The sequence below is a fragment of the Lysobacter niastensis genome, from assembly GCF_015453285.1.
In the GTDB taxonomy this organism is placed as follows: domain Bacteria; phylum Pseudomonadota; class Gammaproteobacteria; order Xanthomonadales; family Xanthomonadaceae; genus Lysobacter_J; species Lysobacter_J niastensis.
Window position 1 is genome coordinate 1 of record NZ_JADLZT010000011.1, and the last position, 54,928, is coordinate 54,928.

Here is a 54,928-nt window from a genome sequence, read left to right on the forward strand (position 1 = left end):
TCATGGGGGTGCGGCGCTCCCCATCCGCCCCCGGGCGACCCATTCGGCGGCCCAGTGCGCCCTGCCGGGTCGGGTCGCTCTGGTGCTTTTGCTCCCCCCCCCCCCCCCCGGGGCGCTCGTCGGTAACGAAGCGTTGCGCTACGCCGGCCTGCCCGGAGGAACGTTCCGATCCGCGCTGCAGTACGAGGACTCCAAGGACGGCGTGCATGTCGCGCCGTTCGCGCTGATGCGCACGCCAGTGACCAACGCGCAGTTCCTCGCCTTCGTGCAGGCCAACCCGCAATGGCGGCGCGACCGCGTCGCCGGCGTGTTCGCCGAACCGCGCTATCTCTCGCACTGGAGTTCGGCGACGCAGCTCGGCCCGAACGCGTTGCCGCAGCAGCCGGTGGTCTGGGTGAGCTGGTTCGCGGCCAATGCGTATTGCGAGTCGATCGGCGCGCGCCTGCCGACGTGGACGGAATGGGAATACGCCGCCGCGGCCGACGAAACGCGTCGCGACGCACGCAAGGACCCGGCATGGCGCGAACGCATCCTCGCCTGGTACTCGCGGCCGTCCAACGCCGCACTGCCGCGTGCCGGCCTGCAGGCACCGAACGCCTACGGCGTGCAGGACCTGCACGGGCTGGTGTGGGAATGGACCGACGACTACTCCGCCCTCCTCGTCGATGCCGACAACCGCAACCAGGGCGATGCCGACAAGACGCGGTTCTGCGGCGCGGGCGCGCTGTCGATGGACGACCGCGAGAACTATGCCGTGCTGATGCGCGTGGCGATGCTGTCCTCGCTCGAGGGCGCCAACGCGACCGCCAACCTCGGTTTCCGCTGTGCCCGGAGTGCCAAATGAAGCCATCCCGACTTGTACTTGCCGCGGTTCTTGCCGCCACCGTGCCGGGCCTCGGCGCCCTGCCCGTTGCGGTCGCCGCCGCGCCACCGGCAACGAAGACAGCCGCGCTGCCAAGCGACTCGGTCTACCAGCTGACGCTGCCTTTGACCGACCAGCATGGACGCACGGCGGATTGGCGCCGCCATCGCGGCCAACCGCAGCTGGTGTCGATGTTCTACACCTCGTGCCAGTACATCTGCCCGTTGATCGTCGACTCGGGGAAGGCGATCGAGCACGAGCTCACGCCGGCCCAGCAACAACGCCTCGGCATCCTGCTGATCTCGATGGACCCTGCGCGCGATGATCCGGCCGCACTCAACTCGGTGGCCGTCAAGCGCAAGCTCGATCCGAAACGCTGGTCGCTGGCCTCGCCGCCACCCGGCGACGTCCGTACCGTCGCCGGCGTGCTTGGCGTCCGTTACCGCCAGCTCGCCGACGGCGAGTTCAACCACACCAGCGCGCTGGTCCTGCTCGATGCCGAGGGCCGCGTGCTGGCCCGCACCGAACAGATGGGCAGCCGCCCCGATCCGGAGTTCGTCGCCGCGGTTCGCCGCGCGACGTCTCCGTGAATCCATTTCCTTTCGTCCACACCACGGAGTACCTGATGCAACGTTTCAAGCTGCTTGCCGGACTGGCGCTGTTGTCCGTCGCGACCTTCGCCCAGGCCGCACCCAACTGCACGATCAGGCTCAAGGGCAACGACCAGATGCAGTTCGACCTCAAGACGGTGACTGTCTCGGCCTCCTGCCCGGCAATCAACATCGAGCTCACCCACGCCGGCAAGCTGCCGGCCAACGCGATGGGCCACAACGTGGTGGTCTCGCGCACCGCGGACGTCAACGCCATCGCGGCCGCCGGCATCCAGGCAGGTCTCGCCGCCAACTACGTGCCCAAGGGCGATGCCCGCGTGTTGGGCTCAACGCCGGTCGTCGGCGGTGGCGCGAGCACCAAGGGCAAGCTCACCGGCAAGCTCGCGGCCGGTGGCGACTACACGTATTTCTGCTCGTTCCCCGGGCACTCGGGGATCATGAAGGGCAAGCTGGTCGTCACGCCGTAACCGTCATGGACAGGCGGGAATGCGTTCCCGCCTGTCCGTGCAACCTCAGTGCTTCGCCGGCACGCCCAGTTCCTTCAGCAACTGCGGCGCCGGATAGACTTCCTGCATGATCCAGCGCATGTAGCGCTGGTCGACGGCGATCATGCGCGTCATCGCAGGATCGAACACCCAGTTGCTGCTCACCGACTCCCAGTTGCCGTCGAACGCCAGGCCGACCAGCTTGCCCTGCGCGTCGAGCACCGGCGAACCGGAGTTGCCGCCGGTGATGTCCAGGTCGGAGAGGAAGTTCACCGGCACCGTGCCGAGCTTCCTGTCGGCAAGACCGGCGTACTCCTTGGCGGCGATCGCATCCAGCAGCACCTTCGGCGCGTTGAACGGATCTTCGCCGGTGGCCTTGGTGGCGACTTCCTCGAGGCGCGTGAACGGCACCTGCTTGCTGCCGTCGGTCTTGGTGTAGCCCATCACGTTGCCGAAGGTGATGCGCAGCGACGAGTTGGCATCGGGATAGACGAACTGGCCCTTGCTCTTCCTGAAATCGGCCACCGCCTGCAGGTACACCGGACGCGCCATCAGCGCCTCGCCAGCGCGCGTCTTGCCCTCCTGCTCCATCTGCAGGACCGTCGGCATCAGCGCCACCGCGAACTGCATCGCCGGATCCTTGCTCTTCTCCAGCGCGGTGCGATCGGCCGTCATCAGCTTCATGCGCTCATCGGTGCTGCCAAGCTGCGTTTTTGACAGTTTGTCGAGCGCACGCTTGATCGCCTTCTCGTCCTGGCCGCCCAGCCACTTGTCGAGCGCGGCGATGTGCTGCGGTGCGGGCAGCTTGACGTACTGGCGCAGCCAGTAAGCCTGCAGTTCGCGGTCCATCGACGCCACGTAGCGGCGCTCCATCTGCCGCATGTTGCCCTCGAACGTCGGCAGGTCGCGTTCCTGGTAGCCCTGCTCGCGCTGCGGATCGGGCTTGGCGCGCTCGATCGAGAGACGGTACAGCTGCGTCGCGGCACCGAGCACGCCGGTGCTGCGCAGTTGCGCGAACACCAGGTCGCGGTCGCGGGTGACGCTGGCGGCCTCATTGATCGCGATCAGCTTCTCGTGCGCGGCCAACGCAGGCTCGCCCTTGGCACCCTGCTTGCGCAGCCACTCGAGCACGGCCGTTTCATCGGCCTGCTTCCGCTCGGCAGCGTCGATGCGCTTGAAGCCCTGCAGCTGGCCGTCGTAGTTCTTCAACGTGTTCTGCCAGCCGCGAACGGTGCTGGCGTACTTCACCGCGATGTCGGGGTTCTTTTTGCCCGCCGCCTGGACCAGCGCGACCAGGTCCTGGTAATGACCGCCGATGACCGGATACGTCCAACTTGCGGTCTCGTCGAATTCCTCCGCCAGCGCATAGCGCGCGGTGCGGCCCGGGTAGCCTGCCACCATGACGAAGTCGCCGGCATCCAGCGCCTTGTCGGCGATCTTCAACCAGTGCTTAGGCTGGTACGGCACGTTGTCGGGCGAGTACGCCGCCGGCTTGCCATCTTTGCCGACGTAGGCGCGGTAGAACGAGAAGTCGCCGGTGTGGCGCGGCCACATCCAGTTGTCGACCTCGCCGCCGTAGTTGCCGACGCTGCCGGGCGGCGCATAGGCCAGGCGCACGTCGCGGATCTCGAGGTTGCGGAACAGACGATAGTCATTGCCACCCGCAAAGCTGTACAGGCGGCAGCGGAATCCCGCCTCACGCTCGCAAGCGGACACCAACTGCTTCTCGATGTTCTCCAGCGCGACCGTGCGGGCCAGCGGATCCGGCGCCTGCGCGATTGCCTCGCGCACCTGCGCGGTCACGTCCTGGATGCTGTCCAGCGCGTAGATGCGCGCATTCGGACCCGCCGAGACTTCCTCACCTGGCGTCGCGGCATTGAAGCCGTCCTTCATCAGGTTCTTTTCGGGCGTGGAATTGAGCTGGATGGCGCCATAGGCGCAGTGGTGGTTGGTCACCACCAGGCCCTGCGGCGACACGAAACTCGCCGTACAACCGCCCAGCGAGACGACCGCGCCCATCGGGTCACCGGTCAGGTTGGCCAGTTGCTTGGGATTGAGCTTGAGGCCGGCCTTCTTCAGCGGGCCGGCGATCTCCGGCAACTGCTGCGGCACCCACATGCCCTCGCCCGCGAGGGCGCTCCCGAGACTGGCGACCGAGACCACACCCGCGATCGCCGCGGCCAATACCGAATGGCGCATCCTTCAACTCCTGGTACAAATCAGTAGGCGAGTCTAGCCCGCAGCGGGGAAACCTGACCCGTGACCGCCGTCGCATCCGGGCCGTTCAATCTTGCCGGATGTGGCGGTTACAGCCGGCGGTTATGCCGGCAATCATTCCGCCGGCAGGTTCATTTCCTTCAGCAGGTGCGGCGCCGGATAGACCTTGGCCATCAGCCAGCGCATGTAACGCATGTCGACGTGGATGGCGCGCTTGTAGCGCGGGTCGAACATCCAGCTCGCGCTGACGGCCTCCCAGTTGCTGTCGAAGTTCAGCGCGATCAGCTTGCCCTGCGCATCCAGCACCGGCGAGCCGGAGTTGCCTCCGGTGGTGTCGAGGTTGGTCAGGAAATCCACGGTCTGCGCGCCTCTCGACGAATTGCCGAGGCTCGGCTCAGCCGTGCTGCCGAAATCGCCCTTGGCGATCGCGTCGAGCAGCGGGCGCGGCGCGTTGAACGGCTCCTCGCCGGTGTGCTTCTCGACGATGCCCTGCACCGTCGTCAGCGGCTGGTAGTGCACGCCGTCGCGCGGGTCCATCGCACTGATGCGGCCGTAGCTCACGCGCAGCGTCGAGTTCGCATCCGGGTACACGGCGCGGCCCTGCGACTCGCGGAACGCGATCAGCGCCTTCATGTAGGCAGGACGCAGGCGCAGCAGTTCGCCTGCGCTGGCCTTCGATTCGTCCTCCATCCGCAGGATCGCCGGCAGCAGCGACGCCGCAGCCTGCAACAGCGCGTCGTTCGACGTCGCCAGCGTCGCGGCGTCGGCCTGCATCGCCGACAGGCGCAGCGCCTCGTCGCCGAGCTTCGTGCCGGCGTACATCGCATCGAGCTTCGCTTTCAGCTGCACGGGCGTGGTGCCGAACACGGTGTCGAACTCGGCCACGTGCTGCGCGGCCGGCAGTGCCTGGTACTGCGCGAGCAGATGGGCGAGCAGCGCCTTCTCGACGGCGGGCGCATAGCGTCGCTGCGCCTGCTTGAGCTGGCCGGTGATCAGGACTTCGTCGCGCTGCTGGTAACCGGCCTCGCGCTGCGCATCGGGCTTGCCGCGCTCGTGCGCCAGCCGCTGCACGGTGATCGCCGAACGCAGCAGCTGCGTCTGTGCGGTGATCGCGGCAATCAGCTGGTCGCGCTCGCGCGTCGCCATGCCCTGGTCCAGCACGGCCTGCGCGGAAGCGATGTCGGCCTTGATTGCCGCCGCATCGCGTTGCTGCTCCAGCCACGCCAGCATCGCCGCCTCGTCGTCGCGGCGCACGCGCACCGCATCGCTGCGGCGCAGCCCATCGAGCTCGCCCTGCGCGCGCTTGAGCGTGTTCTTGAAGCTGCGCACCTGCGCCGCGTAACTGACGCGCGCGGCTTCGTCCTTCGCGCCGGCCGATTCGATCGTGTCGATCATTCCCTGGTAGAGCGCGACGCGCGAGGGCAGCTGCCACTGGATCTGGTTGGCGAACTCCGAGGCCATGCGGTGGCGGAACGTCACGCCCGGATAGCCGGCCAGCATGGCGAAGTCGCCTTCCTTGACGTTGCGCGTCGACACCTGCAGGTGCGCGGGCGGCGTGTAGGGCACGTTGTCCGGCGAATAGTCGGCGGGCTTGCCGTCCTTGCCGACATAGGCGCGCAGCAGCGTGAAGTCGCCGGCATGGCGCGGCCACACGAAGTTGTCGACCTCGCCGCCGTAGTTGCCGATGTCGTTCGGCGGCGCGTAGACCAGGCGCACGTCGCGCAGCTCGAGCTGGCGGACCAGGTAGAAGTCCGTGCCGTAATACATGTTGGCGACGCTGCAGCGGTAGCCGGGCTCGCGTTCGCACTCGGCCACGGCGGCCTTGGTCGCGCTGTCGACGGCATCGTAGTAGCCGCGACCCTGCTTGCCCTTCGCGTCCGCGAGGATGCGGTCGGTGATGCGATCGAAGCCGGTCGTCACCAGTACGCGGTAGTCCGGATTGGCCGGGAGTTCGGCGCTGCGGTCGGCGGCGATGTAGCCGTCGCGGATCAGGTCGCGCTCAGGCTTCGAGTTGTACTGGATCACGCCGAAGGCGACGTGGTGGTTGGTGAGCACCAGGCCGTCGCCGGACACGAACGCGCCGCTGGCGCCGCCGACCTTGACCACCGCATTCATCGGCGGGCGCGCCAGTTCGGCCAGGTCGCGGGGGCGCCCCTTGAAGCCGGCCGCCTTGAGCTGCTTGGCGATGTCGGGCAGTTGCGAGGGCATCCACATGCCTTCATCGGCCTGGGCGGCCCCCAGCATCGACAGCGACAGGGACAGGGCTAACACACGGCGGCGCATGGTGGACATCGGGTCGTTCGGCACGAAAGGGAGCCGGGACGATAGGCGAAGCCGCCCGGGCCGGGCAACAAACCCGCACCCGGTCGCGACGGGCGCGCGGGCTATAATTCCGGTCTCTTTACCGCCGATCCGCGGACACCATCCCCATATGACGCAAATGATGAAGGCGCTGGTCAAGCGCGAAGCTGGCAAGGGCATCTGGATGGAAGAGGTGCCGATCCCCTCGCCCGGTCCGAACGAAGTGCTGGTCAAGCTGGAGAAGACCGCGATCTGCGGTACCGACCTGCACATCTACCTGTGGGACGAGTGGAGCCAGCGCACGATCAAGCCCGGCCTGGTGATCGGCCACGAATTCGTCGGCCGCGTGGTCGAACTCGGCGCTGGCGTGACCGGCTACAAGCTCGGCCAGCGCGTGTCGGCCGAAGGCCACATCGTCTGCGGCCACTGCCGCAACTGCCGCGCCGGTCGCCAGCACCTGTGCCCGAACACCGTCGGCATCGGCGTCAACCGCAACGGCGCCTTCGCTGAATACATCGTCATGCCGGCCAGCAACCTGTGGCCGATCCCGGACCAGATCCCGGGCGAGCTGGCCGCGTTCTTCGACCCGTACGGCAACGCCGCGCACTGCGCGCTGGAGTTCGACGTGGTCGGCGAAGACGTGCTGATCACCGGCGCCGGTCCGATCGGCATCATCGCCGCCGGTATCTGCAAGCACATCGGCGCGCGCAACGTGGTGGTCACCGACGTCAACGACTACCGCCTCAAGCTCGCAGCCGACATGGGCGCCACGCGCGTGGTGAACGTCGCCAACACCTCGCTGAAGGACGTGATGGCCGACCTGCACATGGAAGGCTTCGACGTCGGCCTGGAAATGAGCGGCAACCCGCGCGCGTTCAACGACATGCTCGACTGCATGTACCACGGCGGCAAGATCGCCATGCTCGGCATCATGCCCAAGGGCGCCGGTGCCGACTGGGACAAGATCATCTTCAAGGGCCTCACCATCCACGGCATCTACGGCCGCAAGATGTACGAGACCTGGTACAAGATGACGCAGCTGGTGTTGAGCGGCTTCCCGCTCGGCAAGGTGCTGACCCATCAGCTGCCGATCGATTCGTTCCAGGAAGGCTTCGAGCTGATGGAATCGGGCAAGGCCGGCAAGGTCGTGCTGAGCTGGAACTGAGTTCGCCGGATCGTCGTTCCCGCGAAGGCGGGAACCCGGCGACTTTCGCTCGAGACATCGCCCGATGCGCTGGATCCCCGCTTTCGCGGGGATGACGGCGCATCCATTAAGAGACGCATCCCATGTCCCTGACCCAACGCTACGCCGACGAACTCGACAACATCCGCGCCCAGGGGCTGTTCAAGTCCGAGCGCATCATCACCAGCCCGCAGTCGGCGGAGATAACGCTGGAAGACGGCCGGACCGTGCTGAACTTCTGCGCGAACAACTACCTCGGCCTGGCCGATCACCCCGACGTGATCGCCGCCGCCAAGGACGCGCTGGACACGCACGGCTTCGGCATGGCGTCGGTGCGCTTCATCTGCGGCACGCAGGACCTGCACAAGCAGCTGGAAAAGAGCATCGCGGATTTCTTCGGTACCGAGGACACGATCCTCTACGCCGCCTGCTTCGACGCCAACGGCGGCCTGTTCGAGCCGCTGCTGGGCGAGGACGACGCGATCATCTCCGACGCGCTCAACCACGCCTCCATCATCGACGGCGTGCGCCTGTGCAAGGCCAAGCGCTTCCGCTATGCCAACTGCGACATGGCCGACCTGGAGAAGCAGCTGCAGGCCGCCGATGCCGCCGGCTGCAAGACCAAGCTGATCACCAGCGACGGCGTGTTCTCGATGGACGGCTTCATCGCGCCGCTCGACGAGATCACCGCGCTGGCGAAGAAGTACAACGCGCTGGTCCACATCGACGAATGCCACGCCACCGGCTTCCTCGGCGCGACCGGCCGCGGCTCGGCCGAGGTCAAGGGCGTGATGGACAAGATCGACATCTTCACCGGCACGCTCGGCAAGGCCATGGGCGGCGCGCTGGGCGGCTTCACCACCGCCAAGAAGGAAGTGATCGAGATGCTGCGCCAGCGCTCGCGTCCCTACCTGTTCTCGAACTCACTGCCGCCGCACGTCGTCGCCGCAGGCATCAAGGCGTTCGAGATGCTGTCCAGCGCCGGCAACCTGCGCGAGCAGTTGGTGGAGAACACCGCCTACTTCCGCCAGCAGATGACCGCCGCCGGCTTCGACATCAAGCCCGGCGTGCATCCGATCAGTCCGGTGATGCTGTACGACGCGCCACTGGCGCAGAAGTTCGCGTCACGGTTGCTCGAGGAGGGCATCTACGCGATCGGCTTCTTCTATCCGGTGGTGCCGCAGGGTCAGGCGCGCATCCGCACGCAGATGTCGGCCGCACATACGCGCCAGCACCTGGATCGCGCGATCGCCGCGTTCATCAAGATCGGCCGCGAGCTGGGTGTGCTGAAGGGGTAATCGTCCGCGGGCACTGCATCAGCGGGCCCGCAGCAGGACTCCGGAAACGACAAACGGCCGGTCATCACGACCGGCCGTTTGCTTTTCAAGGCCACCGCACGAGGCGATGGTCCCGGTGCATTACTTGCCGCTGGCCTCGGCCTTCGCCGCGCCGCCTTCCGGCTTCGCCGGGGCGCCCTTGGCCACGCGGATGCCGCGAGCCTTCATCCAGGCATCGAACTCTTCGGCGCTCATCTTCTTGCCGTTCTGCTCCATGTTGAAGCGGTACGGCGTGTTGTCGTACTTGGTCTTCGGCTGGTAGCCGTTGGCACCCGCCGCCGGAGCCTCGGCCTTGGCCGGCTGCGCAGCCTGTTCCGGGGCCGGTGCGGCCTTCTTGTCGGCCGCCTGGGCGAAACCGCACAGCAGCACCATCGGCACCGCGACCATCCAAATCTTGCTCATGTGATCTCTCCCCTGACGTGGCGAGCAGTGTCGCCGCTTTTTTTGCTGAATTACGGTGCGCTTGCGCACAATCCTGACAAGTGGCGCCCCGATTTCCGTGCCCCAAGGCCAGTACGCCACTAACGCTGCAGCGCGGCCAGTTCCTCGACGCTGAGTTCGCGCCATTGCCCCTTGCCGAGCTCTCCCAGTTGAAGCGCTCCGATCGCCACGCGCACCAGCCGCAGGACATCGATTCCCATGGCACTGAACAGCCGCCGGATCTGACGATTGCGGCCCTCGTCGAGGATCACCTCGACCCAGGCATTCTTCTCGCCGGAACGCAGCAGCCGCGCCGAGCGCGCGCGGAGCGGTTCGCCGGCATCGACGACGCCGTCCAGCAACGCCGCCAGCGTCCGCTCGTCGGGGATGGTGTCGATCTGCACGTGGTAGGTCTTGTCCAGCCCCATTTCGGGATCGGTAATGCGGGCCGCCCATTGCGGGTCGTTACAGAACAGCAGCAGCCCTTCGCTGGCCTTGTCGAGCCGCCCCACCGGTGCAAGCCATGGCAGTCCGGCGCCGTCGAAGCAGCGATACACGGTGTCGCGGCCACGCTCGTCGCTGGCGGTCGTGACCAGCCCACGCGGCTTGTTGAGCATCACGTAGCGGCGCTGCTGGGCCTGGTCCAGCGGCTTGCCGTCGACCAGCACGCGCTGCCGGCCCTGCACGATCGCGAACTCGGGGTCGCGCACGACCCGGCCGTCCACCTCCACGCGTCCGTCGGCAATCCATTGCGCCGCCTGCGTGCGCGAGCACAGTCCGCACTTGGACAGCACGCGCGCCAGGCCGTGTCGGGGGGAAGTCTTCATCGTCGAAGGCCGCGTCGCGGCCAGGGTCCTTTGGGAGGGCAAGCGCCTACTTTTTCTTGTCGGCTTCGGGGGCCGCCGGGGCCGGCGCCGGGGGTGGCGCGGCCGCAGCACCTGGCTTGCCCTTGGCGACGCGCACGCCCTTGGCCTTCATCCAGGCGTCGAACTCCTCGGCCGTCATGCGCTTGCCGTTCTGATGCATGTCGAATCGCCACGGCGTGTTGTCGTACTGCGTCTTGGGCTTGTAGGCGGCCGGGTCGGAGGACGACGGCATCGCGGCTGCGGCAGGTGCTGCAGCCGGCTTGGCGCTGGCGACGTTGCTGCAATTGTCGATGCGCTGGCGCAGCAGCACTTGGTCCACCGAGAGGGATTCGTCAGAGGCCTGCGACAGCACGCCGGTCGGCGCACCGAGCTGATGACTCGGCAGGACCAGTTCGGAGGCGATCGGCGCCACCACGGTCGGACGCACCGGCATCGCCTTCGGCGCCGCGATCCCCGCGCAATTGTTGGCCTGAGCCTGCGCCATCCCGGCGGCGAGCATCAACGACAATCCGATTACCGCGCGCATGGCGAGCCTCCGAACCTCCTGATCGTGCTGTCCAGAATACCCCCCTGGCCAGTGCGCGCAGAGTGTAGGAGCGCGAATCGACGGTCACAACCGCCGCGATGCGAATCGCCAGCGCGCATCACAAACGACGAAGCCCGGCCAGATGGCCGGGCTTCGCAGTGTTGCAGTGGCGGATTCAGGAATCCGCCGGTGAGGCTCAGTTCTGCACGTTCAGCTCGGTGCGGCGGTTCTTCTCGCTCTTGCAGCCCGGCATCGTCTGGCCCAGGTCTTCCAGCGGACGGCTCTCGCCGTAGCCGTTCGGACCGGTCAGACGCGACGCGTCGATGCCGTTGCTGGTCAGGTGGTCATAGACCGCCTTGGCGCGACGCTCCGACAGCTTCTGGTTGTACGCGTCCTTGCCGCACTGGTCGGTGTGACCGGCCACTTCGGCACGCAGCTCCGGATAGCGCTTGAAGATCTCGATGGCCTCGTTGAGGATCGCCACCGCGTCAGGACGCAGATTCGCCTTGTCGAAGTCGAAGTTCACGCCCTTCAGGTCGATCGACACCGGCACCGGGCAACCGTCCGGACCGATCGTCTGGCCGGCCTGCGAACCCGGGCACTTGTCGTCGCAGTTGTTGACGCCGTCGCCGTCGTCGTCCAGGTCGGCGCAGCTCGGCGCAGGCGGAGCCGGCGGAGCCGGAACGACCGGCGGGCCCAGCGGGATGATGATGCCGACCGAGGCCAGCACGTCGCCGAACCAGTCTTCGCTCGGAGCGTTGACGCTCTTGTCGTCGAAGTCGGCGCGGTAGGCCAGTTCGCCGCGGATACCGACGCGGTTGCCGTACAGGGCCGACTGCACGCCCACGCCGACCTTGGCGGCGAGGTTGTCGTCTTCGCGCTCACCCGGCGAGCTCGTGCTCGGGAAGGCATCGAACTCTTCTTCCGAACGCTGCCAGCCCAGGCCCATCAGCACGTACGGTGCCCAGTTGCGGCCTTCCTCGGTGAAGTGGCGACGCAGATCCAGCGATGCGCCGTACTGGCTCCAGTTGAGGTTCTGGTTGTCGTCGTTGTTCGGGTTCTGGTAGTTCAGCTCGCCGTCGAGCGACCAGTTCTGGTTAAGGAACTTGCCGACACCGAGACCAGCGAACGGGGCATTGCGGGTGCCACGATCATTGTCCTGCATGTTGAAACCGGCCGAGCCGGTCAGGTACCAACGATCATCGAATTCCTGGGCGCCAGCCACCTGGGCAAAACTCAGGCCGGCCAGCAGTGCGGTGCTCAACAGGCGGATCTTCATTGCTGACTCCTTGTGTTCACATCGGGAAAGTTCGATTCACACAGCAAAGGCGTGACAGGGACGCATTCAGATTCGGTCCGGCCCGACCCCGATGGTCACTGGCGGCACGAAGCATACATCAATGTCAAGGAATTTGTTAACACTTATTAACGTAGTGCCGGAACTATTGGCTGTAAACGAACGAAGCCCGGCCAAGCGGCCGGGCTTCGTGGGGTTGCGGCGGCGGATTCAGGAATCCGCCGGTCAGGCTCAGTTCTGCACGTTCAGCTCGGTGCGGCGGTTCTTCTCGCTCTTGCAGCCCGGCATCGTCTGGCCCAGGTCTTCCAGCGGACGGCTCTCGCCGTAGCCGTTCGGACCGGTCAGACGCGACGCGTCGATGCCGTTGCTGGTCAGGTGGTCATAGACCGCCTTGGCGCGACGCTCCGACAGACCCTGGTTGTACGCGTCCTTGCCGCACTGGTCGGTGTGACCGGCCACTTCGGCACGCAACTCCGGATAGCGCTTGAAGATCTCGATGGCCTCGTTGAGGATCGCCACCGCGTCAGGACGCAGGTTCGCCTTGTCGAAGTCGAAGTTCACGCCCTTCAGGTCGATCGACACCGGCACCGGGCAACCGTCCGGACCGATCGTCTGGCCGGCCTGCGAACCCGGGCACTTGTCGTCGCAGTTGTTGACGCCGTCGCCGTCGTCGTCCAGGTCGGCGCAGCTCGGCGCGGCCGGGGCCGGCGGGGCCGCAACGACCGGGGCACCCAGCGGGATGATGATGCCGACCGAGGCCAGCACGTCGCCGAACCAGTCTTCGCTCGGAGCGTTGACGCTCTTGTCGTCGAAATCGGCGCGGTAGGCCAGCTCGCCGCGGATACCGACGCGGTTGCCATACAGGGCCGACTGCACGCCCACGCCGACCTTGGCGGCGAAGTTGTCGTCTTCGCGCTCACCCGGCGAGTTCGTGCTCGGGAACGCGTCGAACTCCTCTTCCGAGCGCTGCCAGCCCAGACCCATCAGCACGTACGGCGCCCAGTTGCGACCTTCCTGGGTGAAGTGGTACCGCGCGTCGAGCGATGCGCCGTACTGGCTCCAGTTGAGGTTCTGGTTGTCGTCGTTTTCAGGGTTCTGGTAGTTCAGCTCGCCGTCGATCGACCAGTTCTGGTTGAGGAACTTGCCGATACCGAGGCCGACGAACGGAGCATTGCGGGTGCCGCGATCGTTGTCCTGCATGTTGAAACCGGCCGAACCGGTCAGGTACCAGCGATCGTCGAATTCCTGGGCGGCAGCTGCCTGGGCGATGCTCAGGCCACCCAGCAGGGCGGCGCAGAGGAGTTTCTTATTCATGTTGTGCTCCTTCATCTATCGATATTCGAAACCGCGTCAGCGGGCTTCGTATTCCTATGGGGGACAGTCGCCGTATGACGCTATCGGCGCGCAGAGTAAATTCGTGAATGTGAAAGTCATGTTAACGGCCATATAACAATCACATTAGTTCCCGATAATTTTTGCGCCCGTAAACGGTCGTTCAGACCTGCAGCAGCTCCAGCAGTCGCGTCACCGGCATAGCCTCCAGGACGCCTGGCTGCGCAGCCAAAGCCATCACCCGGTCGGCCTGCGCGGGCTCCAATCGCAAACGGATCGCCGACTCGAACTTCGCCATCAGCAAGGGGATACCCTCGGCACGACGCCTGCGGTGGCCGACCGGATAATCCACCGTGGCCTTTTCGGTGGTGCTGCCGTCGCGGAAGAAAACCTGCACCGAATTGCCGATGTAACGCTTTTCCGGGTCGAAATAATCCCGGGTGAAACGCGGGTCCTCGGTAACGGTCATGCGTTCGCGGAGTGCGTCGATCCGCGGGTCGGCGGCGGCCTCGTCTGTGTAATCGTCTGCGGTGAGGCGGCCGAATATCAGCGGTACCGCGACCATGAACTGCAGGCAGTGGTCGCGATCGGCGTAATTGGCCAGCGGTCCGGTCTTGTCGATGATGCGCATCGCCGCCTGCTGGGTTTCCAGGACGATCCGGTCGATCGCCTCCACGCCGCCTTTGTCGAGCCTCGCGCGGACCTGCGGGTGCAATTGCATCGCGCATTCCACGGCGGTCTGGGCGTGGAACTCGGCGGGATAGCTGATCTTGAACAGGATGTTCTCCATCACGTAGCTGCCGAACGGGCGCTCGAACTCGAATGCTTCGCCCCGGAAGGCCACGTCGTAGAACCCCCATACCGGCGCGGTCAGCGCACTCGGATAGCCGACCACACCCTTGGCCGCGTTGAGCGCGTGGATGACGGCGCGGCGGCAAGCGTCGCCAGCGGCCCAGCTCTTGCGCGGGCCGGTGTTCGGCGCGTGGCGGTAGGTGCGCAGCACGCCGTTGTCGATCCAGCTGTGCGAGATGGCGGTGACGATGTCGTCGCGGCTGCCACCGAGCATCGCGGTGGCGACCGCGGTCGACGCCAGACGCACCAGAATCACGTGGTCGAGGCCGACGCGGTTGAACGAGTTGCGCAGCGCGTAGCAGCCCTGGATCTCGTGCGCCTTGATGGCGTGGGCCAGGACATCGCGCACGGTCATCGCCACGCCGCCAGCGGCTTCGGCCCGGCGTCCCAGGTAATCGGCCACGGCGAGGATCGAGCCGAGGTTGTCGGACGGGTGCCCCCATTCCGCCGCCAGCCAGGTGTCGTTGAAGTCGAGCCAGCGGATCTGCACGCCGATGTTGTAGGCGGCCTGCGCCGGATCGAGCTCGTACGACGTGAAGGGCACGCGCGCGCCGCCGGGCATGCCGGCACCTGGCACAAGCGGACCGAGATGCTTCACGCACGCCGGATACTCCATCGCCAATGCCGCGCAGGCCAGCGAATCGAACAGCATGTAGCGCGCCGTCTCGAACGCCTCCTCCGAATCGATCTGGTAATCGCGGACGTAGTCGGCGATGGCCGTCATCGGCGCGTCGGGATCCGGGCGCGCGGCGGAGCGGATGTCGTGGCTCATGGCTCAGGGCCTCCGGCGAGGACGTGACCATTCTTCCAGACGCCCGCCGGACGGTCCGTCACGCTGCATTGGCGGCAGACCCGGAACGCACCGGCACGTGGGCCGTGCTTGGAAAAGCGCGGCGGCGGGACCACTCTTTCGCCATGGACATCCCCGCCCGCCTGCCAACCCTGTTCCTCTCCCACGGCTCGCCGATGCTGGCGATCGAGGATTCGCCGGCCGGTCGCTTCCTCGACAAACTGGGCGAACAACTGCCGTGGCCGAAGGCGGTGCTCGTCGCCTCCGCCCACTTCATGACCGACCGGCCGATGCTCGGCGGCCATGCACAACCGCACACGGTGCATGACTTCGGCGGATTTCCCGAGCCGCTGTACCAGATCCAATACCCAGCGCCCGGCGATCCCGACCTGGCCGAGCAGATCGCGCAACGTTTGGCCGATGCCGGGCTGACGCCTCGCGTGCGCGAGAACCACGGCCTCGACCACGGCGTGTGGGTACCACTGCGGCGTATGTATCCGCAGGCCGACATCCCGGTGGTGCCGTTGTCGGTGATGCCCCACGCCACTGCCGCGCAGCATTACGCGCTCGGCCAGGCGCTGGCGCCGTTGCGCGACGCAGGCGTGCTGGTGATCGGGTCGGGCGGCTTCGTGCACAACCTCGGCGACCTCGACTGGCAGCACAAGGACGCGCAGGTACCGGGATGGGCGCAGGAGTTCAGCGACTGGATGCACACGATGCTGTCGGCGCACGACTGGCCGGCGCTGCTCGACTGGCACCAGCGTGCGCCGCATGCACAGCACGCGCATCCGACAGTCGAGCACCTGATGCCGCTGTTCGTCGCGCTGGGCGCGGCCGGTGATGCGCCGAACGTGCGCAGCATCCACCGCTCGCACGAGTTCGGGTCACTTGCGCTGGATGCGTTCGCGTTCGATTGAGCGTGCGCGCATGACGGCGCGCCTCCCTACTGCCGCTCCCACGGCGGGTTCTCGCCGAAGCGCGACTCGATGAAGTCGACGAACGCACGCACGCGCGGCGGCACCAGGCGCCGTTGCGGCGTGATCGCGTAGATGCCGGTGTCTGCGAAGGGATAGCCGGGCAGCACCTGCACCAGGCGACCGCTGCGCAGGTCGTCTGCGACGTGCCACGACGAGTGCAGCGCGATGCCGAGCCCGGCCACACACGCATCGCGAACCACCTCGCCGTAGTTGGTCTCGATGCGGCCCTGCACGCGCACCGCGACTTCGCCGCCGGCGCCGTCGCTCATGCGCCACACATCCTGGCGGCCCGCGCTGCCGACCAGCAGCACGCATTCATGCCCGCCCAGGTCCTGCGGCGTTTGCGGAGTTCCGTGCCGGCGCAGGTAGTCGGGCGAGGCGCACAGCACGCGGCGATTCGGCGCCAGCCGCCGCGCGACGAGGTTGGAATCGGTCAACGCGCCGATGCGTATCGCCAGATCGAATCCCGCACTGACCAGGTCCAGCATCTGGTCGGTCAGGTTGAGGCTGAGCTTGATGCGCGGATGCCGGGCCATGAACTCCGGCAGCAGCGGCGAGATGTAGAGGCGCCCGAACGAGGCCGACGTCGTCACCCGCAGCGTGCCGGCGGCCTCGGTGCCAGTCTGGCGCAGGCTGCTGGTCAGCGCTTCGAGATCCTCGATCAGCACCCGCCCCTGATCGGCCAGCACTGCGCCCTCCGGCGTGGCATGCAGGCGCCGCGTGGTCCGGTGCAGCAGGCGCACGCCGAGGTCGGCTTCCAGCCGCTTCAGGCGCTGGCTGGCCACCGCCACGGACAGGTCGAGGCTGCGGGCGGCGGCACTGATCGACCCCAGATCCAGCACCCGCAGGAACAGGCCGATGTCGTCGATCCGGTCCATTTCGCTCGATTATCAATATTCCGTTGAATCTCCTTCGCCATCCTGATGGTTTCTGCTGAAGATGCAAGCCCCTAGGCTGCGCGCTCCCCTTTCCAGGCGAGACCCCGCGCCGTCATGGCCACCCTCCCCCTTGCATCTGCTTCTTCCGGCCGGATGCCGCTGGCGCTGTACGCGCTGACCGCCGGCTCATTCGGCATCGGCTGCGCCGAGTTCGTGATCATGGGCCTGCTGTTGCAGGTCGCCGCCGACCTGCACGTGTCGATCGCCGCCGCGGGCATGCTCGTGTCCGGCTACGCGCTGGGCGTGTTCGTCGGCGCGCCGCTGCTGACGCTGCTGACGCGCCGCATGCCGCGCAAGGCTGTGTTGATCGCGCTGATGGTGATCTACACGATCGGCAACGCGGCCTGTGCGCTCGCGCCCGACTACACCACGCTGATGGCCGCACGCGTGCTGACCTCGCTCACGCATGGCACGTTCTTCGGTGTCGGTGCCGTCGTCGCCACCGGCATGGTGCCGTCCGAGCGTCGCGCTTCCGCCATCTCGATCATGTTTTCCGGACTCACGCTGGCAACGCTGCTCGGCATGCCAGCCGGTGCGTGGCTGGGTCTGCATCTGGGGTGGCGTTCCACCTTCTGGGCGATGACGCTGGTCGGCATCGCATCGCTGGCGATCATCGCCGCGCTGGTGCCGTCCAGCCGCGAGGACGCCGCGCCCGTGGCATTGCGTGACGAACTCCGGACGATCGCGCGCCCGCAGGTGCTGCTGGGCCTGCTGATGACGATGCTGGGCTTCGCCGGCGTGTTCGTCGTCATCACCTATCTGCAGCCGTTGCTGACGCAGCTGACCGGCTTCGGCGAAGGTGCGGTATCGCCGATCCTTCTGCTGTTCGGCGGTGGCATGGTCGTAGGCAATCTCCTCGGCGGACGCTTCGCAGACCGCAAGCCCACGCCAGCGCTGCTGGCGACCCTCGCCGCGCTGGCGCTGGTGCTGGGCACCATGACGTTCGCGCTGCACAGCAAGGCGGCGATGGTCGCGTTCGTCGCCCTGCTCGGCATCGCCGCGTTCGCAACGGTGTCGCCATTGCAACTTAGGGTGCTGCATCACGCCCGCGGCGCCGGCGAGAACCTGGCGTCGAGCTTCAACATCGCTGCGTTCAACCTGGGCAACGCGCTCGGCGCATGGCTGGGCGGCGTGGTGATCGAGCATGGTGCGGGCCTCGGCGCGGTGACGTGGACCGCGGCGCTGGTGACCACCGCCGGCCTCGCCGTCGCGCTGTGGAGCGTGCGCGCCGAGACTTCCGGCAGCGCGCCGGAACCGCTGCCGCACGGCTGCGTGCCCGAGCAACCGTGACCGCGCCACCACGCACCGCGCCGCACCATTCCTCCACTCCCAGCCCTCGACTCCTGCTTCCTTCCCTTCCCAAGGACCTGTCATGGATTACCGCTTCCTCGGCCACTCCGGCTTCCGCGTTCCCGTCCTGAGCTTCGGCACCGGCACCTTCGGCGGCAAAGGCCAGCTGTTCGGCGCCTGGGGCAATACCGACGTCAACGAGGCACGACGCCTCATCGACATCTGCCTCGATGCCGGACTGACGATGTTCGACAGCGCCGATGTCTATTCCGGCGGTGTGGCAGAGAGCATTCTCGGCGCGGCGATCAAGGGACGCCGCGACCAGGTGCTGATCTCGACCAAGGCGACGTTCCGCTTCGATGATGGCGCGAACAACGTCGGGTCTTCGCGCTTCCATTTGATCAACACGATCGATGCCGCGCTCAAGCGCCTGGGCACCGACTACATCGACCTGTTCCAGTTGCACGGCTTCGACGCGATGACGCCGGTCGAGGAAACGCTGTCCACGCTCGACGACCTCGTGCGCGCCGGCAAGATCCGCTACCTCGGCGTCTCCAACTTCTCCGGCTGGCACCTGATGAAGTCATTGGCCGCCGCGGATCGCCACGGCTGGTCGCGCTACGTCGCGCACCAGGCGTACTACTCGCTGATCGGCCGCGACTACGAATGGGAACTGATGCCGCTGGCGAAGGACCAGGGCGTCGGCGCGGTGGTGTGGAGCCCGCTGGGCTGGGGCCGTCTGACCGGAAAGATCCGCCGCGGCCAGCCGCGTCCGGAAGTGAGCCGTCTGCCCGGCAGCGCCGAGCACGGCCCGCCGGTCGATGACGAACACCTGTACCGCGTCGTCGACGCGCTCGATGCGGTCGCCGCGGAAACCGGCAAGACCGTGCCGCAGGTGGCGCTGAACTGGCTGCTGCAACGGCCGACGGTTTCGACCGTCGTCATCGGCGCGCGCAACGAGGAACAACTGAAGCAGAACCTCGGTGCGGTGGGCTGGAACCTGACGCCGGAGCAGGTCGCGGTGCTCGATGCCGCCAGCGCGGTCACGCCGGCCTACCCGTACTGGCACCAGCGCGGCTTCGGCGAGCGCAATCCGTCGCCGGTGTGACCGACGCCTGGAGGCTGTTGAACCGCCGCCGGGCAGCGGTCAGCCGAATCGCTGCAGCACCTCACGCACGGCGCCCGCATAGCCGGCGCCGAACAGGTTGAGGTGGTTGAGCAAGTGGTAGAGGTTGTACACGGGCGCCCGCTCGCGCCAGTCGGCCGCGGGCGCCGCCACTTCCGCGTAAGCGTTCCACAACGCAGTCTGTGGCGAGCCGAAGAGCGCCAGCATCGACAGCTCGGATTCGGCCCAGCCCCAATGCACGGCACCGGCGTCGATCAGTGCCGGCACTCCGTCGCCGCAGCAGTGCAGATTGCCCAGCCACAGATCGCCATGCAGCAGCACCGGCGCCTGCGCCGGGATCAGCGACTGCAGGCGCGCACAGATCCGCTCGACCGCGTGAGCATCGCCTGCCTCGAGATGCCCGGCATCGAGAGCCCGTCGCGCCTGAGGCAGCAGCCGGCATTCGGCGAAGAAGCGCCAGCCGTCATCCATCGGGGTGTTGAGTTGCGGCGTGAGTCCGCAATAACCATCGCGCTTGAAGCCGAAGCGCTCGCCGCGCATCGAATGCAGTTCCGCCAGGCCGCGGCCCGCGAGACTCCAGAATCGTTCCTTCGGCGCGCCTTCGCCGAGGTCTTCCAGGACCAGGCGCTCCGCCGACAGCGCCAGCACACGTGGCACGCGCAGCGCACCGGCGCCCGCCAGCGTCGCCAGGCCCGCGGCTTCTGCAGCGAAGTAGTCCGCCGGCGCGTCCGGCCAGTGCTTGGTCACGACCGCGATGCCGCGGTACATCGTGTGTGCGAGTTGTGTCCTGGTCATGCTCACGCGGCTTGCGTGTCCTCGCCGCGATCGCGCTTGAGCACCGCCACCGGCTCCGCCCAGACGTTGCCGCCGCGGCGCTTGCTGGTCGCCAGCACCAGGTCGGACGGCTCGAACACGTTGAGGTTGTGCGTGATCGGCGTGGTCAGGATGTACTGTGCGTCGGTGGAGCGCAGGAAGCGGCCGACCTTCTCGATGTTGAACACGTCCAGGTGCGCGAACGGTTCGTCGATGAACACGAAGCCGCCCGGCTGGTCCTCATCGCGCAGCAGCGCCACCAGCAGCAGCAGCGACTTCATCACCTGCTGACCACCGGAAGCCTCGCCGTCGTCGAGGCCGATCCAGCCCTTGCGGTCGAAGTCGAAACGCACGGTCAATCCGGCCTGCGCCAGCGCGACGTCCTCGTTGACCAGTTCCGGCATGTCGACGTCGACGGCGATGCCGGCCAGTTCGCCGAGTGCCATCAGGTTCTTCCTGTAGCGGCGCACGGTCGCGCGCAGCACGTTCATGTACGCACCACGCGCTTCCTCGGTGATGCGCTTCGCACGATGCAGGTGCGCCTCGCGGCGGCCGATGGTGGTGTCCAGCTCGGCATGATCGGCGGCGATCTTGTCGCGCAGCGGCACGCAGGCCTCATCTTCGATGAAGCCACCGCGGGCGACACGCTCGTCGATGCGCTCCAGTTCGCGCCGCACCGCCGCCGCGCTCTCATACTCGTCGCGCGCCACCAGCAGTGCCGCCTGCGAGCGCCATGCCGGTGGCATCTGCGCGCGGCGGCGGCGGAAGTCGAGAATGCGCTGGACGAGCCCGTGGCGCTCCTGCCCGATCTGCTGGCCGCGCTCGCGCAGTTCGCGCGCCAGCGCGTCGATCTGCCCTTGGCGCTTGGCCGCGGCGATGCCTTCGTCCTTGTCGCGCTCGGCCACCGCGTCGACCGACGATCGCGCCTGCGTCAGTTCGGTGGCGGCCTGCGCGGCTGCATCGGCCAGCGCCGGCAGACGCGCCTGCGCATCGGCGAACTCGGCCGCGCGCGTGACCAGCTCCTGCGCCGCATCCAGCCCGAGCAGGCGCGACTGGTCGGCGTCGACGCGATGACTCAGCTCCTTCAGTTCGGCTTCGCGCGACTGCGCACGCTGGCTGATCTCGTTCTGTTCCGCGCGCAGGTCGGTCAGGCGAGCCTGGCGCGCACCGGCGCCGAAGTGGTGCTGTCCCCCGCCGATGTGCCGCCCGCCGCGATGCTCGCGCAGGTAACCCTTCGCGGTGATCCAGTCCTGGCCGCCTGGCAGCTTGCTGCCGGCTTCGATGTCGGCAACGCGACGGATGCGATCGAGCTGTCGCGGCAACCACGCCGGCGGATCGGCGGAAAAGCGCACGACCTCCAGCAATGAGCCCGCGGTCGCCTTCGGCACCGGCGCGCGTTCGGCCACGACGAAATGGCGGTACTGCATCTGCTCGCCGAGCTTCCACGCAGCGCGCGCGTCCTTCGGGTTCTCGAGCACCAGCAGGTGCCGGTACGGCGCGAGCACCGCCTCCAGCGCCACGGTCCACTGCGGATCGGCGATATCGACCAGTTCGGTCAGCACCCGATGACCGATGCCGTCGCGCTCGAGCGCGGCACGGAAGTCGCTCTCGAACTTCTCCACCGGCAGCTTGCCGCTGCTGAGCGCGGCGACCTGCGCGGCGATCTCGCCACTGCGCGCGCGGTCGCGTTCGGCCTCCAGCTTCAGTTCGGCCTGGCGGCGGCGGCCGTTCTCGATGGCGCTGCTCAGCGCATCGATGTCGACCGCGCCACGCTCCGCCTGCAGACGTGCGAGTTCATCGTGGCGCTTGACCAGCATCTCGGCGTCGCGGGCACGGTCTCGCGCCCGGGTGAACTCGGCTTCGCATGCGGCCACGCGCTGGCGGGCGTCGCCGAGCGAGCCCATCAGCTCATCGTGTGACGCGACGGCACCGCTGTCCTGCGATTGCAGGTCGGCCAGCGCGCGTTCGCGCTCGCGCAGCGCACGGCGCAGGCCGGTCAGGCGCGGGCGCGCGCCGTCGATGGCGGCACGCTGCTCGGCCAGTTCCACTTTCGGCGCGATCTCGGCCTGCAGGCGCTGGCGCTGGTTGCGCAAGGCGAGGCCTTCCTCGAACGAACGTACGTCGGCCTTGGCCGACTCCATGCGCAGGTGCAGCCCGGCCAGGTCCTGGCCCAGCTGGTGGATCTCCTTCTCGACGTCGAACTGCTCGGCGCGCGCACGCTGGTAGTCGTCGAGCACCGCCTTGTCCTCGAACACGTCGAAGATCAGCTGCAGCAGTTCGCGCGGCGAGTATTGGCATAGCTTGTCGGTGGCGCCCTGTTCCAGCGTCAGCACGCGGCAGATCGCGCGCGTCAGGCCGGCGCCGGCGAGGCGCACACGGTAGTCGCGCACGCCGAGCCAGTCGCCGCCCTGCTCCAGTACTTCGACCGCGACGTCGCCGCCGACGATCTGGTAGTCGCGCGACCAGTCGCCGCCACGCTTGCGGATGCGGCAGGCCAGCGTGACCTGCTCGTCCTTGATCGGGAAGAACGGCCGGCCACCGCGACGATCGGGGCGATTGCTCACCACCGCGCGCAGCCAGGCATAGCCCTTGCCGTTATGGCGCAGGTAGGTCTTGTAGTCGCGCGCGGTGTCGCGGTCCTCGATCGCCAGCAGCGTGCGCAGCGCATCGAGCAGCGTGGTCTTGCCAGAGCCGTTCGGACCGACCACGGTGATGACCGAAGCGTCTAGCGGCAGCTGGAAGCGCTGCCAGTAATCCCAATGCACGACTTCGAGGCTGCGGAACTCAAACATCGGACTGCGCCTCTTCGCTGATCTGATCGTGGGTATCCGCGCCGTCGAGCATGTCGTCGAAGGCGTCGTCGTCCTGCGGCCGCGGCTCGCGCGCCTGGGCGACGACGTAGGACAACGCACCGTCCATCACGCGGCTGGCGATGCGTTCGTAATCGAAAGCCAGGTCGAGCAACGGACCCTCGTGGATGCGCTCGCGGCGGCGGACGATGAATCCCTGCCTGGCCAGTGCGCCGAGGTTGAACTGCAGGCGCGTCTTGCCGCCGAGCTTGTCGCCATAGTCGGCGAGCAGCGTGCGTTCGTTGATCGGTTCGACGACCTCCTCACCGACCGGCACGGGCTTGAGCTCGGCGAACATCTGCTCCTGGTCCTGCTGGCGTTCGTCCTCCTGGCGTGCGATCTGGCGCTGTCGCTTGGGCAGCACCAGCAGCGCCCACAGCACCACCAGCAGCGCCAGCGCGTCGCGGTCGAGCTGCAAGTTGCTCGCGGCCCAGGCACGAGCGCTGCCGAACACGTCGTTCTCCTGCGCCCGCGCCACGCCCACGGCGACATGCGAGGCGTAGGGATGCTCGAGCAGCCGCAGGCCCGATGCAGCCAGGCGACGGTCGAGGTCATCGCGCAGTTCGGCATCGGTCAGTACCTGGCGTACCGCGCGGTCTTCGCGCGGCAGCCAGCGTTCGGCGAGCAGCCGCGCGATGAGGGTGGCGATGGGATCGGTCATGCGGGCTCGGTGGTCTTGCGGGTGCGCGGGCGGCGCACGGGTTTTTCGGTGTGGAGTGCTTCGGCGTCAGGCGAAGGCGCCAGGTTTTCGTTCGTCTCCGGCGCCTTCTGTTCCAGCCGGCTGCGGCTCATGTACGCCACGCCGAAACGCTGCACCGGCTCGAACACCGGCTCAACGCGCCACTGCAGCGGCAGTTGCGCCATCTCGGCACTGACGCCGTTGCGGTTCTCGGCACCGGGGTCGCCGATCAGGCCGAGCAGCGACATGCGATAGGCGCTGACGGCGAAGCCTTCCTGCGGCACCAGGTCGGACAGCGAACCTCCCAGTTCAAGCTGCGCCAGTTGCTGCAGCCAGTCCTCGGCATGGCGATAGTCGTTCTCCGCGACCGGCGAGTGCGTGCCCGGTGGCGCGGCCTGTGCGGGCGGCAGCGACTGGTCTTCCGTCGCCTCGCGTTCGCGTTCGACGAGTTCGTACTCGGCGATGTCCAGCGCGATCGGCGCCAGCGCGAATGCCGGCGCGACCGTGCGCGCGAGCGCGCCTTCGGATATCGCCGCCATCGCGTCGATGTCCAACGCACGCAGGTAGCGATTGACGTCGGACGAGGACAGGCCGCTCGCGCCCAAGTGCACGCGATGACGATCGAGCTGGTTGAGCGCACGCTGGAACACCGAGGCCTGGCGCAGCATCGAACTCTGCGCGCGGCCGATCTGCTGGGCGATGCGATGCGTCGCAGTATCGAGATCGGGATCGGCGGCGATCTCCTTCACGATCTGCGTGCCCTTCTCCACCCACTTCCACACCGACTGCAGCGTCGAGGCGGCGCGCTGGATGCGGTGTTCGGAGCCGCTGAGCACGGCCTGGTCGAAGTCCTCGCGCAATTCGTTGAGGCGCGACAGCAGATGCTGCAGGTCGTCGCCCCGCACGCGACCGACCGCCTGGCCGGCGGCGAGCTGCGCGGTGACGTAGGCCAGCTCGTCGCCCTCGCGGTTGAACTGCAGCAGCATGCCGATCGCGGCCAGTGCCTGGCGTCCCACCGGGCTGATGCGGTAGCGCTGAGTGGAGGCGTCCCAGAGCAGCAGGTCGTTTTCGCGAAGGCGGCCGAGCACGGTGTCGAACTTCACCGCGTCGATGTAGGCGAAGTGCTCGCGCAGTTCCTGCGGGCTCCAGTCCGGCGCCTGGCCACGGTCTCCAATCCCGCGAAGGACCAGCAGGCGCACCATCACGCTCTCCTCGCCGCCATGGAACAGCGTGGAGAAGGCGCGCAGCAGGTCGCGCGAGGTCAGCAGTGGGTGCAGGTCCGGAAGATCGGCGGCGACGATGCCGTCGCGCAGATAGTCCTGCAGGGAAAGGGAAGCGTCGTCCATGGCGGACCGGGAACTGCGGGAAGTCCATGTTCGGCGAGGGTCCGGCGGGTGACAACTCTTGATCTGCGCGACGATTTAGGGCGGCGATTCCAAGGGGCCGCCGGAATAGATGGGGCCTTGAATGGCGCAGGCTTTCCCGGCATCGTGCGGGCTTCCGTACGCCAGCGTATACACATGACGGCCGCCAGCCCCTTGAGCTTCGCCAACTCCGCGACGCCCCATCCCCTCTATCCCAAGCTGTTCGAGCCGCTCGATCTCGGCTTCTGCACGCTGCGCAACCGCGTGCTGATGGGCTCGATGCACACCGGGCTGGAGGACAAGGCGGCGGACTTCCCGAAGCTGGCCGCCTACTTCGCCGAGCGCGCGGCCGGCGGCGTCGGGTTGATCGTCACCGGCGGCTTCTCGCCGAACCTGGCCGGCTGGCTCAAGCCATTCGGCGGCACGCTGCGCTGGCCGTGGGAAGTGGGCCGGCATCGCCAGGTCACCGGCGCGGTGCATGCGCACGGCGGCCGCATCTGCCTGCAGATCCTGCACGCCGGCCGCTACGGCTACAGCCCGCTGCAGGTGGCGCCCAGCAAGCTGAAGGCGCCGATCAATCCCTTCACTCCGAGGGCGCTGTCGGCCGGAGGCGTCGAGCGCCAGATCCGGGCATTCGTCCGCACCGCGCAGCTCGCTCGCGAAGCCGGCTACGACGGCGTCGAAGTGATGGGTTCGGAGGGGTACCTGCTCAACCAGTTCACCGCGCCGCGCACCAACAAGCGCAGCGACACCTGGGGCGGCGATCCCGGCAAGCGCATGCGCTTCGCCGTGGAGATCGTCCGCCGCATCCGCGAGACCTGTGGCCCGGACTTCATCATCGTTTACCGGCTGTCGATGCTGGACCTGGTCGACGAGGGGCTGGCCTGGGACGAGGTGGTGCAACAGGCGCAGGCCATCGAAGCCGCCGGCGCCACGCTGATCAACACCGGCATCGGCTGGCACGAGGCGCGCATTCCGACCATCGCGACCTCGGTCCCGCGCGGCGCCTTCACCGGTATCACCGCGCGGTTGAAGCCGCATGTGTCGCTGCCGCTGGTGACCACCAACCGCATCAACATGCCGGACGTGGCCGAGCGCATCCTCGCCAATGGCGAAGCCGACATGGTGTCGATGGCGCGGCCGCTGCTGGCCGACCCGCAGTGGGTCAACAAGGCCCGCGACCAGCGCGCGGCGGACATCAATACATGCATCGCCTGCAACCAGGCCTGCCTGGACCACGTGTTCGAGAACAAGACGGCGAGCTGCCTCGTCAACCCGCGTGCCTGCGCGGAAACCGAGCTCAACTACGGCGCCACCGCGAAGCCCAAGCGCGTGGCCGTGGTCGGCGCCGGCCCGGCCGGGCTGGCCTGCGCGACGGTCGCGGCCGAGCGCGGCCACCGCGTCACCTTGTTCGAGGCTGGCGACGCCATCGGCGGCCAGTTCAACCTGGCCAAGCGCATCCCCGGCAAGGAGGAGTTCCACGAGACGCTGCGCTACTTCGGCCGGCGACTCGATCAGACCGGCGTCGAGGTGAAGCTGGGCACCCGCGCCGACGCCGCCATGCTGTCCCCCTTCGACGAGGTGGTGCTGGCGACCGGCATCCAGCCGCGGCAGGTCGACTTCCTCGGCCACGACCACCCCAAGGTGGCCAGCTACCTGGACGTGCTGACCGGGCGTGTCGTGCCGGGCCGCAAGGTCGCGATCATCGGCGCGGGCGGCATCGGATTCGACGTGGCCGAGTACCTGGTGCACGACCAGGCCCACGCCAGCCCCAGCCTCGACCCCGCCCGCTGGCGCGCCGAATGGGGCGTGGACCTGGCCTATGAAGGCAACCGCGGCGGCTTGGGCGCGCCGCAGCCGGAACCGCCGGCGCGCGAGGTCTGGCTGCTGCAGCGCAGCCCGGGCAAGCCCGGCGCCCGCCTCGGCAAGACCACTGGCTGGATCCACCGGGCGGCGCTGAAGGCCAAGCGGGTTCGGATGCTGGGCGGCGTGGAGTACCTCGGCGTCGACGACGACGGCCTGCACATCCGGGTCGATGGCCGCGACCAGGTGCTTCCGGTCGACGCCGTTGTGGTCTGCGCGGGTCAGGAGCCGTTCAAGCCGCTTGCGGCAGGGCTGGCCGGGTCCGGCATCCCCGTTCATGTGATCGGCGGCGCCGATGTCGCCGCCGAACTCGATGCCAAGCGCGCCATCGCACAGGGCACCCGGCTCGCTGCCGCGCTCTGACTTGACAGCCTGGCGGCTTGAAAAAGCCCGGCTTTTGCCGGTTTTTTCGCAATGCGGCAAACAAAAAAACCAAATTTTTCCGATGGTTACGTTTTCGCCATTCAGGTGGCGTTTAAACAGGCGCCGCTACCGTGCGCCAACTTTTTCAGCCACCCCCTTGGTGGCGACCCACACCGCCCGTGCCGCCTGACCTTCCTGGCGCGGATTTGGTGATAGGGGCAAAAGCGTGCCGCAGAGCCGCTGCCCTCCCCAGTACGCCATGCCGGTCCGATCCGCCGTTGCCGCCACCCTCAGGGAGCGGCCACCATGATCGGGCAGGCGCAACGGAGCAAGGAGTCCCGAACTATGAAACTGGCTTGGATCCTGTGGCTGGCCTCCGTGCTGCCACCTCAAACCGCCGATTCGCTTTGCCTGAGCACCACGGTCTACCTCGAGGCCCGCGACCAGTCCGTGCGCGGCCAGAAGGCGGTGGCCGAGGTCGCCCTGCGCCGCCGCGACAGCGGCCTGTGGGGCAATACCGTCTGTGACGTGGTCACCGCGAACAAGCAGTTCGCGCCGACCCTCGTCCCGGCGTCGACCCGCCTGAGCAACACCGAGGCCTGGGCCGAGGCGGTCACCATCGCGATGGAGGCGGAGCGCAACTGGGCCCTGCCCCCCGGCGAGCGCAAGGAGATCGTGCCGGGCGCGAGCCATTTCGCCGCCCACGCGATTGCCAGCCCAAGCTGGCGCAGCGCCTACCAGGTGGCGACGATCGGCGATCACACCTTCTATAAGGTGCAGTCGCTCAAGCCGCGCCGCACCTGATCAGGCGGCGCACGGGCGGCCCCGGCCGCCAAATCCGTAACGCAGCGTTGCGGCTCCATCGTTGAGGATCGGCGGGCGGAACGGCGATAGTCGCCGGCCGCCGTATCGTCATGGAGACCCGCGTGAAGCTCTACACCAAGCCCGGTGCCTGCTCGACCGCCGACCACATCGCCCTGCAGTGGACCGGTCAGCCGTTCGAGCTGGAGGTCCTCGACAAGGAGTCGATGAAGGCGCCGGCCTATCTGGCCATCAATCCCAGCGGCGCGGTGCCCGCGATCGTCGATGGCGACTTCGTGCTGACCCAGAACGCCGCGATCATGGGCTACATCGCCGACACGTATCCGCAGGCCGGACTGACCGGTGACGGCAGCGCGCGCCAGCGCGCCGAGGCGAACCGCTGGCTGGCCTTCGTCAACTCGGACCTGCATCCCGCGTTCAAGCCGATGTTCGGCCCCGCGGCCTACCTCCCCGACCCGGACGAGAACTCGGTGACGGTCCTCAAGGCGACCGCGCGCAAGCGCCTGCGCAGCCTGTACGAGATCGCCGACCGGCAACTGGCCGGCAAGCAGTGGCTGGCCGGCTTCCGCAGCGTCGCTGACCCCTATCTCTACATCACCTTGCGCTGGGCGCAGGCATACGGTGTCGACCTCGGCGGCCTGGATCAGCTGGCTGCCTTCAAGGCGCGCATGGAGGCCGACGCGGGCGTCCAGGCGGCGCTGAAGGCCGAAGGCCTGAGCTGATCGATCGGCGAGCGCCGCCGGCTCCGGCCGGCGGCAGGCGTCACGCCTGCGCGACCGAGCGCAGGCGGCGTTCGAAATCCCCGGCAAAGGCGAGATCGCGCACGTGGCCGAGCGCCTCGCTCAGTTCCGGCAGCAGCTCGAGCAGGCCGGCGGCGTCCGTGCAGCGCTCGATCTTCAACTGCAGGAAATAGCCTCGCAGGCCCAGGTGCTCGCGCACCGCTCCGGACATCTGCTCATACAACGCCGCATAGCCACCCTCCCCGGCGTCACCACCGTCAGCGATCGTGGCAGCAGCCACCGCCTCGTTGGCAGCCGGCGCCGAGACAATCGGCGCGGGAATGGTGGCCGCAGCAGCGGCAGCCAGGCTCACCGGCAGCGAGATCAACCCCATCTCGCGCAACTGCTGCAGGGCATCGTCCGGGCCACGAAGGCCGGCGATCACGCCACGCAGTTCGCCCACATTCTTCTGCCCGTCGACCATCAACAGGATCGAGCGCAGCGCCATGGGCAGCTTGCGCGTGCGGTTCTGGATTTCGTCCCGACCTGCGTCGGTCTTGCTGGGTACGTCGTTCTCGCGCATGGCTTCCCCCCGGAACCATTGGCACAAAGCCGGCCGAATATGCCACGCCTCGCGAAAATTTTCCTCGCACGGATTCGCGATTTGCCGAACCGGGCACCAATGGGCAAAAAAGAAGGCCGCGCGATGCGCGGCCTTCCCGGTGCGGCGGTTTCCTGCCGGTCAGATCCGGTCGATCCGCGCGTGGTCGCGCTTCTCGATCGCCACGTACTGGCGATCTTCAGGACCGATGTAGTTGGCGCTCGGACGGATGATCTTGCCGTCCTCGCGCTGCTCGATCACGTGCGCGCTCCAACCGGTGGTGCGGGCGATGACGAACAGCGGAGTGAACATCGGCGTCGGGATGCCCATCATGTGGTAGGCCGATGCGCTGTACCAGTCGAGGTTCGGGAACATCTTCTTGGTGTCCATCATCAGGTTCTCGATGCGCTCGGACACGTCGAACAGCGTCTGGTTGCCGCCTTCGGCGCACAGCTTGCGCGAGATCTCCTTGATGATCGGGTTGCGCGGATCGCCGATGGTGTACACCGGGTGGCCGAAGCCGATGATGATCTCCTTGCGCTCCATGCGCGCGCGGATGTCCGCTTCCGCATCGTCGGCGCTGCCGTAGCGGCTGATGATGTCCATCGCCACTTCATTGGCGCCGCCGTGCTTGGGGCCGCGCAGCGCGCCGATGGCGCCGGTGATGCACGAATGCAGGTCGGATCCGGTGCCTGCGATCACGCGCGCGGTGAACGTCGACGCGTTGAACTCGTGTTCGGCGTAGAGGATCAGCGACTTGTCGAGCGAATCGGCAAGCAGCTTGCTCGGCGGCTCGCCGTGCAGCAGGTGCAGGAAGTGCGCGGCGACCGAATCGTCCTCGGTTTCGACGTCGATGCGGCGGCCGTTGCGGGTGAAGTGCCACCAGTACAGGAGCATCGAGCCGAAGCAGGCGATCAGCTTGTCGGCGATGTCGCGTGCTTCGGAGGCCGGATGACCTTCGCGCTCCGGCAGCACCGTGCCCAGCACCGAGCAGCCCGTGCGCAGCACGTCCATCGGGTGGGCATTGGCGGGAACCAGTTCCAGTGCTTCCTGGACGAGCGCCGGCAGGCCGCGCAGGCGCTTGAGCTTGGCCTTGTAGGCGTTCAGCTGCGAGACGGTCGGAAGCGTGCCGTGCACCAGCAGGTGCGAGACTTCCTCGAAGGTCGACTTAGTCGCCAGATCGTGGATGTCATAGCCGCGGTAATGCAGGTCGTTGCCGCTGCGGCCAACGGTGCACAGCGCGGTGTTGCCGGCGGCCGTACCACTGAGCGCGACGGATTTCTTGGCCTTGGGCAGGACCTGTGCGGGGTCGGACATGGATGTTCTCCTAAGGGTTTCCGCAGCGGAACTTTGTCCGGTCCCGCAGCGGCGCATCGTTTTCAAATGCAGGGATTAGCCTGAGTGCGACTGGCATGTCGCAAGCGACCGTGGCGGGCCATTATCGCGCTCGCCGCGGTCGTAGGGCGGAGGGACGAGCCGGTGGAGCAGGGACAGGTGGACTCCAGCATAGTGAGGTCCTGTACGCTCCATCGGCCGACCATCACCCCACGTTCACTCACTCACTTGCCGCGCGCGAACAGCGCGTCGAGCTTGTCTTCATAGGCGTGGTAGCCGAGGAAGTCGTACAGCTCGGCGCGCGTCTGCAGCGTGTCGATGATGTTCTTCTGCGTACCTTCGCGGCGCACGGTCTCGTAGAAGTTCAACGCCGCCTTGTTCATCGCGCGGTAGGCGCCGCAGCAGTACAGGGCGATGTCGACGCCGGCACCGCGCAGTTCCTCGGTAGTGAAGAACGGCGTCGAGCCGAACTCTGTCAGGTTGGCCAGGATCGGCACCTTCACCGCGGCCTTGAAGCGGCGGTAGTCGTCCAGGGTGTTCATCGCTTCCGGGAAGATCATGTCGGCGCCGGCTTCGACGTAGGCCACCGCACGCTCGATCGCGGAATCGATGCCCTCCGACGCGGCGGCATCGGTGCGGGCCATGATCACGAAGCTTTCATCGGTGCGCGCATCGACGGCGGACTTGACGCGATCCACCATTTCATCGATCGGCACGACTTCCTTGCCGGGACGATGGCCGCAACGCTTCTGGCCGACCTGGTCTTCCATGTGCACGGCGGCGACGCCGACGTTGATGAAGGAGCGGATGGTGCGGCCGATGTTGAACGCGCCGCCCCAGCCGGTGTCGATGTCGACCAGCAGCGGCATCTGCGTTGCATCGACGATACGCCGCGCGTCGGTCAGGACATCTTCCATCGTGCTGATGCCGAGGTCCGGCACGCCCAGCGAATTGGCGGCCACGCCGCCGCCAGACAGGTACAGCGCCTTGTAACCGGTGCGCTTGGCCATCAGGCCGGCGTAGGCGGTGATGGCACCCATCACCTGCAGAGGGGTTTCTTCCGAGATCGCAGCGCGGAAACGGGCGCCAGCGGAGGGGGACGAAGTCATGGCATCTCCTGATTGAACGGCCATTTTAGCCGAGCCGTGCGTTGCGGCCGCCCCCCCGATCACCCCCCGGCATCGGCACCGCGCTCCAGCGCGCGCCTGACCTCTTCCAGCGCGCCCGGATCGTCCAGCGTCGACAGGTCTCCGGGGTCGCGGCTTTCCGCCAGCGCCTGCAGCGAGCGCCGCAGCAGCTTGCCCGAGCGCGTCTTGGGCAGCGCGTTGACCACGTAGACACGGGCCGGGCGTGCCACCGCGCCCAACTGCTCCACCACCCGCTGCCGCATGGTCGCTGCCGCCTGCGCCGGCGACTCGCTACCGCCTTGCTTGAGGGTGGCGAACACCACCGGCACCTGACCTTTCAGGTCGTCGCTCACGCCGATCACGGCTGCTTCGGCAACGCTGTTGCAGGTCGCGCAGGACTCCTCGATTTCGCGCGTACCCAGGCGGTGCCCGGCCACGTTGATCACGTCGTCAGTGCGGCCGAGGATGAACGTGTAGCCATCCTCGTCGCGGATCGCCCAGTCGAGCGAGCTGTAGACCAGTTCCCTGAAATGGCTGAAGTAGCTGGACAGGAATCGCGCGTCGTCGTTCCACACCGTGGTCAGGCAGCCGGGCGGCAACGGCGGCTCGATCACCAGCACGCCCTTCTCGCCCGGCGCGACGTCGAGGCCGGTGCCGTCGTCGATCACGCGCAGGCGGTATCCCGGCGTCGGCAAGCCGGGCGAGCCGAACTTGACCGGCTTCATGTCCAGCCCCGGCATCAGCGCAAGCACCGGCCAACCGGTCTCGGTCTGCCAGTAGTTGTCGATGATGGTCTTGCCGATGCCGTCGGTGATCCAGTGCGCGGTCGGTTCGTCGAGCGGTTCACCGGCCAGGAACAGCCATTGCAGTTTCGACAGGTCGTGCTTCTTCAGCCACGACGCATCCTGTTTCTTCAGCACGCGGATGCCGGTCGGCGACGAGAACATCGTGCGCACGCCGTAGCGCTCGCAGATGCGCCACCAGATGCCGGGGTCGGGGCTCGTCGGCAGTCCTTCGTACAGCACGGACGTCGCACCGGCGATCAACGGGCCATAGACGTTGTAGGAATGGCCCACTGCCCAGCCGACATCCGACGTGGAGAACATCACCTGTCCCGCGCGCACGTCGTAGATCGACCACATCGACAACGCCAGTGCGACCGCATAGCCACCGACGTCGCGCTGCACACCCTTGGGCTTGCCGGTCGTTCCAGAGGTGTAGAGCAGGTAGCTGGGCTCGTTGGATTCGAGCCATTCCACGTCGACCTGCGCGCCATCGTGCCGCGCGCGCAGCTTGGCGTAATCGACGTCGCGACCTTGGACTAGGGCGATATCCGGATCGAGTCCGCGGCTCACGACCAGGACCTTCGGCGGAGGCGAAGAAGCCTCCTCGCACGCCGCATCGACCAGCGGCTTGTACGGGATCACCTTGCCGCCGCGCATGCCGGCGTCGGCACAGATCAGCAGCTTCGGTGTCGCGTCGTCGATGCGCAGCGCGAGATTGTGCGCAGCAAAGCCGCCGAACACGACCGAATGCACCGCGCCGATGCGCGCGCACGCCAGCATCGCGAACACGGCCTCGGCCATGTTGGGCATGTAGATCACCACGCGGTCGCCGCGTCCGACGTCGAGCGACCGCAGTACCGCGGCGAAGGTGTTTACCTCGCGATGCAGCTCGCGATAGGTGATCTCGCGCGCCGTGTCGGTTTCCGACGACACGGTGATGAGCGCGAGCTGATCGCCGCGCTGGTCGAGATGGCGGTCGACGGCGTTGTAGCAGAGGTTGGTTTCGCCGCCCGCGAACCATTGCCGGAACGGCGGGTTGGAGTAATCGAGGATGCGCTCTGGCTCCCGGTGCCAGTGAATCGCCCTTGCCTGCTCGCCCCAGAACGCCTCCGGCTCCTCGATCGAGCGGCGGTAGAAGTCCTCGTAACGCATGGCGACAACCTCCCGGGCGGTAAGCGGAAGGCTAGTCCCGTCGCCGGAAGGATGCGTTACGACGTTGGTCGCAGGCGGCGCATGCCGCCGCAAAACGCAAACGGGGCGGCCGAAGCCACCCCGTTGCGATTCTGTCAGTCCGCGCGACGTGCGCGGCCTGGCTGGATCAGAGCAGGTGCGCCACGCCGGCGCGCTCTTCCTCGAGCTCGGCCAGCGTCTTGTCCATCGCGGCGCGGCTGAACTCGTCGACCGGCAGGCCTTCGATACGCGTGTACTCGCCGTTGGCGCAGGTCACCGGCACGCCATACATCACGCCTTCCGGAATGCCGTAGCTGCCGTCCGACGGCACGCCCATCGTCACCCACTTGCCGTTGGTGCCCAGCACCCAGTCGCGGATGTGGTCGATGGCGGCGTTGGCAGCCGACGCGGCCGAGGACAGGCCACGGGCTTCGATGATCGCGGCGCCGCGCTTGCCCACCTGCGGGATGAACGCGTTGGCATTCCAGTCGGCGTCGTTGATCTTGTCCTTCAGCGACTGGCCGTTGACCGTGGCGAAGCGGTAGTCCGGGTACATCGTCGGGCTGTGGTTGCCCCACACGATGAGCTTCTCGATGTCGCCGACGGCGACGCCGGCCTTGTTGGCCAGCTGCGACAGCGCGCGGTTGTGGTCCAGGCGCAGCATCGCGGTGAAGTTCTTCGCCGGCAGGTCCGGCGCCGACTTCATGGCGATGTAGGCATTGGTGTTGGCCGGATTGCCGACCACCAGCACCTTCACGTTGCGCGAGGCGACCTTGTTCAGCGCGGCGCCCTGGGCGGTGAAGATCTTGGCGTTCTCCAGCAGCAGGTCCTTGCGCTCCATGCCCGGGCCGCGCGGACGCGCGCCGACCAGCAGGGCGATGTCGGCGTCCTTGAACGCCACTTCCGCATCGTCGGTGCCGACCATGCCGGCCAGCAGCGGGAACGCGCAGTCTTCCAGCTCCATCATCACGCCCTTCAGTGCGGCCTGGGCCTTCTCCATCGGCAGTTCGAGCATCTGCAGGATGACGGGCTGGTCCTTGCCGAGCATTTCGCCGGAAGCGATGCGGAACAGCAGCGAGTAGCCGATCTGGCCGGCAGCACCGGTGACGGCAACGCGGACGGGGGTCTTCATGGGGTAACTCCTGGATGAAAAAGCGGGGCGACACTGCGCCCCGCGGTGGATCTACTGAAATGGATCAGGAAAGTTCTGCGAAGAATTCCTGGAAACGCTGCAGGCCCGGAGCGAGCTGCGGCGTCGGGCAGGTGTAGCTGATGCGCAGGCTGCGCGGCTCGCCGAAGGCCGAGCCCGGCACGCACGCCACGCCCTTGGTTTCCAGCAGCGCGTTGCAGAGGTCGACGTCGTTGCCGATCTTCGTGCCGCTCGGGCCGTGCGTCTTGCCGAAGGCGACGCTGATGTCCGGGAACACGTAGAACGCGCCCTGCGGACGCGGGCAGATCACGCCGGGGATCGAGTTCATCACCGCCATCACCTGGTCGCGCTTGGCCTGGAACTCGGCGCACTTCTGCACCGGCACGTCCTGCGGGCCGGTCAGCGCGGCGACCGCGGCGGCGCCGACGATCTCCGGGATGTTGGTGATGTGGTTGGAGTTCATGGTCGCGATGGCCTTGGCGACCTCTTCCGGACCGGCCATGAAGCCCACGCGCCAACCCGGCATGCCGTAGGTCTTGGACAGCGAGTCGATGAAGACCACGCGCTCGCGCAGTTCCGGACGGGCATGCACGAAGTTGTGGTAGCCCAGGCCGTCGAACACCATGCGGTTGTAGATGTCGTCGGTGATGACCCAGGTATCGGGATACTTCACCAGCACGTCGGCCAGCGCGCTGACCTCTTCCTTCGAATAGACCATGCCGGTCGGGTTCGAGGGATTGTTGAACAGGAACACCTTGGGCTTCTTCGCCAGCGCGGCGTCGAGCTGCGCGGGCGTGAGCTTGTAGTCCTGCGAGGCCGGGCACGGCAGCAGGTCGATCTTGGCGTTGACGATCTCGGCGATGTCGAGATAGCTGGTCCAGTACGGCGTCGGGAAGACGATGGTGTCGCCTTCGTCGAGCAGCGCCTCGGCCAGGTTGTAGATCACGTGCTTGGCGCCGATGCCGGTGGCGACGTTGACGCGGCCGTAGCCGGTCAGGCCGATCTTGGCCATGTGCTCGATGAACGCATCGAGCAGCGCGTCGGCGCCGCGGTTGCTGCCGTACTGGCCGCTGTCCTTGGCCAGCGCGTCGCGCGCGGCGGCGTAGACATGCTCGCCTGGCAGGAAGTTCGGAACACCGATCGAGAAGCTGATGATGTCGCGGCCTTCGGCCTTGAGCCGCTTGGCCTTCTCGGCAACCTGCATGATCGCGCTGGGTTTGGCGCGACCGATGCGCCGGGCAAGCTGGGGCATCGCTGTACCTCGTGAGGAGTCGACGTGGGTGACTGCTCCGGCGCGGAAACGCAGCGCCGCCGAGCCCCGGAATGTTAGCACGCGCCTTGCCGGCCTCTGTGGTGCGAAAACGAAAACGCCCGCCCCGGCAAGTACCGGAGCGGGCGTCCGCCTGGATCCCCTCCTCGCCCCGAAGCCCCTTCAGTGAAGGGGCAGCGCGACAGCGCAGGGTTCTGGAAGCCAGTGGCGCGGGGCCCACAGTTCGCAGTGCGGACTATGGGCGTTACCGGCTTCAGCCGGTTATCGAGCGTCGAGCGTCTTGTTCCACTCGGCGACGCGGTCAGCCTTGGCGGCCAGCACGGCGGCGGTATCGCCCTCGATCTTGATCGAATTGATCTTGTCGCCCTGCTTCACGCTGTCGACGATCTCCTGGCCCGAGAGCACCTTGCCGAACACGGTGTGCTTGCCGTCCAGCCACGGGCACGGCACGTGGGTGATGAAGAACTGGCTGCCGTTGGTGCCGGGGCCGGCGTTCGCCATCGACAGCACGCCGCGCTCGTGGGTCAGGCCGGTGCGGGTCTCGTCCTCGAAGCGGTAGCCCGGGCCGCCGGTGCCGGTGCCCAGCGGGCAGCCGCCCTGGACCATGAAGTCGTTGATGACGCGGTGGAAGCTCAGGCCGTCATAGAAGCCGCGCTGGGCGAGGTTGACGAAGTTGGCGACGGTCAGCGGCGCCTTGTCGGCGGCGAGTTCGACGCGGATCGGGCCGCGGTCGGTGTCGAAGGTGGCGATCAGGCTCATTTACCGTCTCCTGGGACGTGGGGCTGGGGGAGGAATTCCCGCATTCGTCCGACCAGATGGCGACGGATGGGGCAATTCACAAGAATACCGTAGCCATTCAGCTGAACGGGCCATCGGGCATCCCGGGCAGGTATAATGCTCGGCTTCCTTTTCCTACGAGCGTCGTTCTGGCGCCATCTCTGCATGTCCATTGAACGCCTCCGCAATATCGCCATCGTCGCCCACGTCGACCATGGCAAGACCACTCTCGTCGACTGCTTGCTCAAGCAATCCGGCACGCTCTCGGAGCGCACCGTGCTCGCCGAGCGGGCGATGGACAGCAACGACCAGGAAAAGGAACGTGGCATCACGATCCTGGCCAAGAACACGGCCATCACCTGGCAGGGCAACCGCATCAACATCGTCGACACCCCAGGCCACGCCGACTTCGGCGGCGAGGTCGAGCGCGTGCTGTCGATGGTCGACTCGGTGCTGATCCTGGTCGACGCCATGGACGGTCCGATGCCGCAGACCCGCTTCGTGACCCAGAAGGCCTTCGCGATGGGCTTCAAGCCGATCGTGGTCGTCAACAAGATCGACCGCCCGGGCGCGCGTCCGGACTGGGTCATCGACCAGGTGTTCGACCTGTTCGACAAGCTCGGCGCCACCAACGAGCAGCTCGACTTCCCGATCGTCTACGCCTCGGCGCTGCACGGCTACGCCAGCCTGGACGACGCCGCGCGTTCGGGCGACATGACTCCGCTCTACGAAGCGATCATGAAGCACGTCGCGCCGCCGCAGGTGGACGAGGAAGGCCCGTTCCAGATGCGCATCAGCCAGCTGGACTACAGCAACTTCGTCGGCCTGATCGGCATCGGCCGCATCCAGCGCGGCAAGGTGAAGAAGAACATGCCGGTCAGCGTGATCGGCCGTGACGGCAAGAAGCGCCAGGGCAAGATCGTGCAGGTGCTGGGCTTCATGGGCCTGGAGCGCATCGAGACCGAGGAAGCCGGCGCCGGCGACATCGTCGCCATTGCCGGCATCACCGACCTGTCGATTTCCGACACCGTGTGCGCGCTCGACACGCCGGAAGCGCTGCCGGCGCTGACCGTGGACGAGCCGACCATCAGCATGACCTTCCAGGTGAACAACTCGCCGTTCGCCGGCCACAAGGAATACAGCGGCGGCAAGTTCCTCACCAGCCGCCAGCTGCGCGAGCGCCTGGAGCGCGAAACGCTGCATAACGTTGCGCTGAAGGTCGAGGAAGGCTCCGATCCGGACAAGTTCCTGGTCTCCGGCCGCGGCGAACTGCACCTGTCGGTGCTGATCGAGAACATGCGCCGCGAAGGCTTCGAGCTGGCCGTGTCGCGACCGGAAGTGATCATCAAGGAAATCGACGGCCAGCTGATGGAGCCGATCGAGCAGCTGGTGGTCGACATCGAAGAACAGCACCAGGGCGGCGTCATGGAGAAGCTGGGCATCCGCAAGGGCCAGCTGAAGAACATGGAGCCCGACGGCAAGGGACGCGTGCGCCTGGACTACATGATCCCGGCCCGCGGCCTGATCGGTTTCCAGAACGAGTTCCGCACCCTGACCCAGGGTTCGGGCCTGCTGTTCCACGTGTTCGATCATTACGGCCCGAAGGAAACCGGCACGATCGCCAAGCGCCTGAACGGCGTGATGATCGCCAACGCTCCCGGTGCGACGCCCGCCTACGCGCTGGGGCCGCTGGAAGAGCGCGGCCGCCTGTTCGCCGCCGAAGGCGACCAGGTGTACGAGGGCCAGCTGGTCGGCATCCATTCGAAGGACAACGACCTGACCGTCAACGCGATCAAGACCAAGCCGCTGACCAACATGCGCGCTTCGGGCAAGGACGACGCGATCAAGCTGACGCCGGCGATCAAGTACACGCTGGAACAGGCCCTGGACTTCATCGAGGACGACGAGCTGGTCGAAGTCACCCCGAAGGAAATCCGCCTGCGCAAGAAGCAGCTCACCGAAAGCGATCGCAAGCGCGCTTCGCGCGCGGCCTGAGCCACCGCCATCGCACCGGCAACACGGGGCGTCGTATCGCCATGACCGACGCCCATCCCCATCCGCACTACAACCCCGATCCGCACGCCCATCCCGGGCTGCACGTGATCGCGGTGTTCGAGGCGGCCAAGGGCGTGCTCGCGCTGCTCGCCGCCAGCGGCCTGGAGATCCTGGGCCCGGCGCCATTGCAGCGCTGGCTCCATGAACTGATTGCGCGCTTCTCGCTCGATCCGGGCCATGGCGCGATCGCCTGGCTCAACGGCGCCATCAACCCCGATGGCGTCCACTTGGCCGCCGCAGCCGTGTTTGCCTACGGCCTGCTGCGCCTGCTGGAAGCCTGGGGCCTGTGGCGGGCCAAGGCCTGGGCGTCATGGCTGGGCTGCATCAGCGCGGCGATCTACCTGCCGCTGGACATCTACGCCCTCTTCGCCCATCCGGGCTGGCTTTCGGCGGCCGTACTGGCGGTCAATTTGATCGTCGTCGCAGTCCTGGCACGAGACCTGGTCGTCCGGCGCTACTGAACGCGTATGCTCCGGTCGCCCATCCGCGACCGGGGAATCGCCATGCGCTCCTTGCTTTTCGTGGCGACGCTGCTCGCCGTGCTTCCTGCGTGCCAGCGCGACGCCGACGCCACCGCTTCGGCACCGGCAACGCCGTCGCTGGCCACCAGTTTCGCCTACTCCGAAATCGGCATCGGCGAGCTGCAGTCGCGGATGGAGCGCGGTGCACTCAGCAGCCGTGCCCTCACCCAGGCCTACCTCGACCGCATCGCGGTCGTCGATGACGCCGGGCCGAAGCTCAACGCCGTCATCGAACTCAATCCCGACGCCATCCGGGAAGCCGATGCGCTCGATGCCGAGCGCCAGGCGGGCCGCGTGCGCAGCCCCCTGCACGGCATCCCGGTGTTGATCAAGGACAACATCGACGCGACCCCGATGGTGAACTCCGCGGGTTCGCTGGCGCTGGCGGATCATCGGCCGAAACAGGACGCCTTCGTCGTGCAGCGCCTGCGCGCAGCCGGCGCCGTGATCCTGGGCAAGACCAACCTCAGCGAATGGGCCAACTTCCGCTCGATGCACTCGGTATCGGGCTGGAGCGGCCGCGGTGGCCTGACGCGCAATCCCTATGCGCTGGATCGCAGCGCCTGCGGGTCCAGTTCGGGCACGGGCAGCGCGATCTCGGCGAGCCTGGCGGCCGCCGGCATCGGCACGGAAACCGACGGCAGCATCATCTGCCCGGCCTCCGTCGCCGGCCTGGTCGGGCTGAAGCCGACCGTCGGGCTGGTCAGCCGCAACGGCGTCATTCCGATCTCAAGCCAGCAGGACACGCCCGGCCCGATGACGCGCAGCGTGACCGATGCGGCGATCCTGCTGGCCGCCATGGTCGGGCGCGATGCGAACGACATGCTGACGGCCGGCAGTGTCGGCCGCGCGGTGTTCGACTACCCGCTGCACCTCAAGGCCGACGGCCTGCGCGGCGCCCGCATCGGCGTGCTGCGCCAGAAGATGGGGCACGACCCGGCCGTGGATGCTGCGATGGAGCGCGCGATCGCCACCATGCGCAAGGCCGGCGCGGTCGTGGTGGACGCGCAGATCCCGACCGAAGGCCAATGGAAGGCGGGCGAACTCGACGCGTTGACCTGGGAGTTCAAGGCCGGGCTTGAGCACTACCTGGCCACGCGTGGTGCCCCCATGCGCACGCTCGCCGAGATCATGGACTTCAACCGCCGCAACGCGGGCGAGGAGATGTCGTACTTCGGCCAGGACCTGTTCGAGCAGGCCGCAGCCAAAGGCCCCCTCAACGACCCGCTCTACCGCGAGACCCGCAGCAGCATCCGCCGCCTCGCAGGCGAACAGGGCATCGACTCCGCATTGCAGGCGCAGCAGCTGGACGCGCTCATCGCGCCTTCGGGGCCGGCCGCATGGAAGGCCGACATGACCAACGGCGACCCGGACATCACCACCGGCTACAGCGCCGCCGCAGTCGCGGGCTATCCCAGCCTGACGGTCCCGATGGGCGAGCAGCAGGGTTTGCCGCTGGGCGTCGTCTTCATGGGCTCCGCGTGGAGCGAGCCGCGCCTGCTCGAACTCGGCTACGCCTTCGAACAGCTCAGCAAGGCACGCAAGCCGCCGCAGTTCCTGGCAACGGTCGCGGCTGCCAAGAAGAAGGGCTGAGATTCCGACAGCAGCGGGCGGCCGGCGGCCGACCCGCTGTACTGCATCACGTCGGCGCGGCGATTTGCGCCTGCTTGCGCACGATCAGCATCGCGATCTCCAGCGCCTGCTCGTAGTTCAGGCGCGGATCGACCGTCGACTTGTAGGCGCGCTCCAGATCGCTCTCGGTGAGCTCGCGCGCGCCACCCAGACACTCGGTGACGTCTTCCCCCGTCAGCTCCAGATGCACGCCGCCCAGGCGCGTACCGGCGGCCGCGTGGAGTTCGAACGCCTGCTCCAGTTCGCTGCGGATGTTGCGGAAGCGACGCGTCTTGAAGCCGTTGCTGGTGCTCTCGGTGTTGCCGTGCATCGGATCGCACACCCACAACACGCGACGACCGTCGCGGCGCACCGCGTCGAGCAGCGGCGGCAGCTTGTCGGCGATTCCGCCGGCGCCCATGCGATGGATGAAGCTGAGGCGGCCGGGTTCGTCCTCGGGATTGAGCAGGTCCATCGTGCGAAGCAGCTGATCGGGCGTCACCGACGGCCCCACCTTCAACGCGATTGGATTGCGGATGCCCCGGAAGTATTCGGCGTGGGCGCCGTCGACCGCCGCCGTGCGCATGCCGATCCACGGATAGTGCGTGCTGAGGTTGAACCAACCCCAGTGGCGCGGTACCTGACGGGTCAACGACTCCTCGTACGGCAGCAGCAGCGCCTCGTGCGAGGTGTAGAAGTCCACGCGGTTGAGGTTGTGCACTTCGGAACCCGACAGCGTCTCCATGAAACGCACGGCGTCGCCGATCGCGTTGACCATGCGGCTGTATTCGTCGGCCAGCGGCGAATGGCCGACCCAGCTCAGGTTCCAGTACTCGGGATGATGCAGGTCGGCGAATCCGCCATCGATCAGCGCACGCACGAAGTTCATCGTCATCGCCGAGCGCGCATGCGCCTTGATCATGCGGCGCGGATCCGGCAAGCGGGCGGCCTCGGTGAACTCGGGCGCGTTGACCATGTCGCCGCGGTAGCTGGGCAGCGTGACGTCGCCGATCGTTTCGGTGTCGGCCGAGCGCGGCTTCGCGTACTGGCCGGCAAAGCGGCCCACGCGCACGACCGGCTTGCGCATGCCGTGCACGAGCACGAGGCTCATCTGCAGCAGCACCTTGAGGCGGTTGGAGATTACGTCCGAGCTGCAGGCATCGAAACTCTCGGCACAGTCGCCACCCTGCAGCAGGAAGCGCTTGCCTTCCTGTGCCTCGGCGAGCTGCTGCTTGAGCGAGAGGATCTCCCACGACGTCACCAGCGGCGGCAACGCACGCAGTTCGCTCAAGGCGCTAGCGAGCGCCTGATCATCCGGATAGTGCGGCAACTGCACAGCCGGAAAACTGCGCCATGACTGCGGCGACCAGTTCTGGGGCAGAGTCACGGCACGGAGGTTGCGGTCAGTGGGGGACATGACACGAGCAATGTTGCAATGCGGCGAATGATCATGGGCGCTCGCCCTCCGCGCTGCAACCGTTACAGCGGCAACCTTGGCGCCGCGTTCAGCGACGCCGGAACGCTGCGTAGCCTGCCCACAACGCCAGAAGCACGAACCAGACCAGGCTCCATTCGGGCATCGACAGGCCCAGGAACGTCCAATCGACATTCGCGCATTCACCCGAACCGGTCATCACCTTGCGGATCACGCCGGAGATGGGCATGGCGTCCAGCATGTAGTCCAGGCCGGGGCCGCACGCCGGCACCTGGTCGGGTGGCAGATGCTGCAGGCGGACGTGATTGCCCGCAACTGCGATGCCGCCCAGCGAGGCCAGCAACGCGAGTACACCGTAACCACGCCTTCCACCGGCGCCCTTGGGCGCATGCAGGCCGCCGATCAGGAACACGATGCCAAGCGCGAAGAACGCAACGCGCTGGAAGATGCACAACGGACAAGGTTCCAGGCCGTCATGCAGCTGGGCGTAGAACGCATAGGCCAACAGGGCCGCGCAGATCGCGAAACCGAGGAGGAACTGGGTGCGGAAGGAACCGGGCAGCAGGGAGTTCGTCATGGTCCAAAGCTTAACGAGGTTGACGGATCGCTGCAGCAGACCGTCATCGCACTCGTTGGTTCCCGGAACACTGATCCCGGAAACGCAAAAGCCCCGGCCAGGCCGGGGCTTTGCTGTATCGGCGTTGCCGCCAATGAAGCGTGTGGATTACTCCGTCGCGGCTTCCGGACGATCGACCAGCTCGACATAGGCCATCGGCGCATTGTCGCCAGCGCGGAAACCGCACTTGAGGATGCGCAGGTAACCGCCCGGACGGGACTGGTAACGCGGGCCGAGAGTGGTGAACAGCGTGCCCACGGCTTCCTTGTCGCGCAGGCGCGAGAAGGCAAGGCGGCGGTTGGCGACGCCGTCGACCTTGGCCAGGGTGATGAGCGGCTCGGCAACGCGACGCAGCTCCTTGGCCTTCGGCAGGGTGGTACGGATGAGACCGTGCTTGATCAGCGAGGCGGCCATGTTGGTGAACATGGCATCGCGATGGGCACTGGTACGGCTGAACTTACGGCCGGATTTCTGGTGGCGCATGACTTGGATTCCTAGTGAATGTTGTAACCGTTGAACTTCGCTGTCGCCATCCAGGCGTTGGAACTTGGACTGCGGTTGGTCCGAACCGACCCTCCGTGGCCGGCGTGCCGCGAGCCTTCAGGCTCGTCGACTTTGGTCTTGCAAGAACGCAGGCCGCGCCTTGCAGCGCGGCCTGCGAATAACGCACTGGCCTCAGCCCATCATGCCGTGCGAGGCGATGCCCGCCGGCGGCCAGTTCTCGAGCTTCATGCCAAGGGAGAGACCGCGCTGGGCGAGCACTTCCTTGATTTCGGTGAGCGACTTCTTGCCGAGGTTCGGCGTCTTGAGCAGCTCCACTTCGGTCTTCTGGATCAGATCGCCGACGTAGTAGATGCTCTCGGCCTTGAGGCAGTTGGCCGAACGCACGGTCAGTTCGAGGTCGTCGATCGGACGCAGCAGGATCGGGTCGACGCCGCTGGTGGCCGGCTTCGCCGCACCGCGGTCGCGGTGGGTGAAGTCGCCGAACACCGACAGCTGGTCGGTGAGGATGTCGGCCGCGGTGCGGACGGCTTCCTCGGCATCGATCGTGCCGTTGGTCTCGATGTCGAGAACCAGCTTGTCGAGGTCGGTGCGCTGCTCGACGCGCGCCGCTTCGACGGCATACGCCACGCGGCGGACCGGCGAGAAGCTGGCATCCAGCATCAGACGGCCGATGGCGCGGGTTTCCTCGTCCGGACGACGACGCGCGGCGGCCGGCTGGTAGCCGAAGCCACGCTCGATCTTCAGACGCATGTTGAGCGCGGTGTCCTTGGTCAGGTGCGCGATCACATGTTCCGGATTGAGGATCTCGACGTTGTGGTCGGTCTTGATGTCACCGGCGGTGACGATGCCCGGGCCCTGCTTGGCCAGGGACAGCGTCGAGGACTCACCGGTGTGCATGCGGATGGCGACGTCCTTGAGGTTCAGCAGAACCTCGAGGACATCCTCCTGCAGCCCTTCGACCGTGGTGTACTCGTGCAGCACGCCATCGATCTCGACTTCCGTGATTGCGAAGCCCGGGATCGACGACAGCAGCACGCGGCGCAGCGCATTGCCGAGCGTATGGCCGTAGCCACGCTCCAGCGGTTCGATGACGACCTTGGCACGGTTACCCGTAAGGCGCTCGATCTGGGGGCCGCGGGGGCGCAGCACCTGGTTTGCGGTTACCGTCATGTTCTGGCGTCTCCTGGGTTACTTCGAGTACAGCTCGACAATCAGCGCTTCGTTGATGTCGGCCGGCAGGTCTGCACGATCCGGAACAGCCTTGAACACGCCACTGAACTTCTTGCTGTCAACTTCGACCCACGACGGCGAGAGGTCCATCTGCTGCGACACGGTCAGGGATTCCTGCACGCGAAGCTGCTTCTGGGCGCGCTCAGCCAGCGCGATCGCGTCACCGGCCTTGACCTGGTAGGAGGGCAGGTTGACGGGCTTGCCGTTGACCGTGACGCCGCGGTGCGAGACCAGCTGACGGGCAGCCGGACGGGTCACTGCGAAGCCCATGCGGTAAACGACGTTGTCAAGACGGGTCTCGAGGAGCTGCAGCAGGTTTTCACCCGTGTTGCCCTTCTTGGTCGAGGCCTTCTTGTAGTAGTTGCGGAACTGACGCTCCAGCAGACCGTAGATACGCTTGACCTTCTGCTTCTCGCGCAGCTGGGTGGCGTAATCGGACAGCTTGCCCTTGCGGGCGGTCGGGCCATGCTGGCCGGGCTTCTGCTCCAGCTTGCACTTGGAGTCGAGGGCACGAGCCGACGACTTCAGGCCAAGGTCAGCGCCTTCGCGACGAGCGAGCTTACAGGTGGGACCAATATAACGAGCCATGTTCTTTCAGCTCCTCAGACGCGACGCTTTTTCGGCGGACGGCACCCGTTGTGCGGGATCGGCGTCACGTCGATGATGTTGATGATCTTGTAGCCGACGTTGTTGAGCGAACGCACGGCTGACTCACGACCCGGACCCGGGCCCTTGATGCGGACTTCCAGCGACTTGACGCCGTAGTCGAGTGCAGCGCGGCCGGCCTTTTCGGCGGCGACCTGAGCGGCGAACGGGGTCGACTTGCGCGAACCGCGGAAACCCGCTCCGCCCGAAGTCGCCCACGACAGCGCGTTGCCCTGGCGGTCGGTGATCGTGATGATGGTGTTGTTGAAAGAAGCGTGGACGTGGGCGATGCCGTCGGTGACGACGCGCTTGATCTTCTTCTTGGTCTTAGCAGCTGCTGGCTTGGCCATGATCAGATCTCCTTACTTCTTGATGGCCTTGCGCGGACCCTTGCGGGTACGAGCATTGGTCCGGGTGCGCTGACCACGCAGCGGGAGACCGCGGCGGTGACGCAGACCGCGGAAGCAGCCCAGGTCCATCAGACGCTTGATGGCAATGCCGATCTCACGACGGAGGTCGCCCTCGACCACGTACTTGCCGACCTCGGCGCGCAGGCGCTCGACTTCCGGCTCGGACAGGTCACGGATCTTGGTCGTCGAGGTGACGCCAGCGGCTTCACACACTTTCTTCGAACGGGTACGGCCGATGCCGTAGATGCTTTGCAGCCCAACCCAGACATGCTTCTGGGCAGGCAGATTGACGCCCGCAATACGCGCCATAACGCGATCTCCAACTGATTTGGCGGCCGGAACGGATTGATCCCGGCGGAGTGAACTGGAAATGTTATCAAGGTCTCGGGTTAATAGGAAGCCCCGGGGTGCCCTAAGGCGCCCCGGTGCCCGGCATGGGGAGTGTGCCCATGCTCCGGCGACGAATCCGGCCTGGCTGGACCGGGCGGTTTGAGACCGCCCTGCCCGCCCCGCGCGCTACTCTGGCGCGCGGAAGGGTCCGGGTTCACCCGCGCGCGAGACCGCCGCGCGAGCCGCCCTTCAAGTTCGCCTTCTTCAGCAGGCTCTCGTACTGATGCGACATCAGGTGAGCCTGGATCTGGGCGATGAAATCCATGATCACGACGACCACGATCAGCAGCGAAGTGCCGCCGAAGTAGAACGACGTGCCCATCTTGGTGCGCATGATCTCCGGGAGGAGACAGACCGCCACCAGATAGATGGCGCCGGCCGCTGTCAGGCGGGTCAGCACACCATCGATATAGTCCGCGGTGGCCTTGCCCGGGCGGATACCCGGAATGAGCGCACCCGACTTCTTGAGATTATCCGCGGTTTCCTGCGAGTTGAACACCAGCGCCGTGTAGAAGAACGCGAAGCCGATGATCAGACCTGCATAGAGGATCATGTGCAGCGGCTCACCCGGGTTCAGCCACTGGCTGACCTGCTGGAGCCAGGAGATCGAGCCGCTCTGGCTGAACCAGGTGGCTGCGGTCGCCGGGAACATCACGATGCTGGACGCGAAGATCGCCGGGATGACGCCGGACATGTTCAACTTCAGCGGCAGGAACGACGACTGGTTCAGGTAGGCGCTACGACCACCCTGACGCCGGGCGTAATTCACCGTGATACGGCGCTGACCACGCTCGACGAACACCACCAGGTAGGTGAAGCCCAGCACCAGCGCAACCACACCGATCGCCACCAGCGCGCTCATGTCGCCGTTGCGGATCTGCTCGAACATGCCGATCACAGCTGCGGGCAGGCCCGCCACGATGCCGGCGAAGATGATCAGCGAGACGCCGTTGCCGATGCCACGCTCCGTCACCTGCTCGCCCAGCCACATCAAGAACATGGTGCCGGCCGTCAGCGCGATGACTGCGGTGATGATGAAGCCCGGGCCCGGACTGTAGACCACCGGGATGCCCTGGCTCGCACCACCGGCTTGCAGGGCCGTGGCGATGCCCCATGCCTGGAACACGGCCAGCGGGATCGCACCCATTCGCGACCACTGGTTGATCTTGCGCCGGCCCGACTCGCCTTCCTTCTGGATGGCCTTCAGGCTGGGCACGATCTGCACCAGCAGCTGCACGATGATCGACGCCGAGATGTACGGCATCACGTTGAGCGCGAACAGGCTGAAACGATGGAGCGCACCACCGGAGAACATGTTGAACATGTCCACGATGGTGCCCTTCTGCGTTTCCATCAGCTTGAGCATCGCCTCCGGATTGACGCCCGGCACCGGGATGTAGCAGCCGATGCGGTAGACGATCAAAGCGCCGACCACGAACAGCAGGCGCTGACGGAGCTCGGTGAACTTACCGAGCCCGCCGCCCATGCCGGCCATCGCGTTGCCGCTCTGCGCCATGCTCCGGTTACTCCTCGACCTTGCCGCCGGCCGCTTCGATCGCGGCCTTGGCGCCGGCCGTGGCCAGCACGCCCTTGAGCACGAACTTCTTGGTCAGTTCGCCCTTCTTCACGATCTTGGCCTGCTTGGCGGTGCTCGGCACCAGCTTGGCAGCCTTCAGAGCGGCGAAGTCGATCTGGCCAGCGTCAAGCTTGTCCAGCTGGTACAGCAGCACTTCGGCCGTGTCCTTCAGGAGCTTGGAGCGGAAGCCGATCTTCGGCAGGCGACGCTGCATCGGCATCTGGCCGCCTTCGAAGCCGGCCTTGATCTTGCCCTTGCCCGAACGCGCGAACGAACCCTTGTGGCCGCGACCAGCGGTCTTGCCCAGGCCCGAGCCGATACCACGACCCACGCGGGTGCGCTCGGTGCGAGCGCCGTCGGCGGGCTGGAGAGTGTTGAGACGCATGATTGATTACTCCTCGACGCGAACGAGGTAGTGCAGCTGATTGATCAGGCCACGCACCTGCGGGCTGTCCTTCAGTTCACGCACATCGTTGAGCTTGTTCAGGCCCAGGGCACGCACCGACAGACGGTGACGCGACTGGGTGCCACGGAGACCCTTGACCAGGCGCACCTTGACGGTGCCGCCGGCGACGGCTTCATTCTTAGCCATTGATCAGGTCCTCCACCTTCTTGCCGCGCTTGGCCGCGATCTTGGCCGGCGAATGCATCTCGCCCAGGCCCTTCAGCGTGGCGCGCACCAGGTTGATCGGGTTACGCGAGCCCACGGCCTTGGCCAGCACGTTCTTCACGCCAACGGCTTCGAGGACAGCGCGCATCGCGCCACCGGCGATGACGCCGGTACCTTCGGAAGCCGGCTGCATGAACACGCGAGCGGCGCCATGGCCCGACTTCACGGCGTGCCACAGGGTGCCGTTGTTCAGGTCGACGTTGACCATGCTCTTACGGGCATATTCCATCGACTTCTGGATGGCGACCGGCACTTCGCGCGCCTTGCCATAGCCGAAGCCGACCTTGCCGTCGCCATCGCCGACCACGGTCAGCGCGGTGAAGGTGAACTGGCGGCCACCCTTGACGGTCTTGCTGACGCGGTTGACCGCGATCAGCTTCTCGATCATGCCATCGTCGATCTCTTCGCGGTTACGGTCGCGATCACGACCCCGCGGTGCACGTTCTTCTGCCATTTCCAAATTCCTGGTGATTTGAGGGATTTGCGGCTTGGCCGCTTATGGTTGTGGTCTACAGCGGTTGTATCGACGCGGAGAGAAATCTCCGCGGCGCCCGGCACCATCTGTGCCGGCAGGAATGCTGTCAGGCGTGGGGACGGATCCCCACGCCTTCAAGACTTAGAACTGCAAGCCGCCTTCGCGGGCTGCATCGGCGAGTGCCTTGATGCGGCCATGGAAGCGGTAACCCGAACGGTCGAAAGCGACCTTCTCGATGCCGGCGGCCTTGGCCTTGGCGGCGATCGAATGGCCCACCTTGACGGCGGCATCGGAGTTCTTGCCGTTCTTCAGGCCTTCCTTGACGTCGGCCTGCAGGGTCGAGGCCGAAGCCAGGACCTTGGAGCCATCGGCGGTGAAGACCTGGGCGTACAGGTGCTGACCGGTGCGCAGCACCGTCAGGCGCGGCACGCCGAGTTCGCGGATGTGCGAGCGCGTCGACTTGGCGCGACGCAGGCGGGCGATGTTCTTGTTCATGGTATCTGTCCTCGAAAGCTGAAAGCCGATTAGGCCTTCTTGGCTTCCTTGCGAATGATCACTTCACCGGCGTACTTCACGCCCTTGCCCTTGTAGGGCTCCGGCGGACGGAAGCCACGAATCTTGGCGGCAACTTCACCGACGCGCTGCTTGTCCGCGCCCTGGACCACGATCTCGGTCTGGGTCGGCGTGGCGATGGTGATGCCTTCCGGGGCCTGGAACAGCACCGGGTGGGAGAAACCCAGCGACAGGTTCAGGTCCTTGCCCTGCATGGAGGCGCGGTAACCGACGCCGACCAGCTCTAGCTTGCGCTCGAAACCCTCGGACACACCCTTGACCATGTTGGCCAGGATGGCGCGCAGGGTGCCGGTCAGCGGGATCAGCGCAGCGTCTTCGGTCGAGAACACGGCATGGCCGTCTTCGACCTTGACCGCGATGCCGGCCGGCTTGGCCACGCTCAGCGTGCCCTTCGGGCCCTTGGCGCTGATCGAATCGGCCTGGATGTTCAGTTCGACGCCCTTCGCCAGGGCGATCGGCTTCTTGGCAACTCGGGACATGTCTATTCCTCCCTTAGGCCACGAAGCACAGGACTTCACCGCCGACGCCCTGCTGGCGCGCCTGCGCATCCGTCATGATGCCCTTCGAGGTGGAGATGATGGCGACGCCGAGGCCACCGAGGACCTTCGGCAGAGCGGCCTTGCCGCGGTACTGACGCAGACCCGAACGGGAGTAGCGCTCGAGGCGCTCGATCACCGGCTTGCCTTCGTAGTACTTCAGGACGATTTCGAGTTCGGCCTTGCCATTGCCCGTATCGGTAACGCGCGAGTCGAGGATGTAGCCCTCGTCCTTCAGCACGCCGGCAATGGCGACCTTGATCTTGGACGACGGCATTTTCACCGTCTGCTTCCGGACAGCCGCCGCATTCTTGATGCGGACCAGCATGTCGGCGATGGGATCAGTCATGCTCATGAATATGCACCTATGAGTAGCACCGATATCCGCGGAATTGCGAATTCAGTTGTATACGCCTAGTTCCAGGCGCCCCGCCCTTCCGGCCGGAGCGGCCTGAAACGAGCGAGCCGGCAAGTCTAGCAGACTTGCCGGCGCACTGTTACTACCTGGACCAGCCGAAGCTGATTACCAGCTGGCCTTGCGCAGGCCCGGCACGTCGCCGTTCATCGTCGCCTTGCGCAGCATGTTGCGGCCGAGGCCGAACTTGCGGTACACGCCACGCGGGCGGCCCGACAGTTCGCAACGGTTGCGCTGGCGGCTCGGCGAGGAGTCGCGCGGCAGCTTCTGCAGCTTGACGGCGGCTTCCATCTTCTCTTCGTACGAAGCGGACTCGCTGGAGATGATCTTCTTCAGCGCGATACGCTTCTCGCCATGCTGCTTGGCAAGCTTGGCCCGCTTGATCTCGCGGTTGACCATGGAGGTCTTGGCCATTGTGTCAGTCCTCGAGTATCAGTTGCGGAACGGGAAGCGGAAGGCTTCGAGCAGCGCCTTGGCTTCGGCGTCGGTCTTCGCGGTCGTGGTGATCGCGATGTCCATGCCGCGCAGGGCGTCGACCTGGTCGAAGTCGATTTCCGGGAAGATGATCTGCTCCTTCACGCCCATGTTGTAGTTGCCACGGCCGTCGAACGAACGACCCGACACGCCGCGGAAGTCACGCACGCGCGGCAGCGAGATGTTGATCAGACGGTCCAGGAACTCGAACATCTGGCCACGGCGCAGCGTGACCTTGCAGCCGATCGGCCAACCGTCGCGGATCTTGAACGAAGCCACCGACACGCGGGACTTGGTCACGATCGGCTTCTGGCCGGCGATCTTGGTCAGATCGGCGACTGCGTTTTCCAGGATCTTCTTGTTGGTCGCGGCTTCGCCGACGCCCATGTTGATCGTGATCTTGGTCAAACGCGGCACTTCCATCGGGTTCGTGTAACCGAACTTCTTGGTCAGGGCCGGGACGACTTCGTCCTTGTAGAACTTTTCGAGACGCGTGGTCATTTCAGCATTCCTCAGGCGTCAACCGCCTCACCGCTGGAGCGGAACACACGCAACTTGCGTCCATCCTCCAGCACCTTGAAAGCAACGCGCTCACCCTTGCCCGAGGCCGGGTTGAACAGCATCACGTTGGAAATGTGGATCGGAGCTTCACGCTCGATCACGCCGCCCGGCTGGCCAGCCTGCGGGTTCGGCTTGGTGTGGCGCTTGATGACGTTGACGTTCGACACGACGACCTTGTCGCCGGCGATGCGAACAACCTCGCCCTTCTTGCCCTTGTCCTTGCCGGTGGTGACGATCACCTGATCGCCCTTGCGGATACGGTTCATATCTATTCCTCCGCTCAGAGCACTTCAGGAGCGAGCGAGACGATCTTCATGAACTTCTCGGTACGCAGCTCGCGGGTAACAGGCCCGAAGATGCGGGTACCGATCGGTTCCTGCTTGTTGTTCAGGAGCACGGCGGCATTGCCATCGAAGCGGATCAGCGAACCGTCCGGACGGCGCACACCCTTGCGGGTACGCACCACGACGGCGTCGTAGACGTCGCCCTTCTTGACCTTGCCACGCGGGATCGCGTCCTTCACGGTGACCTTGATGATGTCGCCGATGCCGGCGTAGCGGCGCTTAGAGCCGCCCAGCACCTTGATGCACATCACTTCTTTGGCACCGGAATTGTCGGCCACGTCGAGGTAGCTTTGCATCTGGATCATGGTTAGCTCTCCTCTTATTCCGCCGCGCGGCTGACGATCTCAACCACGCTCCAGTTCTTGGTCTTGGACATGGGCGCGATCTCCTTCACGCGCACGATATCGCCTTCCTTGCAGGCGTTATCGGCGTCGTGGGCGTGGAGCTTGGTCGAGCGGCGCAGGTACTTGCCGTACAGCGCGTGCTTGACCTGGCGCTCGATGAGGACGGTGACGGTCTTGTCCATCTTGTTGCTGACGACCCGGCCTTCAACCGTGCGCAACGCCTTCTCTGTATTGTTGTCGGTCATGGTTCGGATCCTTACTTCTTCTGGCCGATGAGCGTGTTGACGCGAGCGATCTCGCGGCGCACACGACGGGCCTCGTGGGTCTTGGCAAGCTGGCCGGTGGCCTTCTGCATGCGGAGAGCGAAGCTCTCCTTGTGCAGTTCGACCAGGTGGGCCTTCAGCTCGTCAGCCGACTTCTCGCGCAGCTGCTTGAGTTCCATTAGCGCACCGTCCGGGTAACGAAAGTGGTGGTGACCGAGAGCTTGGCGGCCGCCAGACGGAACGCTTCACGCGCCACGTCCTCACCCACGCCTTCGATCTCGTAGATCATCCGGCCGGGCTGGATCTGGGCCACCCAGTACTCGACGTTGCCCTTACCGGAGCCCATTCGGACTTCGATCGGCTTCTTGGTGATCGGCTTGTCGGGGAACACGCGGATCCACATCTTGCCGCCGCGCTTCACATAGCGGCTGATGGAGCGGCGAGCTGCCTCGATCTGGCGAGCGGTCAGCTGACCGTGCGCCGTTGCCTTAAGGCCGTACTCGCCGAAGCTGACGGCATTGCCGTTCCAGCTCAGGCCCTCATTGCGGCCCTTGTGTACCTTGCGGTACTTGGTTCGCTTGGGTTGCAACATGGTCGATTACCTCTGTTCGCGGGCGCCACGGCCCGGACGGTCGCTGCGATCACCGCGGTCACCACGGTCACCGCGATCGCTACGCGGCGAGTCGTCCTGCTTTTCCTGGCCGACCTGGGAGAAGTCGAAGACCTCGCCCTTGTAGACCCACACCTTGATGCCGATGATGCCGTAGGTCGTCTTGGCTTCAGCGAAGCCGTAGTCGATGTCGGCACGCAGCGTGTGCAGCGGCACGCGACCTTCGCGGTACCACTCCGAACGCGCGATCTCGGCGCCATTGAGACGGCCGGCGACATTGACCTTGATGCCCAGGGCACCGAGGCGCATCGCGTTGCCGACCGCACGCTTCATGGCGCGGCGGAACATGATGCGGCGCTCGAGCTGCTGAGCGATCGACTCGGCGACCAGCTGCGCGTCGAGTTCCGGCTTGCGGACCTCGGTCACGTTGATGTGCGCCGGAACGCCCATCAGCTGGCTGACTTCCTTACGCAGCTTCTCGATGTCCTCGCCACGCTTGCCGATCACCACGCCCGGACGGGCGGTATGGATCGTGACGCGGGCGTTGTTGGCCGGACGCTCGATGAAGATCTTCGAGATACCGGCCTGCGCCAGCTTCTTGCGAAGCATGTCGCGGACCTTCAAGTCAGCTGCCAGGAAATCGGCGTACTGCTTCTTGTTGGCAAACCACTTGGAATTCCAGTCCTTGGCGATGCCCAGGCGGATGCCAGTCGGATGAACTTTATGACCCATTGTCTGACTCCGCCTTACTTGCCCGCGCCCACAACCACAGTGATGTGGCTGGTGCGCTTGAGGATGCGGGTGCCGCGGCCCTTCGCACGCGCCATGAAGCGCTTAAGTGCGGGACCCTCGTCCACCATGATGGTCTTGACCTTGAGATCGTCGATGTCAGCGCCCTGGTTGTTCTCGGCGTTGGCGATGGCGGACTCCACGACCTTGCGGATCAGTGAAGCAGCCTTCTTGTCCGAGAACTTCAGGAGGTTGACGGCGCGCTCGGCGGACAGACCACGCACCTGGTCGGCGACCAGGCGGGCCTTCTGCGGGGAGATGCGCGCAGTGCGCAGGATGGCTTTCGCTTCCATGGTCATCTCCTTACCTACCCGACTTCTTGTCGCCGCCGTGACCCTTGAACGTACGGGTCAGGGCGAATTCGCCAAGCTTGTGGCCAACCATGTTTTCGTTGACCAGCACCGGGATGTGGTTCTTGCCGTTGTGGATGGCGATGGTGAAACCCACCATCTCCGGCATCACCATCGAGCGACGCGACCAGGTCTTGATCGGCTTCTTGTTGTTGCCCGCGGTCTCCACCTTCTTGATCAGGTGGTGATCGATGAACGGGCCTTTCTTCAGTGAACGTGCCATGGCCGATTAGCTCCTGCGATCGCGCACGATGAACTGCTGGGTGCGCTTGTTCTTGCGGGTCTTGTAACCCTTGGTCGGAACACCCCACGGGGTGACCGGATGCGGGTTGCCCTGACCAGCCTTGGCCTCACCACCGCCGTGCGGATGGTCGACCGGGTTCATGGCCGCACCGCGAACGGTCGGGCGGACGCCGCGCCAACGCTTGGCACCG

Annotated in this window: 59 protein-coding genes (1 of these 59 cut by a window edge); 14 read left to right on the forward strand and 45 right to left on the reverse strand. The window is 66.4% G+C overall.

Translation table 11 applies throughout. From position 1 onward, the window contains the following. Positions 1–133 precede the first annotated feature (133 nt). Genes IU514_RS16835 through azu form a run of 3 tightly spaced genes read left to right on the forward strand, consistent with a single transcriptional unit; the run spans position 134 to position 1,940 of the window. Entirely contained in the window at positions 134–844 is a 711-nt protein-coding gene (locus IU514_RS16835) for a formylglycine-generating enzyme family protein (RefSeq protein ID WP_228760825.1), read from the forward strand. Then, positions 841–1,452, forward strand: a complete 612-nt coding sequence (locus IU514_RS16840) for an SCO family protein (RefSeq protein ID WP_194932314.1) — start codon at positions 841–843, stop codon at positions 1,450–1,452. Before IU514_RS16835 ends, IU514_RS16840 begins: the two co-directional genes overlap by 4 nt. A 35-nt stretch (positions 1,453–1,487) precedes the next feature. Then, entirely contained in the window at positions 1,488–1,940 is a 453-nt protein-coding gene (azu, locus tag IU514_RS16845; protein WP_194932315.1) for an azurin, read from the forward strand. Positions 1,941–1,985: 45 nt separating this feature from the next. On the opposite strand, the gene IU514_RS16850 is transcribed toward azu, so the two are convergent. Together IU514_RS16850 and IU514_RS16855 are read right to left on the reverse strand one after the other, a co-directional pair. Then, on the reverse strand, positions 1,986–4,157 hold the full coding sequence (locus IU514_RS16850; RefSeq protein WP_194932316.1) for a S46 family peptidase: 2,172 nt from the start codon (positions 4,155–4,157) through the stop codon (positions 1,986–1,988). Between the two features lie 132 nt (positions 4,158–4,289). Next, positions 4,290–6,467 (reverse strand): S46 family peptidase, encoded by a 2,178-nt coding sequence (locus IU514_RS16855; protein ID WP_194932317.1) that lies wholly within the window; start codon positions 6,465–6,467, stop codon positions 4,290–4,292. A gap of 139 nt (positions 6,468–6,606) precedes the next feature. Between IU514_RS16855 and tdh the strand changes: the two genes are divergently transcribed. Further along, complete coding sequence (tdh, locus tag IU514_RS16860; protein ID WP_194932318.1) at positions 6,607–7,641, forward strand: L-threonine 3-dehydrogenase; 1,035 nt, start codon at positions 6,607–6,609, stop codon at positions 7,639–7,641. 122 nt (positions 7,642–7,763) lie between these two features. Beyond that, complete coding sequence (gene kbl, locus IU514_RS16865; protein WP_194932319.1) at positions 7,764–8,957, forward strand: glycine C-acetyltransferase; 1,194 nt, start codon at positions 7,764–7,766, stop codon at positions 8,955–8,957. Between the two features lie 120 nt (positions 8,958–9,077). Here the strand turns inward: kbl and IU514_RS19055 are convergent, their stop codons facing one another. The 6 genes from IU514_RS19055 to IU514_RS16895 form a co-directional block, all read right to left on the reverse strand. Continuing rightward, positions 9,078–9,398, reverse strand: a complete 321-nt coding sequence (locus IU514_RS19055) for a hypothetical protein (protein WP_228760826.1) — start codon at positions 9,396–9,398, stop codon at positions 9,078–9,080. A gap of 119 nt (positions 9,399–9,517) precedes the next feature. Then, positions 9,518–10,243 (reverse strand): pseudouridine synthase, encoded by a 726-nt coding sequence (locus IU514_RS16875; RefSeq protein ID WP_194932320.1) that lies wholly within the window; start codon positions 10,241–10,243, stop codon positions 9,518–9,520. 46 nt (positions 10,244–10,289) lie between these two features. Next, positions 10,290–10,808: a hypothetical protein gene (locus IU514_RS16880; RefSeq protein WP_194932321.1), complete on the reverse strand. Its 519-nt coding sequence runs from the start codon at positions 10,806–10,808 to the stop codon at positions 10,290–10,292. Positions 10,809–11,004: 196 nt separating this feature from the next. Beyond that, positions 11,005–12,087, reverse strand: a complete 1,083-nt coding sequence (locus IU514_RS16885) for an OmpA family protein (RefSeq protein ID WP_194932322.1) — start codon at positions 12,085–12,087, stop codon at positions 11,005–11,007. Between the two features lie 249 nt (positions 12,088–12,336). After that, the gene (locus IU514_RS16890) at positions 12,337–13,419 is read right to left on the reverse strand and encodes an OmpA family protein (protein WP_194932323.1); all 1,083 of its coding nucleotides are present in this window, start codon (positions 13,417–13,419) and stop codon (positions 12,337–12,339) included. 181 nt (positions 13,420–13,600) lie between these two features. After that, positions 13,601–15,061: a bifunctional 2-methylcitrate dehydratase/aconitate hydratase gene (locus IU514_RS16895; protein WP_194932324.1), complete on the reverse strand. Its 1,461-nt coding sequence runs from the start codon at positions 15,059–15,061 to the stop codon at positions 13,601–13,603. 143 nt (positions 15,062–15,204) lie between these two features. Here IU514_RS16895 and IU514_RS16900 point away from each other — a divergent pair, with 143 nt between their 5' ends. Beyond that, positions 15,205–15,996 carry a DODA-type extradiol aromatic ring-opening family dioxygenase gene (locus IU514_RS16900; protein ID WP_194932325.1) on the forward strand — a complete coding sequence of 264 codons (792 nt, stop codon included), beginning with the start codon at positions 15,205–15,207 and terminating at the stop codon, positions 15,994–15,996. Between the two features lie 26 nt (positions 15,997–16,022). On the opposite strand, the gene IU514_RS16905 is transcribed toward IU514_RS16900, so the two are convergent. Next, entirely contained in the window at positions 16,023–16,934 is a 912-nt protein-coding gene (locus IU514_RS16905; protein WP_194932326.1) for a LysR family transcriptional regulator, read from the reverse strand. A gap of 114 nt (positions 16,935–17,048) precedes the next feature. Here IU514_RS16905 and IU514_RS16910 point away from each other — a divergent pair, with 114 nt between their 5' ends. Continuing rightward, positions 17,049–18,284 (forward strand): MFS transporter, encoded by a 1,236-nt coding sequence (locus IU514_RS16910; RefSeq protein ID WP_194932327.1) that lies wholly within the window; start codon positions 17,049–17,051, stop codon positions 18,282–18,284. An 82-nt stretch (positions 18,285–18,366) separates the two neighbouring features. Further along, entirely contained in the window at positions 18,367–19,392 is a 1,026-nt protein-coding gene (locus IU514_RS16915) for an aldo/keto reductase (RefSeq protein ID WP_194932328.1), read from the forward strand. A gap of 39 nt (positions 19,393–19,431) precedes the next feature. Here IU514_RS16915 and IU514_RS16920 read toward each other — a convergent pair whose 3' ends face one another. From IU514_RS16920 to IU514_RS16935, 4 genes are read right to left on the reverse strand one after another with little or no spacing between them, the layout of a single operon-like run. Then, entirely contained in the window at positions 19,432–20,205 is a 774-nt protein-coding gene (locus tag IU514_RS16920) for a fructosamine kinase family protein (protein ID WP_194932329.1), read from the reverse strand. A 2-nt stretch (positions 20,206–20,207) separates the two neighbouring features. Then, on the reverse strand, positions 20,208–23,015 hold the full coding sequence (locus IU514_RS16925; protein ID WP_194932330.1) for an AAA family ATPase: 2,808 nt from the start codon (positions 23,013–23,015) through the stop codon (positions 20,208–20,210). Continuing rightward, the gene (locus IU514_RS16930; protein ID WP_194932331.1) at positions 23,008–23,733 is read right to left on the reverse strand and encodes a hypothetical protein; all 726 of its coding nucleotides are present in this window, start codon (positions 23,731–23,733) and stop codon (positions 23,008–23,010) included. Before IU514_RS16930 ends, IU514_RS16925 begins: the two co-directional genes overlap by 8 nt. Then, positions 23,730–25,097, reverse strand: a complete 1,368-nt coding sequence (locus tag IU514_RS16935) for a hypothetical protein (protein WP_194932332.1) — start codon at positions 25,095–25,097, stop codon at positions 23,730–23,732. Before IU514_RS16935 ends, IU514_RS16930 begins: the two co-directional genes overlap by 4 nt. 174 nt (positions 25,098–25,271) lie before the next feature. Here IU514_RS16935 and IU514_RS16940 point away from each other — a divergent pair, with 174 nt between their 5' ends. The 3 genes from IU514_RS16940 (at position 25,272) to IU514_RS16950 (ending at position 28,885) form a co-directional block, all read left to right on the forward strand. Further along, positions 25,272–27,341, forward strand: a complete 2,070-nt coding sequence (locus IU514_RS16940) for an NADPH-dependent 2,4-dienoyl-CoA reductase (RefSeq protein ID WP_194932333.1) — start codon at positions 25,272–25,274, stop codon at positions 27,339–27,341. Positions 27,342–27,686: 345 nt separating this feature from the next. After that, a complete protein-coding gene (locus tag IU514_RS16945) occupies positions 27,687–28,145 on the forward strand; it encodes a cell wall hydrolase (RefSeq protein ID WP_194932334.1) in 459 nt (152 codons plus the stop codon). A 122-nt stretch (positions 28,146–28,267) separates the two neighbouring features. Beyond that, entirely contained in the window at positions 28,268–28,885 is a 618-nt protein-coding gene (locus tag IU514_RS16950; RefSeq protein ID WP_194932335.1) for a glutathione S-transferase N-terminal domain-containing protein, read from the forward strand. A gap of 40 nt (positions 28,886–28,925) precedes the next feature. On the opposite strand, the gene IU514_RS16955 is transcribed toward IU514_RS16950, so the two are convergent. The 7 genes from IU514_RS16955 to IU514_RS16985 all read right to left on the reverse strand — a co-directional run bounded on the left by IU514_RS16955 (position 28,926) and on the right by IU514_RS16985 (position 37,079). Then, a complete protein-coding gene (locus IU514_RS16955) occupies positions 28,926–29,465 on the reverse strand; it encodes a hypothetical protein (RefSeq protein ID WP_194932336.1) in 540 nt (179 codons plus the stop codon). A gap of 159 nt (positions 29,466–29,624) precedes the next feature. Next, the gene (gene prpC / locus IU514_RS16960) at positions 29,625–30,800 is read right to left on the reverse strand and encodes a bifunctional 2-methylcitrate synthase/citrate synthase (RefSeq protein ID WP_194932337.1); all 1,176 of its coding nucleotides are present in this window, start codon (positions 30,798–30,800) and stop codon (positions 29,625–29,627) included. A 242-nt stretch (positions 30,801–31,042) separates the two neighbouring features. Then, a complete protein-coding gene (prpB, locus tag IU514_RS16965) occupies positions 31,043–31,927 on the reverse strand; it encodes a methylisocitrate lyase (RefSeq protein WP_194932338.1) in 885 nt (294 codons plus the stop codon). 59 nt (positions 31,928–31,986) lie between these two features. Continuing rightward, positions 31,987–33,882 (reverse strand): propionate--CoA ligase, encoded by a 1,896-nt coding sequence (gene prpE / locus IU514_RS16970; protein ID WP_194932339.1) that lies wholly within the window; start codon positions 33,880–33,882, stop codon positions 31,987–31,989. A gap of 166 nt (positions 33,883–34,048) precedes the next feature. Beyond that, positions 34,049–35,032 (reverse strand): malate dehydrogenase, encoded by a 984-nt coding sequence (locus IU514_RS16975; protein ID WP_194932340.1) that lies wholly within the window; start codon positions 35,030–35,032, stop codon positions 34,049–34,051. A 64-nt stretch (positions 35,033–35,096) separates the two neighbouring features. Next, the gene (locus IU514_RS16980) at positions 35,097–36,302 is read right to left on the reverse strand and encodes a pyridoxal phosphate-dependent aminotransferase (RefSeq protein WP_194932341.1); all 1,206 of its coding nucleotides are present in this window, start codon (positions 36,300–36,302) and stop codon (positions 35,097–35,099) included. A gap of 279 nt (positions 36,303–36,581) precedes the next feature. Continuing rightward, positions 36,582–37,079 carry a peptidylprolyl isomerase gene (locus tag IU514_RS16985; RefSeq protein ID WP_194932342.1) on the reverse strand — a complete coding sequence of 166 codons (498 nt, stop codon included), beginning with the start codon at positions 37,077–37,079 and terminating at the stop codon, positions 36,582–36,584. 183 nt (positions 37,080–37,262) lie between these two features. Between IU514_RS16985 and typA the strand changes: the two genes are divergently transcribed. The 3 genes from typA to IU514_RS17000 are packed head-to-tail and all read left to right on the forward strand — an operon-like array spanning position 37,263 to position 41,266. Beyond that, positions 37,263–39,092: a translational GTPase TypA gene (typA, locus tag IU514_RS16990; RefSeq protein WP_194932343.1), complete on the forward strand. Its 1,830-nt coding sequence runs from the start codon at positions 37,263–37,265 to the stop codon at positions 39,090–39,092. Between the two features lie 41 nt (positions 39,093–39,133). Further along, on the forward strand, positions 39,134–39,613 hold the full coding sequence (locus tag IU514_RS16995) for a DUF2127 domain-containing protein (protein WP_194932344.1): 480 nt from the start codon (positions 39,134–39,136) through the stop codon (positions 39,611–39,613). Between the two features lie 42 nt (positions 39,614–39,655). Continuing rightward, the gene (locus IU514_RS17000; RefSeq protein ID WP_194932345.1) at positions 39,656–41,266 is read left to right on the forward strand and encodes an amidase; all 1,611 of its coding nucleotides are present in this window, start codon (positions 39,656–39,658) and stop codon (positions 41,264–41,266) included. A gap of 46 nt (positions 41,267–41,312) precedes the next feature. Here IU514_RS17000 and IU514_RS17005 read toward each other — a convergent pair whose 3' ends face one another. From IU514_RS17005 to rplB, 25 genes are all read right to left on the reverse strand, one after another. After that, positions 41,313–42,701, reverse strand: coding sequence for a class II 3-deoxy-7-phosphoheptulonate synthase (locus tag IU514_RS17005; protein WP_194932346.1), 1,389 nt, complete (start codon positions 42,699–42,701; stop codon positions 41,313–41,315). 88 nt (positions 42,702–42,789) lie between these two features. Further along, positions 42,790–43,296 (reverse strand): disulfide bond formation protein B, encoded by a 507-nt coding sequence (locus IU514_RS17010; RefSeq protein WP_194932347.1) that lies wholly within the window; start codon positions 43,294–43,296, stop codon positions 42,790–42,792. A gap of 147 nt (positions 43,297–43,443) precedes the next feature. Next, positions 43,444–43,818, reverse strand: coding sequence for a 50S ribosomal protein L17 (gene rplQ, locus IU514_RS17015; protein WP_194932348.1), 375 nt, complete (start codon positions 43,816–43,818; stop codon positions 43,444–43,446). A gap of 192 nt (positions 43,819–44,010) precedes the next feature. Then, on the reverse strand, positions 44,011–45,009 hold the full coding sequence (locus tag IU514_RS17020; protein ID WP_194932349.1) for a DNA-directed RNA polymerase subunit alpha: 999 nt from the start codon (positions 45,007–45,009) through the stop codon (positions 44,011–44,013). A gap of 18 nt (positions 45,010–45,027) precedes the next feature. Further along, positions 45,028–45,657, reverse strand: a complete 630-nt coding sequence (gene rpsD / locus IU514_RS17025; RefSeq protein WP_194932350.1) for a 30S ribosomal protein S4 — start codon at positions 45,655–45,657, stop codon at positions 45,028–45,030. A 14-nt stretch (positions 45,658–45,671) separates the two neighbouring features. After that, the gene (gene rpsK, locus IU514_RS17030) at positions 45,672–46,064 is read right to left on the reverse strand and encodes a 30S ribosomal protein S11 (RefSeq protein ID WP_031373814.1); all 393 of its coding nucleotides are present in this window, start codon (positions 46,062–46,064) and stop codon (positions 45,672–45,674) included. A 12-nt stretch (positions 46,065–46,076) separates the two neighbouring features. Beyond that, positions 46,077–46,433, reverse strand: a complete 357-nt coding sequence (gene rpsM / locus IU514_RS17035) for a 30S ribosomal protein S13 (RefSeq protein WP_194932351.1) — start codon at positions 46,431–46,433, stop codon at positions 46,077–46,079. A 235-nt stretch (positions 46,434–46,668) separates the two neighbouring features. Continuing rightward, positions 46,669–48,030 (reverse strand): preprotein translocase subunit SecY, encoded by a 1,362-nt coding sequence (gene secY, locus IU514_RS17040; RefSeq protein WP_194932352.1) that lies wholly within the window; start codon positions 48,028–48,030, stop codon positions 46,669–46,671. Between the two features lie 7 nt (positions 48,031–48,037). Further along, positions 48,038–48,475 (reverse strand): 50S ribosomal protein L15, encoded by a 438-nt coding sequence (gene rplO / locus IU514_RS17045; protein WP_194932353.1) that lies wholly within the window; start codon positions 48,473–48,475, stop codon positions 48,038–48,040. Between the two features lie 6 nt (positions 48,476–48,481). After that, positions 48,482–48,682, reverse strand: a complete 201-nt coding sequence (gene rpmD, locus IU514_RS17050) for a 50S ribosomal protein L30 (protein WP_115843848.1) — start codon at positions 48,680–48,682, stop codon at positions 48,482–48,484. After that, on the reverse strand, positions 48,675–49,214 hold the full coding sequence (gene rpsE, locus IU514_RS17055) for a 30S ribosomal protein S5 (protein ID WP_194932354.1): 540 nt from the start codon (positions 49,212–49,214) through the stop codon (positions 48,675–48,677). The genes rpmD and rpsE overlap by 8 nt, the downstream gene beginning before the upstream one ends. Before the next feature lie 162 nt (positions 49,215–49,376). Then, a complete protein-coding gene (gene rplR, locus IU514_RS17060) occupies positions 49,377–49,730 on the reverse strand; it encodes a 50S ribosomal protein L18 (RefSeq protein WP_194932355.1) in 354 nt (117 codons plus the stop codon). 29 nt (positions 49,731–49,759) lie between these two features. Beyond that, positions 49,760–50,287 carry a 50S ribosomal protein L6 gene (gene rplF, locus IU514_RS17065; RefSeq protein ID WP_194932356.1) on the reverse strand — a complete coding sequence of 176 codons (528 nt, stop codon included), beginning with the start codon at positions 50,285–50,287 and terminating at the stop codon, positions 49,760–49,762. 13 nt (positions 50,288–50,300) lie between these two features. Next, the gene (gene rpsH, locus IU514_RS17070; RefSeq protein WP_194932357.1) at positions 50,301–50,699 is read right to left on the reverse strand and encodes a 30S ribosomal protein S8; all 399 of its coding nucleotides are present in this window, start codon (positions 50,697–50,699) and stop codon (positions 50,301–50,303) included. 168 nt (positions 50,700–50,867) lie between these two features. After that, positions 50,868–51,173, reverse strand: a complete 306-nt coding sequence (rpsN, locus tag IU514_RS17075) for a 30S ribosomal protein S14 (protein WP_194932358.1) — start codon at positions 51,171–51,173, stop codon at positions 50,868–50,870. 18 nt (positions 51,174–51,191) lie between these two features. Continuing rightward, entirely contained in the window at positions 51,192–51,734 is a 543-nt protein-coding gene (gene rplE / locus IU514_RS17080; protein ID WP_194932359.1) for a 50S ribosomal protein L5, read from the reverse strand. A gap of 11 nt (positions 51,735–51,745) precedes the next feature. Next, positions 51,746–52,060 (reverse strand): 50S ribosomal protein L24, encoded by a 315-nt coding sequence (gene rplX, locus IU514_RS17085; protein ID WP_194932360.1) that lies wholly within the window; start codon positions 52,058–52,060, stop codon positions 51,746–51,748. A gap of 14 nt (positions 52,061–52,074) precedes the next feature. Next, a complete protein-coding gene (rplN, locus tag IU514_RS17090) occupies positions 52,075–52,443 on the reverse strand; it encodes a 50S ribosomal protein L14 (RefSeq protein ID WP_056136003.1) in 369 nt (122 codons plus the stop codon). Between the two features lie 14 nt (positions 52,444–52,457). Next, entirely contained in the window at positions 52,458–52,727 is a 270-nt protein-coding gene (gene rpsQ, locus IU514_RS17095; protein WP_194932361.1) for a 30S ribosomal protein S17, read from the reverse strand. 11 nt (positions 52,728–52,738) lie between these two features. Continuing rightward, positions 52,739–52,924 carry a 50S ribosomal protein L29 gene (gene rpmC / locus IU514_RS17100; protein ID WP_194932362.1) on the reverse strand — a complete coding sequence of 62 codons (186 nt, stop codon included), beginning with the start codon at positions 52,922–52,924 and terminating at the stop codon, positions 52,739–52,741. Beyond that, positions 52,924–53,337, reverse strand: coding sequence for a 50S ribosomal protein L16 (gene rplP / locus IU514_RS17105; RefSeq protein WP_194932363.1), 414 nt, complete (start codon positions 53,335–53,337; stop codon positions 52,924–52,926). Before rplP ends, rpmC begins: the two co-directional genes overlap by 1 nt. A gap of 6 nt (positions 53,338–53,343) precedes the next feature. After that, a complete protein-coding gene (gene rpsC / locus IU514_RS17110) occupies positions 53,344–54,087 on the reverse strand; it encodes a 30S ribosomal protein S3 (RefSeq protein ID WP_194932364.1) in 744 nt (247 codons plus the stop codon). 14 nt (positions 54,088–54,101) lie between these two features. Then, a complete protein-coding gene (gene rplV / locus IU514_RS17115) occupies positions 54,102–54,437 on the reverse strand; it encodes a 50S ribosomal protein L22 (protein WP_194932365.1) in 336 nt (111 codons plus the stop codon). 10 nt (positions 54,438–54,447) lie between these two features. Beyond that, the gene (gene rpsS / locus IU514_RS17120) at positions 54,448–54,717 is read right to left on the reverse strand and encodes a 30S ribosomal protein S19 (RefSeq protein ID WP_194932366.1); all 270 of its coding nucleotides are present in this window, start codon (positions 54,715–54,717) and stop codon (positions 54,448–54,450) included. A 6-nt stretch (positions 54,718–54,723) separates the two neighbouring features. Beyond that, positions 54,724–54,928 carry the end of a 50S ribosomal protein L2 gene (gene rplB / locus IU514_RS17125; protein WP_194932367.1) on the reverse strand. The gene runs 623 nt beyond the window's last position, so only the last 205 of its 828 coding nucleotides appear in the window; its start codon lies beyond the right edge, outside the window; the stop codon is at positions 54,724–54,726.

Coding starts and splice junctions, on each gene's coding strand:
- IU514_RS16920 (WP_194932329.1), bottom strand. CDS start 20,205: ATGACCAGGACACAACTCGCACACACGATGTACCGCGGCATCGCGGTC.
- IU514_RS16855 (WP_194932317.1), bottom strand. CDS start 6,467: ATGTCCACCATGCGCCGCCGTGTGTTAGCCCTGTCCCTGTCGCTGTCG.
- IU514_RS16875 (WP_194932320.1), bottom strand. CDS start 10,243: ATGAAGACTTCCCCCCGACACGGCCTGGCGCGCGTGCTGTCCAAGTGC.
- rpsH (WP_194932357.1), bottom strand. CDS start 50,699: ATGAGCATGACTGATCCCATCGCCGACATGCTGGTCCGCATCAAGAAT.
- typA (WP_194932343.1), top strand. CDS start 37,263: ATGTCCATTGAACGCCTCCGCAATATCGCCATCGTCGCCCACGTCGAC.
- IU514_RS16975 (WP_194932340.1), bottom strand. CDS start 35,032: ATGAAGACCCCCGTCCGCGTTGCCGTCACCGGTGCTGCCGGCCAGATC.
- rpsS (WP_194932366.1), bottom strand. CDS start 54,717: ATGGCACGTTCACTGAAGAAAGGCCCGTTCATCGATCACCACCTGATC.
- rplO (WP_194932353.1), bottom strand. CDS start 48,475: ATGCGTCTCAACACTCTCCAGCCCGCCGACGGCGCTCGCACCGAGCGC.
- secY (WP_194932352.1), bottom strand. CDS start 48,030: ATGGCGCAGAGCGGCAACGCGATGGCCGGCATGGGCGGCGGGCTCGGT.
- rpmC (WP_194932362.1), bottom strand. CDS start 52,924: ATGGAACTCAAGCAGCTGCGCGAGAAGTCGGCTGACGAGCTGAAGGCC.
- rplP (WP_194932363.1), bottom strand. CDS start 53,337: ATGTTGCAACCCAAGCGAACCAAGTACCGCAAGGTACACAAGGGCCGC.
- IU514_RS16885 (WP_194932322.1), bottom strand. CDS start 12,087: ATGAAGATCCGCCTGTTGAGCACCGCACTGCTGGCCGGCCTGAGTTTT.
- rplR (WP_194932355.1), bottom strand. CDS start 49,730: ATGAACAAGAACATCGCCCGCCTGCGTCGCGCCAAGTCGACGCGCTCG.
- IU514_RS16890 (WP_194932323.1), bottom strand. CDS start 13,419: ATGAATAAGAAACTCCTCTGCGCCGCCCTGCTGGGTGGCCTGAGCATC.
- IU514_RS16840 (WP_194932314.1), top strand. CDS start 841: ATGAAGCCATCCCGACTTGTACTTGCCGCGGTTCTTGCCGCCACCGTG.
- kbl (WP_194932319.1), top strand. CDS start 7,764: ATGTCCCTGACCCAACGCTACGCCGACGAACTCGACAACATCCGCGCC.
- rplX (WP_194932360.1), bottom strand. CDS start 52,060: ATGAACCGTATCCGCAAGGGCGATCAGGTGATCGTCACCACCGGCAAG.
- IU514_RS17010 (WP_194932347.1), bottom strand. CDS start 43,296: ATGACGAACTCCCTGCTGCCCGGTTCCTTCCGCACCCAGTTCCTCCTC.
- IU514_RS16985 (WP_194932342.1), bottom strand. CDS start 37,079: ATGAGCCTGATCGCCACCTTCGACACCGACCGCGGCCCGATCCGCGTC.
- tdh (WP_194932318.1), top strand. CDS start 6,607: ATGACGCAAATGATGAAGGCGCTGGTCAAGCGCGAAGCTGGCAAGGGC.
- prpB (WP_194932338.1), bottom strand. CDS start 31,927: ATGACTTCGTCCCCCTCCGCTGGCGCCCGTTTCCGCGCTGCGATCTCG.
- IU514_RS16935 (WP_194932332.1), bottom strand. CDS start 25,097: ATGGACGACGCTTCCCTTTCCCTGCAGGACTATCTGCGCGACGGCATC.
- IU514_RS19055 (WP_228760826.1), bottom strand. CDS start 9,398: ATGAGCAAGATTTGGATGGTCGCGGTGCCGATGGTGCTGCTGTGCGGT.
- IU514_RS16850 (WP_194932316.1), bottom strand. CDS start 4,157: ATGCGCCATTCGGTATTGGCCGCGGCGATCGCGGGTGTGGTCTCGGTC.
- IU514_RS16900 (WP_194932325.1), top strand. CDS start 15,205: ATGGACATCCCCGCCCGCCTGCCAACCCTGTTCCTCTCCCACGGCTCG.
- IU514_RS17000 (WP_194932345.1), top strand. CDS start 39,656: ATGCGCTCCTTGCTTTTCGTGGCGACGCTGCTCGCCGTGCTTCCTGCG.
- IU514_RS16940 (WP_194932333.1), top strand. CDS start 25,272: ATGACGGCCGCCAGCCCCTTGAGCTTCGCCAACTCCGCGACGCCCCAT.
- IU514_RS17005 (WP_194932346.1), bottom strand. CDS start 42,701: ATGTCCCCCACTGACCGCAACCTCCGTGCCGTGACTCTGCCCCAGAAC.
- IU514_RS16880 (WP_194932321.1), bottom strand. CDS start 10,808: ATGCGCGCGGTAATCGGATTGTCGTTGATGCTCGCCGCCGGGATGGCG.
- IU514_RS16925 (WP_194932330.1), bottom strand. CDS start 23,015: ATGTTTGAGTTCCGCAGCCTCGAAGTCGTGCATTGGGATTACTGGCAG.
- azu (WP_194932315.1), top strand. CDS start 1,488: ATGCAACGTTTCAAGCTGCTTGCCGGACTGGCGCTGTTGTCCGTCGCG.
- rpsE (WP_194932354.1), bottom strand. CDS start 49,214: ATGGCAGAAGAACGTGCACCGCGGGGTCGTGATCGCGACCGTAACCGC.
- rpsK (WP_031373814.1), bottom strand. CDS start 46,064: ATGGCCAAGCCAGCAGCTGCTAAGACCAAGAAGAAGATCAAGCGCGTC.
- IU514_RS17020 (WP_194932349.1), bottom strand. CDS start 45,009: ATGACGGTAACCGCAAACCAGGTGCTGCGCCCCCGCGGCCCCCAGATC.
- IU514_RS16995 (WP_194932344.1), top strand. CDS start 39,134: ATGACCGACGCCCATCCCCATCCGCACTACAACCCCGATCCGCACGCC.
- IU514_RS16980 (WP_194932341.1), bottom strand. CDS start 36,302: ATGCCCCAGCTTGCCCGGCGCATCGGTCGCGCCAAACCCAGCGCGATC.
- IU514_RS16930 (WP_194932331.1), bottom strand. CDS start 23,733: ATGACCGATCCCATCGCCACCCTCATCGCGCGGCTGCTCGCCGAACGC.
- IU514_RS16955 (WP_194932336.1), bottom strand. CDS start 29,465: ATGCGCGAGAACGACGTACCCAGCAAGACCGACGCAGGTCGGGACGAA.
- IU514_RS16895 (WP_194932324.1), bottom strand. CDS start 15,061: ATGAGCCACGACATCCGCTCCGCCGCGCGCCCGGATCCCGACGCGCCG.
- IU514_RS16905 (WP_194932326.1), bottom strand. CDS start 16,934: ATGGACCGGATCGACGACATCGGCCTGTTCCTGCGGGTGCTGGATCTG.
- rpsQ (WP_194932361.1), bottom strand. CDS start 52,727: ATGACCGACAACAATACAGAGAAGGCGTTGCGCACGGTTGAAGGCCGG.
- prpE (WP_194932339.1), bottom strand. CDS start 33,882: ATGCGTTACGAGGACTTCTACCGCCGCTCGATCGAGGAGCCGGAGGCG.
- rpsD (WP_194932350.1), bottom strand. CDS start 45,657: ATGGCTCGTTATATTGGTCCCACCTGTAAGCTCGCTCGTCGCGAAGGC.
- rpsC (WP_194932364.1), bottom strand. CDS start 54,087: ATGGGTCATAAAGTTCATCCGACTGGCATCCGCCTGGGCATCGCCAAG.
- rplV (WP_194932365.1), bottom strand. CDS start 54,437: ATGGAAGCGAAAGCCATCCTGCGCACTGCGCGCATCTCCCCGCAGAAG.
- rplE (WP_194932359.1), bottom strand. CDS start 51,734: ATGACCACGCGTCTCGAAAAGTTCTACAAGGACGAAGTCGTCCCGGCC.
- IU514_RS16910 (WP_194932327.1), top strand. CDS start 17,049: ATGGCCACCCTCCCCCTTGCATCTGCTTCTTCCGGCCGGATGCCGCTG.
- rpsM (WP_194932351.1), bottom strand. CDS start 46,433: ATGGCGCGTATTGCGGGCGTCAATCTGCCTGCCCAGAAGCATGTCTGG.
- rplF (WP_194932356.1), bottom strand. CDS start 50,287: ATGTCCCGAGTTGCCAAGAAGCCGATCGCCCTGGCGAAGGGCGTCGAA.
- rpsN (WP_194932358.1), bottom strand. CDS start 51,173: ATGGCCAAGACCTCCATGGTCAACCGCGAGATCAAGCGGGCCAAGCTT.
- rplQ (WP_194932348.1), bottom strand. CDS start 43,818: ATGCGCCACCAGAAATCCGGCCGTAAGTTCAGCCGTACCAGTGCCCAT.
- prpC (WP_194932337.1), bottom strand. CDS start 30,800: ATGTCCGACCCCGCACAGGTCCTGCCCAAGGCCAAGAAATCCGTCGCG.
- rpmD (WP_115843848.1), bottom strand. CDS start 48,682: ATGGCTAAGAATGAAGCCGTCGCCGGCGGCACCGTCAAGGTGCGCCTG.
- IU514_RS16945 (WP_194932334.1), top strand. CDS start 27,687: ATGAAACTGGCTTGGATCCTGTGGCTGGCCTCCGTGCTGCCACCTCAA.
- rplN (WP_056136003.1), bottom strand. CDS start 52,443: ATGATCCAGATGCAAAGCTACCTCGACGTGGCCGACAATTCCGGTGCC.
- IU514_RS16915 (WP_194932328.1), top strand. CDS start 18,367: ATGGATTACCGCTTCCTCGGCCACTCCGGCTTCCGCGTTCCCGTCCTG.